Source organism: Pannonibacter sp. CBAS1226 (assembly GCF_055685825.1).
In genome coordinates this window covers 1420189-1476280 of sequence record NZ_JBVOUO010000001.1, presented here as the reverse complement: position 1 = coordinate 1476280, position 56092 = coordinate 1420189, and the positions used below count along the sequence as shown (strand labels likewise).

Below are 56092 nucleotides of genomic sequence, written 5' to 3'. Positions count from 1 at the left end.
TTCAGCACCTGCTTGCCCTTGCGGGTGTTGGCGATGACATCGGCCTCCGGCACGATGAAGCCGCGTGCCTCGTCGCTGATCACCATCAGCTTGCGGCCCGGCTTGTGGATGAAGGCGCAGACGATGTCCTGGCCCTCGTCCATGTCCACCATCAGGCGCACCGGCTCTCCGTGCCCGCGCCCGCCCGGCAGGGTGGCGGCGGAAAGGGTGAAGAACTTGCCGGCGGTGGTCAGCAGCAGGATCTTGTCCGTCGTCTCGCCATGGAAGGAGAACTTCAACTTGTCGCCCTGCTTGAAGGCGACCGTTGCGAGGTCCTGCTGATGGCCCTTGAGTGCACGGATCCAGCCCTTTTCCGAGATGATGACCGTGACCGGCTCCTTCTCGATCATGGCCTGCTGGATGTCGCCGATGTCATGGTCCGGCGCTTCGGCCACATCGGTGCGGCGCTTGCCGAGCTCAGTCTCCGGGCCATAGGCCTTGGCGATTTCTGCCGTTTCCTTGGCCAGATGCGCCCACTGCTTGGCATCGGAGCCGAGCAGTGCGTTGATCGAGTCACGTTCGGCGCTGAGCTTCTCGTGTTCCTTGCGGATTTCCATTTCCTCAAGCTTGCGCAAGGAGCGCAGGCGCATGTTGAGGATGGCTTCCGCCTGCACGTCTGAGAGGCTGAAAGCGCGCATCAGCGAGGCCTTCGGCTCATCTTCCTCACGGATGATGCGGATCACCTCGTCGAGGTTGAGATAGGCGATCAGATAGCCTTCCAGCACCTCAAGCCGGTGCAGGATCTGCGCCAGACGGTGCTGCGAGCGGCGCACCAGCACTTCCTTGCGGTGGTCCAGCCACTCGCGCAGAACCTGCTTCAGGCCCATCACCATGGGCACCTTGCCCATGGACAAGACGTTGAGGTTCAGCGGGAAGCGGGTTTCAAGCTCGCTGAGCTTGAACAGGGATTCCATCAGAAGGGCAGGGTCGACGTTGCGCGAACGCGGCACCAGGACGACGCGCACGTCTTCGGCGGATTCGTCGCGAACATCGTCCAGCAGCGGCAGCTTGCGGGCGGTCAGCAGCTCGGCGATCTTCTCGATCAGGCGCGACTTCTGCACCTGATAGGGGATCTCGGTGACGACGACGACCCACTGGCCGCGCCCCAGATCCTCCACGGCCCAGCGGGCGCGGACGCGGAAACTGCCACGGCCGGTCTCATAGGCCTCCAGCAGCCCCTTGGGATCATCCACGAGAATGCCGCCGGTGGGGAAGTCCGGGCCCTTGAGATAGGCCAGCAGATCCCGCGTCTCGGCTTCCGGGTGCTTGATCAGGTGCTGGGCGGCAAGGCACAGCTCATGGGCATTGTGCGGCGGAATGGAGGTCGCCATGCCCACGGCAATGCCGGAGGAGCCATTGGCGAGCAGGTTCGGGAAGCCACCCGGCAGAACCAGCGGTTCGCGCTCCTCGCCGTCATAGGTCTCGCGGAAGTCGACCGCGTCCTCGTCGAGCCCGTCGAGCAGGCGCTTGGCCGTGTCGGTCAGGCGCGCTTCGGTGTAACGCATCGCCGCCGCGTTATCGCCGTCGATGTTGCCGAAGTTGCCCTGGCCTTCGATCAGCGGATAGCGCTGCGCGAAATCCTGGGCAAGGCGCACAAGGGCGTCATAGACGGCCTGGTCGCCATGCGGGTGATACTTGCCGATCACGTCGCCGACCACGCGGGCGCATTTCTTGAAGCCGGCACCGGGGTCCAGCTTCAGAAGGCGCATGGCGTAGAGCAGGCGCCGGTGAACCGGCTTCAGGCCATCGCGCACATCGGGCAGCGCCCGGTGCATGATGGTGGAGAGGGCATAGGCAAGGTACCGTTCTTCCAGCGCTTCGCGCAGGTTGACGCCTTCAATGCCGCTTGGTGGAATCAGCTCGTTTCCCATGCTGCGAGCCATAGCCCGGATTGGCCCATCCACACAATTCTGCAGGGGTGAAAATGGCAGAATTCTGCAGGTTTTTCCCCGGTCTTGAGCGGTTTATCCGCCAAAGCCCATCAGGCCCGCCTGCTCATAGGCCTTGGCGAAGGCCGCTGTCATGCCGGTGCGCGTGGTGGAGAGGTCAAGACCGGCGGGACCGGTGACATGCCGGTCGAGGAAGAAAGCGGTGAGCGTGAAGCCGCCGGAGAGGTCGGTGAAGTTGATTTCCGTGCCCGGCTGGCGCTCGCCCTCCACCAGAAAGGCGGGCAGAGGCAGCAGCTTGTCCCGGTAGGGTGCGCCAGCATCGCGGCTGACGGCACGGGCGCTTTTGGGCGAAACATAGGCCAGATCCCAGGCCTGACCGGTGGCTGCGCAGCGGCTGAGGTCGAGGCCGAAGCCGAGTTCCGTCAGCAGCGCCAGTTCGTAACGCACGATCAGGGGACCGGCGATCAGCGGCTCGTGCAGATGGTCCAGCACTACGGTCAGCGCCTGAAAGATGCCCTCATGCGCAGCGCGCTCCGGCAGCAGGCGGGTGAGGGCGGCCAGATGCTGCACGCCATAAAGAGCGCATGCTTCCTGCATCAGGAAACCGGCGCGTAACGACAGGCCTTCAACGGAAAAAAGGCCGAGCTGGCCGGGCAGCCGGGCGCGCCAGGTGAGGCGCAGCGTGTTGCCGGGCTGCAGCAGCGGCGTCATGCGGGGGGAGCGGGCGGAGCGGACAAGGCCGAGATGCCGGCCCTGATGGCGGGTCATCACCTCGGCGACAGCCGCGCTTTCCCCTTGCAGGCGGCAGGAAAGGAGAACGCCGTCATCTGTCCATTCCATCGGCGTGCCACCCGGTTTCCCTGTTCTGTGTCCAGCGCCGGATCAGCGCGGGAATTCCAGCCCCATTTCGCGGTAACGCTCCGGATCATCGGCCCAGTTCTCGCGCACCTTGACGAAGAGGAACAGATGCACGGGCCGTTCCACGATTTCCGTCAGTTCGGTGCGGGCGGCCTGCGAGATGATCTTGATGGTCTGGCCCTTCTTGCCCAGCACGATGGCCTTCTGGCTGTCGCGCTCCACATAGATCGTCTGCTCGATGCGCACGGACCCATCCTTGCGCTCTTCCCACAGCTCGGTCTCGACGGTGGAGACGTAAGGGATTTCCTCGTGCAGGCGCTCGAACAGCTTCTCGCGGGTGATTTCCGCCGCCAGCATCCGCATGGGCGCGTCGGAAACCTGATCCTCCGGATAAAGCCAGGGGCCGGGGCGCACTTCTCCGGCGAAATAGGCGAGAATGTCCGAAACGCCATCACCGGTCAGGGCCGAGACCATGAAGGTGCGCTCGAAGGTGACGGTTTCGTTCGCGGTGGTCGCGACCTTCAGAAGCTTCTCCCGATTGGCGACGTCCGTCTTGTTGAGGATCAGCACCTTCTTGCCGGGCATGTTTGCAAGGCGGCCAAGGATGCCTTCCACCTCTTCGGTCAGGCCCTTGCGCGCATCGATCAGCAGGGCCGTTACATCCGCGTCGCGTGCGCCGCCCCATGCGGTGTCGACCATTGCCCGGTCCAGCCTGCGCTTGGGTTTGAAGATGCCGGGGGTGTCGACGAAGATGATCTGCGAGGCACCATGCATCGCAATGCCGCGCACGATGGCGCGGGTGGTCTGGACCTTGTGGGTGACGATGGAGACCTTGGTGCCGACCAATTGGTTGATCAGCGTCGACTTGCCGGCATTCGGCGCGCCGATGAGAGCAACGAAGCCCGCACGGGTGCCGTCTGCGGTATGAAGGGCGTCCATGTCGGTCCCGGCGGTGCCGGGCAGGTCCTGATCGGTCAAATCTGTCGTCTTTCAAGGTGTCATCCGGCGTGGCGGACAGCGGTCCGGCCCCGGCGGGTCAATCATAGCGGGTTTGTTGGGTGAGGCGAAGCATCCCGTGCATGGGCCTCGGGCGTCAGTCGCTCCAGACGCCTTCCCGCCGCAGCATGGTTTCGGCGGCAGCCTGTTCGGCCACGCGCTTGGAGTTGCCGCGCCCTTCGGCGCTGGGGAATTTCTCCACCTGCACGGCAACGATGAATTCCGGCGCATGGTCCGGGCCGGTGCGGTCCACCACCTTGTAGAGCGGTGCCGGCAGGCTCTTGGCCTGCACCCACTCCTGCAGGGTGGTCTTGGCATCGCGCAAGGGGCCGGAGAAGGTCAGCATGCGCGGCTCCCACAGGCGGCGCACAAAGTCTTCCGCCGTCTCGAAGCCCGCATCCAGATAGATGGCGGCAATCACGGCCTCGCAGATATCGGCCAGCAGCGCCGTCTTCTGGCGCCCGCCGGTTTGCGCCTCGCTCTGGCTGATGCGCATGTCATCGCCCAGCTTCAGCTCGATGGCGATTTCGGCGCAGGTCTCGCGCTTGACCATGTGGTTCAGGCGCCGCGCCATTTCGCCTTCGTCGGCACGCGGATAGTGCCGGTGCAGCATGCTGGCAACCGCAAGCCCGAGCACCCGGTCGCCGAGGAACTCAAGCCGCTGGTAGCTGCCGCCGGACGTGTCGGCCCCGGACAGGGCGCTGGCATGGGTCAGCGCCTGTTGCAGCAGGCTGCGGTCGGTAAACTTGTGGCCGATGCGCGCCTCGACGGCGGAAAGCATGTCTGTCTTGCGGGAAATGGTCATGCCGTCTCCTGCCTCAGATCGACTGGAACAGCCGGTCCCAACGGACGGACCAGGGCCAGTACCAGAACTGCCAGGCAGGCTGACCACCATCCACCGAGAAGAAGATCACTTCGGCGCGGCCGACAAAGTTGTCGAGCGGCACATAACCGACACCGCCCAGTTCCACCGGCACACGGCTGTCGGTGGAATTGTCGCGGTTGTCGCCCATCATGAAGTAATGGCCGGCCGGCACCTTGAACGGGCGGGTGTTGTCGGACTGTCCGCGCGGGGTCAGGTCCAGCGTGTCGTAGCTGACGCCATTGGGCAGGGTTTCACGGTAGCGCGCGACGCGGCGCTCGTTGCCGAAACTGTCCTTGTCGATGAAGTCCTCGATGCGCTCGCGCGGGACGGCCTCGCCGTTGATATGCAGCACGCCATCGATCATCTGGATCTCATCGCCCGGCAGGCCGATGACACGCTTGATGTAGTCGGTCGAATTGTCATGCGGGGTCTTGAACACGGCCACATCCCCGCGCTCCGGATCCGAGCTCAGCACGCGGCCGGAGAAGGGCGGCATGCCGAAGGGGAAGGAGTAGCGCGAATAGCCGTAGCTGTATTTCGACACAAACAGGTAATCGCCGATCAGCAGCGTGTTCATCATCGACCCGGAGGGGATGTTGAACGGCTGAAACAGGAACGTGCGCACGACCAGCGCGATCAGCAGGGCCTGAACGATCACCTTGATCGTTTCGCCAAGGCTGCCTTCCTTGGCTTTTTTCTTGTCCGTCACGCTCATGTCGTCCTTCATTCGTGCCGCGAGGCGCCATTGGCCTCAGTCTGTTGCTGCGACTTTTAGCCGTTCATGCCGGGGCTGGCAACGCAAGGCTTGGCGCAAGGCCTGCCACAAGCCTTTCTTGCTGCCTGTGGAAGCCTCAGGCCTGCTCGCGCACGGGCGGGGCAGGGGGCTCCGGCCAGTCCTGCGGCCAGGCGGAAATCACCACGAAGGCCTGCGCCAGCGGGTAGTCATCGGTAATGGTCAGGTCAATGCGGGCCTTGAAGCCTTCGGGCGTCAGCCGGGCAAGCCGTCCGGCGGCGCTGCCTGTGAGTTCCAGTGTCGGCCGCCCGCTCGGCAGGTTCACCACCCCCATCTCACGCCATGCAACGCCCATGCGGATGCCGGTGCCAAGTGCCTTGGAACAGGCCTCCTTTGCGGCAAAGCGTTTGGCATAGGAGGCTGCCCGCTCGGCGCGCCGGTCGGAGCGCTGGCGCTCCCTTTCAGTGAAGACGCGGTTGGTGAAGCGTTCGCCGAACCGTTCCAGTGTCTGCTCGATGCGGCGGATGTCGATCAGATCGCTGCCGATGCCAAGAATCATGGCTGCCTTTCTCTGGCCCGTCAGAACGCGCAAGACATGGAATTAGGATGCCGGACAGACATCTTCAAGCTATTCGGCCTTGCGGCTTGCATCCCGGCGCTTTTCAAGGCGCAGGCGCTTGGCTTCCTGATAGGTGCGCACGCTCTGGAAAACGATGACATAGCACAGTGCACCGCAGACCAGTCCCAGCGGAATCCCGCCGATCAGCATGGGCTTGATCACCGGCCAGAGCGTATCGAACGACTGCTCCATCAGGTTGAAGCCATAGCGGGTGGCGCCTTCGCGGCGGGCAATCTCATGCTGGCTGGAGCCCAGGATCAGGTGGCCCAGTTTGTAGGTCGCAGCCCAGATGAAGGGAAAGGTCAGCGGATTGCCGACAGCCGTGCCAAGCGCCGAGGCCAGCATGTTGCCCCGGATTGCAAAGGCGCAGGCGGCCGCCAGCAGAAAATGAAAGCCCATCAAGGGGGTAAAGGAGGCGAAGGCGCCTGCCGCGAAACCTCTGGCGATTGCGTCCGGGCTTGCAGTCAGGCGCAGGACGCGCTTGCCGTAATAGCGGAACGACCGGGACCAGCTTTCCCGCGGCCAGACGGCGACGCGCATCTTTTGAAGCCGGGTTGGCGGTGTTCTGCGCTGAAACAGCATGCGGTCCTGTCTCCCTTTCCCGTTTTGCCCGCTCAGGCGAGGTTGCGGCTGCCCGGCTTCACGGCCGGAAGCGCCGCCAGTTCGGGCGGCAGCTTGTCCGGCTCATAAGCCGGCACCTTGTACTGTGTCAGCGATACAAGTGGCACGGTTGTGTCCGCCTCTCCGGCGGAGCGGTCAATCAGGCAGGCCACGGCCAGAACGTCTGCGCCAATGGCCCGCAGGGCCTCCACCGTCTCGCGGCTGGACAGGCCCGTGGTGACGATATCTTCAACGATGACGACGCGCGCGCCCTTTTCCATCTCGAAGCGGCGCAGGCGGAACTCTCCGCCCTCACGCTCCACCCACATGGCCGGAACGCCGAGGTGGCGGGCGGTTTCATAACCGGGGATCAGGCCGCCAAGGGCAGGGGAGACGACGGCATCGATCTTGCCAAGGCCGGCCGCCTCGATCTTCCGCGCCAGCGCCTTGCACAGGCGCTCGGTCTTCTCCGGATACATGAAGACGCGGGCCTTCTGCAGGAAGACCGGGCTGCGCAGCCCGGAGGAAAGAATGAAATGCCCTTCCAGAATGGCCCCCGCCTCGCGGAAAACGGCCAGGACTTCGTCCTGCGTCATCGTCCAAAGTCTCCGTCTTGTGCCGGGTCAGCCGTTGACACGTGTCACGCTCGACACGTTCGGCTTGGCCCGCAGCTGGTTGATGATACGGTTCAGATGTTTCAGATCCCATACCTCGAGATCGATGATCATCTGATGGAAGTCGGCCACCTTGCGGACCATCTTCAGATTGTCGATGTTGCCGCCATTGTCGCCGATCACCTGGGCGATGGCGGCGAGGGAGCCGGGCTCATTCAGCGCTGACACGTTGATGCGCGCCGGGAAACGCTCCGGATTGTCCACGTCGATGTCCCAGCGCACGTCGATCCAGCGGTCGCTCTGGTCGTCGAATTCCTTCAGTGCCGGCGACTGGATCGGATAGATCGTCAGCCCTTCCGAAGGCGTCAGGATGCCGACGATCCGGTCACCGGGCACAGCGCCGCCATTGGGGGCAAAGCTCACCGGAATGTCACCGGTCAGGCCGCGGATCGGCAGCGCCAGGCCATCGGTGCCCTGCGCGGCATCGGGAATGCGGAACTTGAGGCCCTGGCCCTTCTCAAGATCGAACCAGCCTTCACCAGGCTCCGGTTTCAGATGAGCTGTGCGCTCGTCCTGATAGTCCGGGTGCACTGCCTTGACCACCTGCTGCGCGCTCAACTCGCCGCGCCCGACGCTGGCCAGCAGATCGGCAATGGTTTCCTGATTGAGCAGGCCGAGCACGCCATCCAGCAGGCCTTCCGAATAAGGCTTGTCCGCACGGTTGAAGGCGCGCTGCAGCACATGCTCGCCAAGGGCGCCGTATTGCTTGCGGATGGATTCGCGCGTGGCCCGGCGGATCGCGGCCTTGGCCTTGCCGGTCACGGCAATCGATTCCCAGGCGGGCGGCGGCGTCTGCGCCTGCGAGCGGATGACTTCCACCTCGTCGCCATTCCGCAGTTCGGTCACCAGCGGCATGATCTTGCCGTTGATCTTGCAACCGACGCAGGTGTTGCCGATGCCCGTATGCACCGCATAGGCAAAGTCGATCGGCGTTGCCCCGCGCGGCAGGGCGATCAGGCGGCCCTTGGGGGTGAAGCAGAACACCTGATCGTGGAACAGTTCCAGCTTGGTGTTTTCAAGGAATTCTTCCGGCGTGTCGCCCTGCGACAGAAGGTCGATGGTGCGCCGCAGCCAGTCATAGGCGCGGCTTTCATCCGTGTGCCGGGCAATGTTGCGTCCGCCCGTCTGCCCGTCCTTGTAGAGGGCGTGGGCGGCAATGCCGTATTCGGCCACCCGGTCCATCGCCTCGGTGCGGATCTGCAGTTCCACGCGCTGGCGGCTGGGGCCGACGATCGTGGTGTGGATCGAGCGGTAGTCGTTCTGCTTCGGCGTCGAGATGTAGTCCTTGAACCGCCCCGGCACGGTCGGCCAGGTGGTGTGGATGATGCCCAGCACCCGGTAGCAGGCCTCGGTGGTGCCGACGATGACGCGGAAGCCGTAAATGTCGGAAAGCTGCTCGAAGCCCAGCGACTTCTGCTGCATCTTGCGGAAGATGGAGTAGGGGCGCTTTTCACGGCCCTTGACCCGGGCGGCGATGCCGCGCTCGGCGATCTGGGCGGTCAGCAGGCTTTCGATCTCGCCGATCAGCCCGCCATTGCGCTCGCGCAGGCCCGTGAGCCGCTCGGCAATCGTGGCATAGGCTTCCGGATTGAGCACCTGGAAGGACAGGTCCTCCAGCTCCTCGCGCATGTCCTGCATGCCCATGCGCCCGGCGAGCGGGGCATAGATCTCCATCGTCTCTTCGGCGATGCGGCCGCGCTTGTGCTCCGGCATGTGATGGAGCGTACGCATGTTGTGCAGCCGGTCCGCCAGCTTCACCAGCAGCACGCGCACATCATCGGCGATGGCGAGCAGCAGCTTGCGGAAATTCTCCGCCTGCTTGGTCTTCTGGGAGACAAGGTCGAGGCGCTTGATCTTGGTCAGGCCTTCGACAAGCTTGCCGATTTCCTCGCCGAAGACCGTGTCGATCTCCGCGCGGGTGGCATCCGTGTCCTCGATGGTGTCATGCAGCAGCGCGACGGCAACGGTCGCGTCATCCAGCCTGAGATCGGTCAGGATGGCAGCCACTTCGAGCGGATGGGAGAAATAGGGATCGCCGGAAGCGCGGGTCTGGGACCCGTGCTTCTTCATGGCATAGACATAGGCCTTGTTCAAAAGGCCTTCATCGGCATTCGGATTATAGCGGGTAACCCGTTCGACAAGCTCGTATTGGCGCATCATGGCCGCAGCAGACACCCTTGGACACAGATTGCAGCACCAGGGCTTGCCAACTCAGATGACCCGCCTCATGCCGGAAATCAGATGTCGTCCGAACGCTCCGGCGGCACAAGGCCTTCCAGACCGCGCAGCAGATCTTCTTCCGACATGCGGTCGAACTCAACGTTCGAATCGTCTACCGCATTGACCTGGGTGCCGCCAGAATTGCTGGACGGAACGAGCGGTACGGCTTCCGCCTCCGGCTCATCCACTTCCACATATTTCTGCAGAGAATGAATGAGGTCTTCCTTAAGATCTTCCGGGCTCACCGTCTCATCTGCGATTTCTCGCAGGGCGACGACCGGATTCTTGTCGTTGTCGCGATCGATGGTCAGCGGCGAACCGCTTGAGATCATCCGGGCGCGATGTGCTGCCAGCAGCACCAGCTCGAACCGGTTATCAACCTTGTCGATGCAATCCTCGACGGTCACGCGCGCCATAGGACTTCTCCATATGTTCTGGAAATCAAGTGATGAGCGTATATTAGCAACTGCACCTTAGCGCAACCCTCGCTGTTTCGTGATTGAGCATGAGGCGTCACAAGGGCGAAAAAATGGCTTGAGAACCTTTCACATGCGCAAATGGGGGCCATATTTACGATTGCGGAGTGCTGCGCCAATGTAGTACCCCAACTGTTGCGCCCATCAAAAGACGTCCAAATAATGGCGTTCAGTTAAAAGTTTAACTTTTGCTGCCTGGGAAGCAACGCAAACGAGCGAGTGATTGTTTATACAAGTCAATCAATTGCGCCCTGACAGGTTGAGTGCTGCACCAAAGCCCGCTGGTGCTGGAAAGGAATTGCTTTATGTTCGATTCAAGAGAAAAAATTGCTTTGTTTATTGATGGGGCGAACTTGTATTCGACGGCAAAGGCGATCGGTTTTGATATCGATTACAAGATGCTGTTGAAGGAGTTTCAAAGCAAAGGCTATTTGCTGCGCGCCTATTACTACACTGCGATCATTGAGGATCAGGAATATTCCTCAATTCGTCCGCTGATTGATTGGCTCGATTACAACGGTTACAAGGTTGTGACGAAGCCGGTGAAGGAATTTGTCGATTCCAGCGGCCGCCGCAAGGTCAAGGGCAATATGGATATCGAACTTGCTGTCGATGCCATGCAGCTGGTCGATAGCGTTGATCACATCGTCCTGTTCTCGGGGGATGGTGATTTCCGCTCGCTGGTCGAAGCTTTGCAGCGCAAGGGCCGTAAGGTAAGCGTTGTCTCCACGCTTCAGACCCAGCCGCCGATGATTGCCGATGATCTGCGCCGCCAGGCCGACCACTTCATCGAACTGGCGAGCCTTGCCAACCGCGTTGGCCGTGATCCCGCCGAGCGCCCCTCGCGTGCATCGGACCGTGACCGCGACATCGACGAAGACGACGACTACTGAGGCCTGAACCGCATATGGCTGATGTTGCTCTGGACCCGGCACGCGATTGTCCGCTGTGCCCGCGTCTCGTTGCCTTCCGCGAAGAGCACCGGCGCCTGTCGCCGGACTGGTTCAACGCGCCCGTGCCGTCCTTTGGTGACAAGGCACCGTCCCTGCTGATCGTTGGTCTTGCGCCGGGCTTGCGTGGTGCCAACAGGACAGGGCGGCCGTTTACCGGGGATTATGCCGGCGATCTTCTCTACGAGACGATGATCGACTTCGGCTTTGCCAGGGGCGTCTATGAGGCGCGTCCGGATGACAGCCTTGAGCTGGTGGATGCCCTGATCACCAATGCAGTGCGCTGCGTCCCGCCGGAGAACAAGCCGACCGGCCCGGAAATCAAGACCTGCCGGCCGTTCCTGATTGCAACGCTTGACGCCATGCCTTCGGTCCGCGCGGTGCTGGCGCTGGGGCGCATTGCCCATGACACGTTTCTGACCGCCCTGTCGCTGCCGCGTGCAAAATCCCCCTTCGTGCATGGGGCAGGGCATGACATTCAGCTGTCCGGACGGCCGGTGAAGCTTTTCGACAGCTATCACTGCTCCCGCTACAACACCAACACGGGACGGCTGACGCGGGAGATGTTCCGCAGCGTCTTTACTTCGATCCGCGCTCACGTGGATGAGACCAGCTCCTTGCGGGCCTGATCAGCCGTCAGACAGGCTTGCGGACGGGCCGGGCTGCGACCAGCCCTCCGGCCCCAGATGCTCCTGCGGCTGGAAGCGCTCCTTGTAGGCCATCTTCTGCGATCCTTCGACCCAGTAGCCGAGATAGACATAGGGCAGGCCGAGCCTGCGGGCACGCTCGATATGCTCGAGGATCATGAACGTGCCGAGGCTGAGGCCCTCGACGGCCGGATCGTAGAAGGAATAGACCATCGACAGGCCGTCGGCCATGCGGTCGGTCAGGGCAACGCCGATCAGCGGCCCGGTGCCGCGCCGGGTGAGGAACGTGTCCGGACCGCGGCGGCGGTATTCGATGACCATGGTGTCCACATGGGTGTCTTCCACCATCATCGCGTAGTCCAGAACGCTCATTTCCGACATGCCGCCATTTTCATGCCGGGCCAGAAGATAGGTGCGGAAGAGATCATATTGTTCGCTGGAGGGGGAGGGCGGCAGCTCGGCGCCAACCAGCCAGCTGCCCTTCTTCCAGGTGCGCTTGAAGGAATTGGTCCACTGGAAATCCGCCACCCGCACCCGCACCGAAACGCAGGCCCGGCAGGCCTCGCAGGCCGGACGGTAGGCGATGTTCTGACTGCGGCGGAAGCCGCCCTGCGTCAGCACGTCATTGAGGGCAGGCGCCTGATGACCGACCAGATGGGTGAACACCTTTCGCTCCTGCCGGCCCGGCAGATACGGGCACGGCGCAGGGGCCGTCAGGTAGAACTGGGGATGGTCGATCGGGTGCCGGGTCACGTCGGAAGATCTGCCTCTCGTTGCAGACAATGATATCCCGACAGGATGGCGCGGCAAGAGGGAACGTCAAGCTCCCATTTCCGGCAATTTCCGGTGCCGGAACGCCGCGCAATCCGGTCTGGCGTCAGAAACGGCGGTCCGCGTTGATGACGACGGTTCCAAGGATGATGTCATGCAGCAGGCGCTTGCGGTCCGACACGAGGCTGACCAGCAGCACCAGCGGCGTCAGCAGGGTGACGGAGAACCAGAACAGCAGCGCATGCATCGCTGCCAGCAGGGCATAGGGCTTGCCGCCGTGCCACAGGCGCATTTCGAGGCCCATGGCGCGCATGCCCAGCGTCGAGGCGCGTTCGCCGCCCAGAGTGATGGCGGTGTAGGTCAGCGCCACGCCCTGCCACAGGAAGGCATAGGCAAACCAGGCAAGGCCCAGCGTGAAAATGCCAAGGAAGAAGACGAGTATTCCCGCCATCACCGTGAAGAAGGCGATGATGGCCGTGTCGATCAGGAAGGCCATGATGCGCTTGCTGCGCAGCCCGCTGAAAAGTGCAGGATCATCGGTGGCGCCAAAGCCGCCGCGCCTGGGTTCCAGAATTTCAGCCTGATAGGACATTGCCGCCTCCGTTTCTGCCATTCATGTGGGAAGAACGGGACGAACAGTCAATTGTTCCGTTCCAGTTTGCCGTCAGGGTTTTTGGTATGCCCGCCAGCTTCACCGCGCAGCGTGCTGCCTCAGGCCATCACCTCGGCCACGTTCATCTGCCGCACCGCGTAGCCGCGCTCGCGCAGGGCTTCGATGATGGCCTGGCCGTGGGCGGCGTCGAAGGTCTCGAAGGTCACATCCAGCGTTGCGCCCTTGGCCGGCACGTTGAGGAACAGGCGGTGGTGCGACACGTCCACCACATTGCCGCCGCGCCCGCCGATGAGAGAGGTGATTTCGCCCAGTACGCCCGGCCGGTCCGGCGTGTCGATGCGCACCGAGACAAGGCGGCCATCGCGGGAGAGCTCGCGGATCACGATGGAGGAGACGAGGCGCGGGTCGATGTTGCCGCCGCACAGCACCAGCCCCACCTTCTTGCCCCGGAACAGCTCCGGCGCCGTCAGCAGCGCGGCAAGGCCGGCAGCCCCTGCGCCTTCCGCCAATGTCTTCTGCTGGGTCAGGAACAGGTTGATGGCCCGCTCGATGGCGCTTTCCTCGGCCAGAATGATGTCATCGACCAGTTCGCGCACGATCTTGCGCGTGAGGGCGCCGACGTCCTTGACGGCAATGCCCTCTGCGATCGTCGGGCCGCCGCAAGGCAGATCCTGGTCATGCACGGCACTCCACATCCCCGGATAGAGCCGCGATTCGACGCCCACGATGGAAATCCCGGGCTTCAGGCCCTTGGCGGCCACGGCCATGCCGGAGATCATGCCACCGCCGCCAACCGGAACGACGAGGCACTCAAGATCCGGCACGTCTTCAAGCATCTCCAGAGCGATGGTGCCCTGGCCGCGGATCACATGCGGATCATCGAAGGGATGCACCCAGACGAAGCCCTTTTCTTCCGACAGGCGCTGCGCTTCGGCCGTTGCCCCCACCAGCGTGTCCCCTGCCAGAACCACTTCGGCGCCATAGCCGCGCGTGGCGGTGATCTTCACGAAAGGCGTCGTCTCCGGCATGACGATGGTGGAGGGAATGCCGAGCCGGCCGGCGTGATAGGCGACAGCCTGCGCATGGTTGCCGGCCGACATGGCGATGACGCCGCGCCGGCGCTCTTCCGCCGTCAGCGACAGCAGCTTCACCAGAGCCCCGCGCTCCTTGAAGGCGTTGGTGACCTGCATGTTTTCGTACTTCACGAAAACCTCGGCCCCGGTCAGCGCCGACAGCTTGGGTGCGGGCAGGAACGGCGTGCGCAGCACGGCCCCCCGGATCAGGCGTGCCGCATCTTCCACATCGGCAAGGGAAAGCGGCAGGGTGCCAGAAGCCTGTTTTTCAGAGGTCTGGCGATCAGAGGGGCTGTGCATGTCACTGTCCGGAAAAGGGCGGCCTCTCAGAGGCCGCTTTTGAGAAGTTCTGCCACGCGGGGCGCGAAATAGGTGAGAATCCCGTCCGCTCCGGCGCGCTTGAAGGCCAGAAGGCTTTCCAGCATGGCGCGTTCGCCGTCAAGCCAGCCATTGGCGGCAGCGGCCTGGATCATCGCGTATTCTCCCGACACCTGATAGGCATAGGTCGGCATGCGGAAGGTGTCCTTCACCCGCCAGACAACATCCAGATAGGGCATGCCGGGCTTGACCATCACCATGTCGGCGCCTTCGGCAATGTCCAGTTCCACCTCGCGCAGGGCCTCGTCCGTGTTGGCCGGGTCCATCTGATAGGTGCGCTTGTCGCCGATCAGCGTCTTGGAGGTCCCCACCGCATCGCGGAAGGGGCCGTAGAAGGCCGAGGCATATTTGGCGGCATAGGCCATGATCTGGGTTTCGCGGTGGCCATTGGCATCCAGCGCCCGGCGGATGGCGCCGATGCGTCCGTCCATCATGTCGGAGGGGGCAATCACGTCTGCGCCTGCTTCCACCTGCGTCAGGGCCTGACGGCAAAGCTGATCGACGGTCTCGTCATTCAGGATTCGCTCGCCATGCATCAGGCCATCGTGGCCGTGGCTGGTGTAGGGGTCCAGCGCCACATCGGTGATGAGGCCGATGTTGAGGCCCGCCTGCTTGATGGCGCGGCAGGCGCGGCAGATGAGGTTTTCCGGATTGAGCGCCTCGTTGCCGGCATCATCGCGCAAGCCGGGATCGGTGTAGGGGAAGAGCGCCAGCGCCGGGATCGACAGGCTCGCCGCATATTCGGCCTCGCGCACGGCTTCATCCACCGACATGCGCTCGACGCCGGGCATGGAGGGCACCGGCTGGCGGATGTTGCTGCCATCCACGAGGAAGATCGGCCAGATCAGGTCATTCACGGTCAGGGCGTTTTCCTGCACCAGCCGGCGCGCCCAGTCGGCGCGGCGGTTGCGGCGCAGGCGGCGGCCGCCGAGAATGTCGTCAATGTGCTCGGGGGAAACGCTGTGGAACGGGCTGGACATGGAGCGGGTCCTGGAATTCGGAAGTTTTGATCATGCGTGATGGGCGCGGACTGTAACAACAGCGCCGCCGTGATGCCATAGGGAGGACTGCGGCATCATGGACTTTACTGCCTGAGCGGCGGCCGTTTGCGCCAAGCCATAGGCCAAAGAGACGATCTGCCACCAAATTGACGTTAAGGTCAAAACGGGCTACCCCGGAAGGACAAGGGTTGCAGAGCGGCAAGGGGCAGGCAGGAGGAGAACCGCCGCCCCGGACCGCCATCTGCGGCCATCCGTGCAGGCGGGAGGAGCCCCATGGACTTTGCCTTGAACGAGGAGCAGCGCGCCTTTCAGGAGGTGGCCGCCAGCTTTGCCCGCGACGAGATGGAGCCCCATGCGCGGGAGTGGGACGAGAAGTCCATCTTTCCGGTGGAGACCCTGCGCAAGGCGGCAGAGCTTGGCTTTGCCGGCATTTATGTGCGCGAGGATCTGGGCGGTTCGGGCCTGACGCGGCTGGATGCGGCGCTGATCTTCGAAGAACTCGCCAAGGGCTGCACCTCGACGGCGGCTTATATCTCCATTCACAACATGACCGGCTGGATGATCGACCGGTTCGGCTCGCAGGAGCTGCGCGAGCGCTACCTGCCGGATCTGTGCAGCATGCGCCGTTTCGGCAGCTACTGCCTGACGGAGCCGGGCGCGGGCTCGGACGCGGCAAGCCTCAGAACCCGCGCCGTGCGGGACGGGGACAGCTACGTCCTCAACGGCACCAAGGCTTTCATCTCCGGTGGCGGGGCATCGGACGTTTATATCGTCATGGCCCGCACCGGCGGCGAGGGCCCGGGCGGCATCTCCTGCTTCGTGGTGGACAAGGGCACGCCGGGGCTCAGTTTCGGGGCGCAGGAAATGAAGCTCGGCTGGAAAAGCCAGCCGACGGCGCAGGTCATTTTTGAAGACTGCCGCATTCCGGCGGCAAATCGCATCGGCGAAGAAGGCGAGGGCTTCAGGTTCGCCATGGCCGGGCTTGATGGCGGGCGGCTGAACATCGGTGCCTGCTCGCTGGGCGCAGCGCAGACCTGTCTTGAGCGCAGCATCGCCTATATGAAGGACCGCCAGCAATTCGGCCGTTCCCTCTCAACCTTCCAGGCGCTGCAGTTCCGGCTGGCCGACATGGCGACGGAGCTGGAGGCGGCCCGGCTGCTGCTGCACAAGGCGGCCATGGCCGTCGAGGAAAAGGCGGAAGGGGCCACGCGCCTTGCCGCCATGGCCAAGCGCCTTGCGACGGACACGGGCTTTCAGGTGGTCAACGAGGCGCTGCAGCTGCACGGCGGCTACGGCTACTTGCGCGACTATCCCATCGAGCGTTTCCTGAGGGATGTGCGGGTGCACCAGATTCTGGAAGGCACCAACGAAATCATGCGCGTCATCATTTCGCGCGATCTGATTGGCCGGTGAGAACAGCAACCCGGGAGGCAGAAGAGCATGAGCGAGAGCGCGGACGAGGACGAGGTTCTGTTCGAGGTGGCGGGGCAGGCGGGGCTGATCACCCTCAACCGCCCCAAGGCGCTCAATGCGCTCAGCCACGACATGGTCAAGGCCATCGCCGCCCGGTTGGATGACTGGGAAACGAACCCGGCCATCACCCGCATCGTGCTGCGCGGCAGCGGCGAAAAGGCCTTCTGCGCGGGAGGCGACATCCGCCAGGTCTATGACATGGGCGCAGTGCAGGGCCTGAAGAGCGCACCGGAGCAGACGAGCTTCTTTGCGGACGAATATATTCTCAACAGCCGCATCAAGCATTTCCCAAAGCCGTGGGTGTCGCTGATCGACGGCATCGTCATGGGCGGCGGTGTCGGCCTGTCGGTGCATGGCTCGCACCGGGTGGGGACGGAAAAGACGCTTTTTGCCATGCCGGAAACCGGCATCGGCTTCTTCCCAGATGTGGGGGGCAGCTACTTCCTGCCGCGCATGCCGCGCTGCACCGGCTATTACTGCGCGCTGACCTCTGCCCGGCTGAAGCAGGCCGATGCGCTGCTGACCGGCGTGCTCACCCACGCGGTGGCGTCCGCCTCAATTCCGGCGCTGACGGACGCGCTCTGCGCCGGGGAGCCGGTGGAGGCAGCGCTCGCCCGCCACGCGGTGGATGCAGGTCCTGGGCCGCTGCTTGAAGTGATGGATGAACTGGAGCGCGTTTTCGGGCTCGCCAGCGTTGACCAGATCTGGCAGGCGCTGGCCGCAAGTGATTCAGACTTCGCACGAAATTGCCTGGGGATGCTGGCCTCCAAGTCGCCCACCAGTCTGGCGCTGACCTTCGAGCAGCTGAACCGGGGCGCGGAGCTGGATTTCAACGGCTGCATGCGGATGGAATTCCGCATTGTCAGCGAGATCCTGAAGCACACGGACTTTTATGAGGGCGTGCGCTCCGTGCTGGTGGACCGGGACAATGCACCGCGCTGGCAGGCGGCAAGTCTGGCAGAGGTGGACAGGACGGGGCTGGCGGCTTATTTCGGAAGGCCAGAGGGCGGCGATCTTCCGCTGCCCTGAGTGAAGCGCGGGCACTGGCTGACAACGCCTGATGCCCCTTCCCGCAAGGCCGGCCATGATCACAAGCTTTCAGGATCTCCTCAAGAACCGCCCGCCCTGGAGCACCGTGCTGCTGTGGTATCTGCGCTGCATGGCGCTGCTGCTGATCGCGGGCGGGGTGATCCACTGGGCCCGCATCGTCGGCTTTGCGCCCTGGCGCGGCGCATGGTTCTGGGAAATGCCGATCGAATGGCAGACGGCCACCGTCTTCTTCGCCGTACTGGATCTGGTGGCGGCGATCGGCCTCTGGCTGGCGGTGTCCTGGGGCACGGTCATGTGGCTGTTCCGGGCTTTCAGCCAGATCGTCATGCACACGGCCTTTTCCGACATGTTCGGACGGCGGCCTTACGAGATCACGTTCTATCTGGCGACCATCGGCATCTACCTGCTGCTGGTCTATCTGGTGGAGCAGGAACACAGGAAGAAGTAGCCGGACCGCAGATGGCCCAAGCCTGGCACGGTTCCGGATGAGACTTTGCGAACCGGGAGGAGTTGCGTCATGGCATCAGTGGGTTTCATCGGTCTTGGCAACATGGGCGGCCCGATGGCGGCCAATCTGGTCAGGGCAGGGCATGCGGTAAAGGGGTTTGACCTGTCGCCGGAGGCCAAGGCCCAGCTGGAGGCCGCAGGCGGCAAGGCGGTCGCATCCGTCGCCGAAGCAGTACGCGATGCCGATGCGGTGGTTTCCATGCTGCCCGCAGGCAAGCATGTGCGCGCCGTCTACACCGGGGAAGAGGGCGTTCTCGCCAGCGCCCGGCCCGGCACGCTCCTGATCGACAGTTCCACCATCGACGTGGACAGCGCCGGTGCCGTGGCACAGGCGGCCGCTTCCGCCGGCATGGTCATGGTGGATGCCCCGGTTTCCGGCGGCGTTGGCGGTGCGGCAGCAGGAACGCTGACCTTCATGGTGGGCGGCGAGGATGCCGCCTTTGAGCGAGCCAAGCCCTTCCTTGAGGTGATGGGCAAGACCATCGTCCACGCCGGTGGCTCGGGCACCGGTCAGGCCGCCAAGATTTGTAATAACATGATACTCGGCATTTCCATGATCGCAGTTAGCGAAGCGTTTATCCTTGCCGAGCGGCTGGGCCTCGACGCCCAGAAACTTTTCGACATTTCATCCACAGCCTCCGGCCAGTGCTGGTCGCTGACAAGCTACTGCCCGGTGCCGGGTCCCGTGCCGTCCTCGCCTGCCAACCGGGATTACCAGCCGGGCTTTGCGGCGCAGATGATGCTCAAGGATCTCAAGCTTTCCCAGGAGGCGGCGCAGTCCTCCGGTGCGGCAACCCCGCTGGGTGCGCAGGCCGCAGCCCTCTATGCCCTCTTCTGCAATTCGGGCCACGCGGGCACGGACTTCTCTGGGATCGTCCGGTTCCTTCGTGGTGAATGAATTCTTTCGATGGATCGAAACAGACGAAAAGTCTCCGGTAAATTTTAAGAGATGATTCAGCGTATCTCTTAAGCGGATTTTAGAAGCGCCTCTGTATGGTCAGTCTCAAGGTGGAAAAAATAACCACCCAATGACAGGTAGAAATATAGAGGCGCAAACAAATGATCTCAGCTAACAGAGCTATGGATGCCGTTGCTCAGGCAGAAGAGGACACGGAACTCAAGCCGCTGTACCTGGAAGCACTGACGCTCGTCGAAAGACTTCACCGCCGTCTTCTTGATGTCATCAAGGACGAGTTCGACCGTATGGGCCGTTCCGACGTGAACAGCGTGCAGGCCCTGCTGCTGTTCAACATCGGCGACAGCGAGCTGACGGCCGGCGAGCTGCGCACCCGCGGTTACTACCTCGGGTCCAACGTCTCCTATAACCTCAAGAAGCTGGTGGAGACCGGTTACATTCATCATCAGCGTTCGCGCATGGACCGCCGTTCGGTCCGTGTCAGCCTGACGCCGAAGGGCCAGGAAGTCGCCAAGATCGTGAATGACCTCTATGAGCGTCACATTCTCTCGGTCGAGCAGGTGGGCGAGATCCACGCCGGTGACTTCGCCATGCTCAACAAGTCGCTGCGCCGCCTGGAGCGTTTCTGGACCGATCAGATCCTCTACCGTCTCTGATCCGCAGGGACGGCAGGCAGCACGAAATGAAAAGGCCCGTGCCGGACACCCGGCACGGGCCTTTCTGTTATGCGGGAGCCAGAAGGGATCAATGTGCCTTGATGACGTCAATCACGGCAGCGCTGATGTCCTGCAAGGCTCCGTTCCGAGTGGCAAAGTCGGCTTTGACATCGGACACGAAAATCACGGCGATCCACGGCGCCCGGTCCGGCGGCGTGATCATGGCAATGATGTTGCGGGTCTGGTCACCGCTGCCGGACTTGTCCGCAATGTGCCAGCCTTCCGGCGCGGTTTTGCGCAGGAGTGCGCCGGTGACGCCCCCGTGGCTCATCCACTCGATCAGCTGATTGCGGGATTGAGGGCTGAGGACATCGCCCAGAAGCAGTTTTTCCAAGGTGGCGGCCATGGCTGCCGGTGATGTCGTGTCCCGGGGATCGCCGGATTTGAACGTGTTCAGGTCAGGCTCCAGCCGGTCGAGACGGCTGACCGTGTCTCCGGTGCTGCGGAAGAATTCCGTCACCGCTTCCGTGCCGCCAAGGCGGTTGATCAGAAGATTGGCAGCCGTGTTGTCGCTCATGTCGATGGTGGCCAGGCACAGCTCGCTGAGCGGCATGGTCTGGCCCACTTTTTTCTCCGTCACCGGCGCATAAGACACGATGTCTGACTGGAGAACGGGAAGTTCCTCGTCGAGGGTCAGCGTGCCGGCATCGGCTGCGGAGAGGATGGCACCACAGATCGGGGTCTTGATGGTGCTGTTCATCAGAAACCGCTCGTCCGCCCGGTTGGTCCATGACCAGCCGCTGCCGGTGTCATACAGAACCACGCCCACGCGGGCATTCAGCCGGGACTCGGTTTTGGCAACAGTTTCAGCGAGCTGAGCAGCGTCCGCCGGGCCGGCTGCCGCCGGGGCTGCCAGCAGCAGGGAGACGGCAAAAACCTGAGCGGAACGGCGGAGATGGGAAAGCGTTTTTTGCATGATCAATCCTTGGAAATAGCGGGCGTATGAAAGCGCACTTGCGGCTCTCTGACATCAATTGATGTCATGCGTTCCTTCTATTTCGGCTTGCATTCCGCCCCCAAACGACAAATCTTCAGGTGCGACATTAGGAAAAGTAATGCGATGGACCGTCCCGATATACCCCTCAATGCGCTGCGTGTCTTTGAAGTCGCCATGCGGCAGGGCAGCTTTACGAAAGCGGCGGTTGAGTTGCGTGTGACGCAGGCGGCCGTCAGCCACCAGATCGCGCGGCTGGAGGATCAACTCGGCGTGATCCTGTTCCAGCGCACCTCGCAAGGCCTCGTGCCGACGGACGAGGCGAGGCTGCTTGCGCCGGTTCTGGAACACAGTTTCGATGTGATTGGCCGGACGCTCGACAGGTTTCACGGCAAGCGGCACGTCGAGGTGCTCAGCATCGGCGTCAACACGACCTTCGCCCTTGGCTGGCTGCTGCCGAGGCTTGAGGCTTTTCACAGCGTCCATCCCGAGATCGACCTGCGGATTTCGACCAACAACAACCGCGTGGAAATCCTGCGTGAAGGCCTGGATATGGCGATCCGTTTTGGTGCCAGCGGCTGGAGCGGGCATGATGCGCTGCCGTTGATGGAGGCGCCATTGTCACCGCTCTGTGCACCCCGGCTGGCTACACAACTCCGTGAACCGGCTGACCTTGCCAAGCTGCTGCTTCTGCGCAGCTATCGCAGCGCCGAGTGGCCGCAATGGTTCGAGGCAGCCCGGACGCCGCCTCCGCCGCTGAAAGGGCCGGTCTTCGACAGCTCGGTCGCATTGGCGGAACTGGCTGCCGAGGGTGTGGGGGCTGCGCTGCTTCCTGTTGCGATGTTTCAGCGTCAGATTCGTCAGGGGCGGCTCTGCCAGCCGTTTCCGGTCTCAGTCTCTGCCGGGCGCTATCTTCTGGTCTGGCCTTCGGACCGTCCGCAGACACGGGCAATGGCCGCCTTCGCGCAATGGATTGCCGGGGCCTGCCTTGAGGACCGGTCAGAGGCAGGTTGAGGCTGGGCCGTCCCCCTCCGGTCGCTGCGACACTCTTCGCCGCGCATGCAAAAAACGCAGTGTAGCTTTGCAGCACCAGTGTTCGCGTTTCTGGCGAAGATGTGTTTACTGGACATGTTTCGGCCATAAACCCCTGACTAATGAAACTCATGACTGCTGTGCCATGAGCGCAGGCAGGGGCTGACGATTGCGCAAGGGCTTTCACCGTTTGGGCATGCGGCGGCCGACCGGACCTAGGCTGCAATTTGTTAAGCCGCCGTGTGGTTAACTGGAAGTCACCGGCTGGCAGACCTTGCAGTATCTGCAGATCAGAACTGGTCAGGTGAACCTCCACGCGATGCGAAAGGGAGCGACGGGTGTTGTTGCGCAACGGGAATCAGATCACGAAAGTTTCCGCCACTCTGGCCCGCGCGGCTGTCTTGGCCGGCGCTCTGACGGGCGTTCTTGCCGGAACGGCGCTGGCGCAGTCGCCGCTGGAGGCACTGCAGCAGTATAACAAGCGCGCAGAATGGGAAGACCGTTTTGATGCCACGCTGCAGGACCTGCAGTCGATCAAGACCGCGACGCCGACCCTTGCGCCCCAGACAGCCGAATATGTGGCTTCGGCCATCGACCAGTATGCCATGATCGTGCAGCGCGGCGGCTGGGAACACGTCGCCACGCCGGGCAAGACGCTGCGCATCGGTGCTGAGGACAATATCGTTGCCTCGCTCCGCCGCCGCCTGATCGCATCGGGTGATCTGGAGCAGCAGGCCGGTGTCTCCACCACCTTTGATTCCTACGTCGATTCCGCTCTGCGCCGGTTCCAGGTGCGCCACGGCCTCATCCCGGATGGCACGCTGGGGCAGACCACGCTGGCGGCGCTGAACATTCCGGCCGATGTGCGCCTGCGCCAGCTGGAAACCAACCTTGTGCGCCTGCGGTCCCTGTCGGGTGATCTGGGCGCGCGTTATGTGATGGTGAACATTCCGGCGGCCGAGATCGAGGCCGTTCAAAACGGCCGCGTCCGCTCGCGCCACACCGCTGTCGTCGGCAAGATCGACCGTCAGACCCCGATCCTGAATTCCAAGGTCTATGAGGTCAATTTCAACCCCTACTGGACCGTGCCGGTTTCGATCATACGCAAGGACCTGATCCCGAAAATGAAGCAGGATCCGGAGTATCTGGCCAAGAACAAGATCCGTATCTTCGACTGGAAGAACAACGAACTTGCCTGGCAGCAGATCGACTGGAACTCCGACGAGGCAACGAAGTACCAGTTCCGGCAGGATCCGGGCGAGATCAACTCGCTGGGTGCCATCCGCATCAACTTCCACAACACCCATCAGGTGTATCTGCACGACACGCCGTCGAAGACCCTGTTCGGCACCGACAACCGGTTCCACTCCTCGGGCTGTGTGCGCGTTCAGAACGTGCGTGACCTTGTGTCCTGGATGCTGGAATCGACCACGCCGGACTGGAACCGCACCCGTGTCGACCAGACCATCCGCGATGGCCTGCGGGAAGACGTGAAGCTGAAGACGCAGGTGCCGCTGTACCTGACCTACATCACGGCCTGGGCCAACGAGGACGGCACGGTGCATTTCCGTGAAGACATCTACAACCGCGATGGCCTTTATGGCGACGTGGCAGAGCTGCAGCTGCCTGGGCAGTAATACGAACTCTCGATGAACCTTTCTCATCGAGAGTTGGTCAAGCCCGTGCGGCGCCTGAGCGACTTCAAGGCGTGATGCGTCAGCATCGAAAGCCTTGGCATAAGGCTTCGCAGCACGAGTTGAGACTGGAAAAGGGGGCTCAGGCTCCCTTTTTTCTTGCGCAGTCAACCATCATGCCCATCTGATCCCCTAGGGCGTGTCTTTGATGTGCCGCCCGTTCTTCTGTCTCTGGAGAAACCAGCATGACCGGCCATGCCAAGGGTGAAGTCTATCTGGAATTCGTGCCCATCGGCCGTCAGGTGAAGGTGGTGGCGATTGATGCGGCGACCGGCGTTGAAGTGTCGGTGATCGGCCCGGTCAATGCGGCGCAGTCGGACCTGCAGGCGCTGGCGCTTCGCAAGCTGGCAAAGCGCCTTTCGGAAGAAAACGGCACGCCCGAGGTGCCGCGCGGGGGCTGGACGGCTTAAATTTCCGCACCATTTCCGCTCCGGACCAGATCCATGCCGGATTTGCGGATCGCTGTGACGGTCTGCCACTTGGTTCACCGGAATGCCTATGCTAAGTGCAGGGCTCCCGAAAGGGCCAATGCCGGAGCAATGTCATTTGCCCGCGCTTGGGCGGAAGAAAGGGCGAAGGGGCCCTTTGTGAATCGCTGAAAAGGACCTAGCCATGTCGATGTCGGATACCTTGGCCGGCGAGCCGATCTACACCGGTTTCTTCACTCAATCTCTGGCTGATGCCGATCCGGATATCTTCGGCGCCATCCAGAAGGAAGCCGGCCGTCAGCAGCACGAGATCGAGCTGATTGCCTCCGAAAACATTGTCTCCAAGGCCGTTCTCGAGGCTCAGGGCTCGGTCCTGACCAACAAATATGCCGAGGGTTATCCGGGCAAGCGCTACTACGGCGGCTGCCAGTATGTCGACATTGTCGAGACGCTGGCGATCGAGCGCGCCAAGGAGCTGTTCGGCGCCAAGTTCGCCAACGTGCAGCCGAATTCCGGCAGCCAGATGAACCAGGCCGTCTTCTTGGCGCTGCTGCAGCCGGGCGACACCTTCATGGGCCTTGACCTGAATTCCGGCGGCCACCTGACCCACGGCTCTCCGGTCAACATGTCCGGCAAGTGGTTCAATGTCGTGTCCTACGGCGTGCGCAAGGACGACCATCTGCTCGACATGGAAGAGATCGAGCGTCTGGCTCACGAGCACAAGCCGAAACTGATCGTTGCCGGCGGCACGGCCTATTCGCGCGTCTGGGACTGGAAGAAGTTCCGTGAGATCGCCGATGCGGTCGGCGCCTATCTGATGGTCGACATGGCTCACATCGCCGGTCTTGTGGCTGGCGGCGCGCATCCCTCGCCGGTGCCCCATGCCCATGTCTGCACCTCGACCACGCACAAGTCCCTGCGCGGCCCGCGCGGCGGCCTGATCCTGACGAACGACGAGGACATCGCCAAGAAGATCAACTCGGCCGTGTTCCCCGGTCTTCAGGGCGGCCCGCTGATGCACGTGATTGCCGCCAAGGCTGTTGCCTTCGGTGAAGCGCTGCGTCCGGAGTTCAAGGCCTATGCTGCAGCGGTTGCGGCCAATGCCAAGATGCTGGCCCAGACCCTGCAGGAGCAGGGGCTGGATATTGTTTCCGGCGGCACGGACAACCATCTGATGCTGGTGGACCTGCGCCCGAAGAACGCCACCGGCAAGAAAGCGGAGGCCGCTCTTGGCCGCGCCAACATCACCTGCAACAAGAACGGCATTCCGTTTGACCCGGAAAAGCCCTTCGTCACCTCCGGCGTGCGCCTTGGCACTCCAGCCGGTACGACGCGCGGTTTTGGGCTTGCCGAGTTCCGCGAGATCGGCATGCTGATCACCGAGGTTCTCGACGGCCTGAAGGCGGCGAACAGTGAGGAAGGCAACGCGGCTGTGGAAGCTGCGGTGAAGGCCAAGGTGATCGAACTCACCAGCCGCTTCCCGATCTATCCGGCCTGATTGCCTGACTGACGTGTACAAGAACCGGTCCGCGCCCTCCGGCGCGGATCGTTTGCATTCTGAGCGGAATTCGAAGAGCTTACGGCCACCAGATTCTTCGCGCCCAAGCGGTGCTTGAGGCTTGGCAGGGCCCTGTATCTCAGGGCCTTGGTATAAGGAACGAATGACATGCGGTGCCCCTTTTGCGGCGGTGAAGAGACCCAGGTTAAGGATTCGCGCCCGACGGAAGACAACACGGCCATCCGCCGCCGCCGTGTCTGCTCCACCTGCGGGGGGCGCTTCACCACCTTCGAGCGGGTGCAGCTGCGCGAGCTGATGGTGGTCAAGCGCTCCGGCCGCCGCGTGCCGTTTGACCGTGAAAAGCTGATGCGTTCCGTCGAAATCGCCGTGCGCAAGCGCCCGGTTGACCCGGAGCGGATCGAGCGTATGGTCAGCGGTATCGTGCGCCAGCTGGAGAGCACCAGCGAAGGCGAGATCACCAGCGAGATGATCGGCACCCATGTGATGGAAGGCCTGAAGACCATCGATGATGTGGCCTATGTGCGCTTTGCATCCGTCTACCGGAACTTCCGCGAGGCGCGCGACTTCCGCGAGCTTCTCGGTGAACTGGGCGGCTTGCCCGGCAATGACGAACCCCAGGAGGATGCGTGAGCGAAGCTGAGGCTGAAGCTGTTGCGCCCGCCGCCGGCAGCAAGGCTGCCGTGACCGGGATTGACCGCCGCCTGATGCGCGCCGCTGCTGCCCTTGCGGCGCGCGGACAAGGGCAGGTCTGGCCCAATCCTTCGGTGGGCGCGCTCATCGTTCAGTTTGAGGACGGCGGGCCGGTCATCGTTGGCCGGGGTGTCACCTCCCGCCCCGGCGGCCCTCACGCAGAAGTGAGTGCTTTGCGGCAGGCAGGGGATCTCGCCCGTGACGCCACCTGCTACGTCACGCTGGAGCCCTGTTCCCACTACGGCCGCACGCCGCCTTGTGCGCTGGCGCTGCGCGAGGCAGGTGTCGCCCGTGTGGTGATCGGCTGCCTTGATCCCAGCCCGCGAGTGGCCGGGCGCGGTGTTGCCATGCTGGAGGAAGCAGGCATTTCCGTCTCCACCGGCGTTGAGGAAGACCTCTGCCGCCTGCTCCATGCCGGGCACCGGCTGCGCGTTACCGACCAGCGGCCGGATGTGGTGCTGAAGCTGGCGCTTTCTGCCGATGGCGGCATTGGCCGGGTTGGTGAGGGGCAGGTGGCGATCACCGGCCCGCTGTCACGCAATGTGGTGCATGGCCTTCGTGGCAGCTGCGACGCCATTCTCGTCGGCATTGGCACGGCGCTGGCCGATGATCCGGAACTGACCTGCCGGATGCCCGGCATGAAGGACCGCTCGCCCGTGCGCGTGGTGCTGGACAAGGATGCAAGGCTGCCGCTGAAGAGCCGTCTCGTTCAGTCTGCCGCCGATGTGCCTGTGTGGCTGGTGACGGGCAATCAGGCCGATCCCGAACGGGTGCAGGCGCTGGCTGATGCCGGTGTGCTGGTCATCCGCGTGCCCGCCAATGAAGAGGGCATCGAGCCGAAGATCGCGCTGACGGCGCTGGCCAACCGGGGCGTGACGCGCCTGATGGTGGAAGGCGGCGCCCGCGTTGCCCGGTCCTTCCTGCAGGCCGGTGTGGTGGACGAGACATGGATCTTCCACGGCGTGGCCGAACTCGGGGCAGGGCGCATCCTGCCGTTCGACGGCGGGGCAGGCGGCTTCACCGCCGAATACCCGGATTTCCGTCTGGTTGATACGGCCGTCTACGGGCCGGACAGGCTGCTGCGGTTCCGCCGCAAGGAGAGTTGAGATGTTCACCGGAATTGTCACCGATCTTGGCACCATTCTCTCCGTCACGGATATTCCTGCCGGCAAGCGCACCCGCATTGCCACGGTCTATGACGTGGACACGATCGACATCGGCGCCTCCATCGCCTGCGGCGGCCCGTGCCACACCGTGACGGCCAAGGGGCGCGATGAGACCGGCAACTGGTTCGAGGTGGAAAGCGGTGCGGAAACCCTGCGACTGACCACGGCTGTTGACTGGAAGGCGGGGCAAAAGCTCAATCTGGAGCGCTCCCTCAGTCTTGGCACGGAGCTGGGCGGCCATCTGGTGCTCGGCCATGTGGACGGGCTTGCCCGCATTGTCGAGCGGCGCGACCATCCGGACACGGTCTATTTCCGCTTTGACGCTCCGCGCGCCTTTGCTCCCTTCATCGCCCGCAAGGGATCGGTGGCGCTGGACGGCACGTCGCTGACGGTGAACGAGGTGGAGGGAACGGAGTTTTCCGTCTTCCTCATTCCGCACACGCTGGCGGTAACCACCTGGGCCGAAAGGCAGGTGGGAGACAACGTAAACCTTGAAGTCGACATGATGGCGCGCTATGCCGCGCGCCTTGCCGAATTCCGCGAGCAGGCCTGAGGGGCTCGCCCCCGCAAAAGGCTGGACAAAATCGGGCAGGCATGGTTCCTGACCGCACCTCTCAGACAGAAAGCGACACGACCGATGAGCTCCGCGCCTCACCTCCTGATCATTGAAGCCCGATTCTACGAAGACATCGCCGATGCGCTCTATGAAGGGGCCGCCAAGGCGCTGGACGAGGCGGGCGCGACCCATGACCGGATCGCTGTTCCGGGCGTGCTGGAAATCCCGGCGGCCCTGTCCATGGTGCTGACCTCCATGGAAAACGACGGCACCTTCTATGACGGCTTCGTGGTGCTCGGCTGTGTCATTCGCGGTGAGACGACCCATTACGACATCGTCGCCAATGAGTCGGCCCGCGTGCTGATGGATCTCATCGTCGATGCCGACCTTGCCCTGGGCAACGGCATCCTGACGGTGGAAAATGATGAACAGGCCTGGGCCCGCGCCCGGGTGACCGACAAGGACAAGGGCGGTGCTGCCTCGCGCGCAGCGCTGGACATGATCCGTCTTCGGGAACGGCTTGGGGTTTGATCTGACATGACCGGCGAAGCCGATCAGAACAAGGGGCCGGAAATCCGTCCGGCCAACAAGCGTGGTGCCGCCCGTCTCGGGGCGGTGCAGGCGCTTTACCAGATGGATGTGGGCGGCTCCTCGGTGACCGATGTGGTCAACGAGTTCACCGCCTTCCGCCTTGGCAAGGAAGTCGACGGCTACCAGTACCGCGATGCGGACGAGCAGTGGTTCAAGGACATTGTGCGCGGCGTGGTGGCCGAGCAGCTGCGCCTTGACCCGTTCATCCACACCGCGTTGGTGGAAGATTGGCCGCTGAAGCGCATCGACAGCCTGCTGCGTGCCATCCTGCGCGCGGGCAGCTATGAGCTGCTGCGCCGCCGCGATGTGCCGCCGAAGGTGATCATCTCCGAATATATCGACGTGGCGAAGGCCTTCTACGCCGAGGATGAGCCGCGTCTCGTCAACGGCGTGCTGGACCGTCTGGCCCATCAGTTGCGCAGCGCCGAGCTGGAGCCGCTGGAGCCTGCGGCTGATGCCGAAGAAGGTCAGGACGCGCAGGACGGCCAGTAACATGGGCGCTGAGGGGGCATATGCGGGGCTGGGCGAGTTCGACCTGATCGAGCACTTCTTTGCCCCGCTGGCAACCGCCCCCGGCAGCCTTGCGCTCACCGACGACGCCGCCGTGCTGAAGCCCTCCACCGGGCATGAGCTGGTCCTGACCAAGGACATGCTGGCGGCGGATGTCCATTTCTTTGCCAATGATCCGGCCGATCTGGTGGCGCGCAAGGCCTTGCGCGTCAACCTCTCCGACCTTGCCGCCAAGGGTGCAAGGCCTCTCGGCTATCTGCTGGGGCTTGGCCTTGGCGGGGAGATGGCCGGGAGCGGGGCCGCGCAATGGCTCACCGGCTTTGCTGCCGGGCTCGCGGCCGATCAGGCGGAATTTGCATTCCCGCTGCTGGGCGGCGATACGATCCGCAGCGGCGAGCGCATGGTCCTGTCCATCACAGCGCTTGGCGAAGTGCCGGAAGGCCGCGCCATTCGCCGTAATGGCGCGAAGGCGGGCGATCTCGTCTATGTGTCCGGCACCATCGGCGATTCTGCCCTTGGCCTTACCCTGCGGCTTGACCCGGAGCTGGCACGCAAGCTCGGGCTGTCTGAACCGCATGCAGAGTTTCTGCTGAACCGCTATCTGCTGCCGCAGCCGCGGGTGGCGCTGGCCTCTGCCGTGCTGTCTCATGCTTCTGCCTGCCTCGATATCTCTGACGGGCTCTGCGCCGATGCGGGCCATGTGGCGCGTCATTCGGGTGTGGATCTGGTCCTCGAAGCGGACGATGTGCCGTTGTCGGATGCGGCCCGTGCTGCGCTTGCGGCCGATCCGCAGCTTCTCGCCCGCGTGCTGACCGGCGGGGATGACTATGAGTTGTTTGTCTGCGTGCCGCAGGCGCAAGGGCAGGCCTTTGAGGCTGATGCGGCAGCCGCCGGTGTGCCGGTCGCACGGATCGGCCGGGTGGAAGCGCCTGCCGCTGACAAGCCAGCTGTCCGTCTCACATGCGGCGGTGTTCCTTTCGCGCTTGCAGGGCAGGGCGGCTTCCGTCATTTTTGAAGCCTGTCCCGGCTTCCCGCAGCGAAGCCATATCTGATCCCCGCAGATAGCCCTGCCAGCCAGTTCTGCCCGGACCCCGTCTGGAACCTGCCCATGTCATCTCACCCCTCCCTTTCGCCTGCGCAGGACACCGCTGCCGATGGCGACCGCATCGCGCGCCGCAACGCTGCGATTCTTGCCGCAGCACAGGCTCTCGGCGGGGCGACGGCCTCCATCGTCATCGCCACCGGCTCGCTGACAGCGGCCTCGCTTCTGCCGGAAGCCCCAGGCCTTGCGACACTGCCCATCTCCTGCATGATCCTTGGAACGGCCATCGGCACCCTGCCGGCCGGAGCGGTGATGAAGCGGGTGGGGCGGCGGACCGGTTTTCTGGGCGGCTCGGTTCTGGGCTTCCTCGCCTCGCTGCTGGCGGCCTGGGCCATCCTCATCGGCAGCTTCTGGCTGTTCACACTGGCCTGCGCTCTGGCTGGCACGGTGACGGCCTTCGTCCAGCAGTTCCGCTTTGCGGCCGCCGACACGGCGAGCGATGCCTTCCGCCCCAAGGCCATTTCCTGGGTGATGGCGGGCGGCGTCTTCTCCGGCATCATCGGGCCGCAGACGGTGATCTTCACCAAGGACCTCTTCGCGCCGGTGCTCTTTGCCGGAACCTATGCTGCCCTTGGCGGCCTGTTCCTGCTGATGGGCGTCATCCTCACCTTCCTCAAGGTGCCGCCCGTCCGGGAAAAGACCGTGGCGGATGCGCAGGCCCGGCCGCTGGGCGTCATCCTGCGCCAGCCGTCCTTCATTGTCGCCGCCGTCTGCGGCATCTGTTCCTATGCGCTGATGAGCCTCGTGATGACGGCAACGCCGCTGGCCATGATCGGGTGCGGCCTCAGCGAAACCGATGCTGCGCTGGCGATCCAGTGGCATGTGCTGGCCATGTTCGGCCCCAGCTTCTTCACCGGCACGCTGATTGCCCGTTTCGGCGAGCGGACCATCGTTCTCACCGGCCTTGCGCTGCTGTGCGGCTGTTCCGTGATTGCGCTCATGGGGCTTGAAGTGGCGCATTTCTGGAGCGCGCTGATCCTCTTGGGCGTCGGCTGGAACTTCGGCTTTGTCGGCGCCACCAGCATGCTGACGCGCTGCTACCGCCCCGCCGAGCGGGCGACGGTGCAGTCCTTCAACGATTTCCTCGTCTTCGGCTTCGTTGCGCTGGCGTCCTTCTCTTCCGGCGCGCTGCTGCACAGCTTCGGCTGGGCGACGGTCAATCTGCTCGTCTTCCCGCTTGTCCTCGTCTGCGTGATCCTCATGTTCGTGCTGGCCAGAGGCACACCGGAACCGGCGTTGTCTTGATTTGTTCCAAGTAAAAACAACCCTTGCGCAACCTGTTTTGCGTTGCGGTATTTGCCGCGTCAGCATCTGCTGCGTTGCGGTGCATGTTTTCGTGTCTCTTGCGAAAATAAACGAGGGCAAGGACTTGACCGGCCCCATGTTCATTCTGTTAACGTGACGTCGTTGCGCCTTGCTGCGGAATGAGAGTGGACTTGCCGGAGCCCTGGCGCGCGTCGCAGCCCGTTGGAAGTCAAGATAAAATGCTGTCATAGAACGATCGGATTGCCGGGCTGCCCATTCATTGGGAGGACTCATGACCGAGCTTGTCGTCGTCATTGCCTGTGGCCTTCTGGGGCTGGCTTACGGGGGCTGGGCGATCCAGTCTGTGATGGCATCCGATGCGGGCAACGCCCGGATGCAGGAGATCGCGGGGGCGATCCAGGAAGGTGCGCAGGCCTATCTGACGCGCCAGTACACAACCATCGCCATCGCTGGCGCGGTCATCTTCGTTCTCGGCGCCTGGCTGCTGGGCCTTGCCGTCGCCATCGGCTTTGCGGCGGGCGCCATTCTCTCCGGCCTTGCCGGTTTCATCGGCATGATGGTGTCGGTCCGCGCCAATGTGCGCACGGCACAGGCCTCCAGCCAGAGCCTTGCGGCCGGGCTGGAGATTGCCTTCAAGTCCGGCGCAGTGACCGGGCTGCTGGTGGCAGGCCTCGCGCTGCTGGGCGTCACGGTCTATTTCGTCATCCTGACCCGTGTTCTCGGCTATGATCCGACGAGCCGCAGCGTCATCGACGCGCTGGTGGCGCTCGGCTTCGGTGCCTCGCTCATCTCCATCTTCGCCCGTCTGGGCGGCGGAATCTTCACCAAGGGTGCGGATGTGGGCGGCGATCTTGTCGGCAAGGTGGAGGCGGGCATCCCGGAAGATGATCCGCGCAACCCGGCCACCATCGCCGACAATGTGGGTGACAATGTCGGCGACTGCGCCGGCATGGCGGCGGACCTGTTCGAGACCTATGCGGTGACGCTGGTCGCCACCATGGTGCTGGCGGCGATCCTCTTCGCCGGAACGGCGGCGACGGCTCCGGCCATGCTCTATCCGATGACCATCGGCGGCGCCTGCATCCTGACCTCGATTGCAGGCACCTTCTTCGTCAAGCTGGGGGCCAACAATTCGATCATGGGCGCGCTCTACAAGGGCTTCATCGCCACGTCCGTGCTGTCGCTCATCATCCTGTTCCCGGTCACGTCCTTTGTCTTCGGCGGCATGGGCGTGGTGCTGACCACCAGCGGCGGGCTCTCCTTCACGCCCATGTCGCTCTATTTGTGCGGTGTCGCCGGTCTGGCCGTCACCGGGCTGATCATCTGGGTGACGGAATATTACACAGGCACCGGCTACCGCCCGGTCCGCTCCATCGCCCAGGCATCCGTCACCGGCCATGGCACCAACGTCATTCAGGGCCTTGCCATCTCGATGGAGGCAACGGCTGTTCCGGCGCTGATCATCATCGCGGGCATCATCGTCACCTACTCGCTGGCAGGCCTCTTCGGCATCGCCATTGCGGTGACCACGATGCTGGCGCTAGCCGGTATGGTCGTGGCGCTGGATGCCTTCGGCCCGGTGACGGACAATGCCGGCGGCATCGCCGAAATGGCCGATCTTCCGGCAGAAGTGCGCGTGACGACGGATGCACTGGATGCGGTGGGCAACACCACCAAGGCCGTGACCAAGGGCTATGCCATCGGCTCGGCCGGGCTCGGCGCGCTGGTGCTCTTTGCGGCCTATACGGAGGATCTGCGCTACTTCATCAGCAACTCGGACCAGTATCCCTATTTCGCCGGGCTGACGCCGGATACGCTCGATTTCTCCCTGTCGAACCCCTATGTCGTCGTCGGCCTCTTCTTCGGCGGGATGTTGCCTTATCTCTTCGGCGGCATTGCCATGACCGCTGTGGGCCGGGCCGCCTCTGCCGTGGTGGAGGAGGTGCGCCGCCAGTTCCGCGAAAAGCCGGGTATCATGGCCGGCACCGAGCGGCCCGACTATGGCCGGGCGGTGGACATGCTCACCCGCGCCGCCATCCGCGAAATGGTCATCCCCTCGCTGCTGCCGGTGCTCTCGCCGATTGTCTGTTTCTTTGCCATCAACGCCATTGCCGGCAAGGCCAATGCCTTTGCGGCCGTGGGGGCGATGCTGCTGGGCATCATCATCACCGGGCTGTTCGTCGCCCTGTCGATGACCTCCGGGGGCGGGGCCTGGGACAATGCGAAAAAATACATCGAGGACGGCCATCACGGCGGCAAGGGCTCCGATGCCCACAAGGCCGCGGTGACCGGTGACACCGTGGGCGACCCCTACAAGGACACCGCAGGTCCGGCGGTCAATCCGATGATCAAGATCGCCAACATCGTCGCCCTGCTGCTGCTGGCCGTGCTGGCGCATTGATACTGAGGGCGGACAGCAACCCGCAGTGATGCGCCTGCATGGTTGCAGGACGCCTCCGCTCCCCTCCCCCTCGTGGGGAGGGGTAAGGGGTGGGGGGATCTGAGCCTGCAAGGGTTTGAAAAATGGATCTTTTCCTGATGAGGCATCAGGAGGAGAAGCTGTCTGTAACCAATGGATACTCTGCCAGGCGGAAAGGCCTTCCCCCCACCCCTACCCCCTCCCCACCAGGGGGAGGGGGGCTGAAACGCCGTGCCGGAGTGACCAGACTGCAGCCTTTCACCAAACCGTCTCTGGCTTCAACCAAGATGTGTGCATGCAGTAGCTCAAGGGGGGAGGGGGGGCTGCGGCAAAAGGAGAGTGCGTTTCTTCTCCTTGCGTCCCTTGTAAACACTGACCGGAAGGGTGGGAAACCTTCACCCAAACAAAAATCCCCCGGAATGCTCTTCCGGGGGATTTGAACTTTTGACCTTGCCGTTTAGGCTCAGAGGCCCAGCGAGGGGTTGGCAGCGCCGCGCAGGATCTGCGTCAGGAAGCCATAATCGGAGCCACCGGTGCGGGTCTTGCGGCCGATGAAGTCGAAGACCTTGCCGTCCTGCATGCCGTAGTTGGCGATGTCCTTCACAAAGCCATCCTTGTCGAAATAGATGGCGACCACCCGCTGCTCGACGATCTTCGGCTTCATGAAGGCGGTCGTCTCGGCGGTCTGGGAAATGTAGTAATAGGCGAGACCGTCAATCTCGGACGTGGTGGATGGCGACCCGAGGACCAGCTCGACATTCTCCTTGCTCGACCCCACCTGCACCTGCTGCAGCATGTCGGGGGAGATGGAATGGCCGTGATTGTAGGTCTGGGTGAAGCATCCGCCTACGGTCAGCCCGAGGAGAATGGGAAGCATCAGCACATGCGCCTTGGTCTTCATTCGTCGTTCCTGTCCCGTCTGAACCGGCCTTGCAGTCCGGTGCGTATTTGAATTCGTTCCTTGGCAAAGCAAGTAACCTGCGTTAGGGCACAAGGCAACACCGTCCGCTCGGGACCAGTCGAGGCATTCCATGGTATTTGGCCTTTTCCGCCGCCGTACCCGGCCATCCGAATACGCTCTTTATGGCGCTATCGTGGCTCAGGCGCGTCAGCCTGCCTTCTACGCAGCACTTTCTGTGCCTGACACCGTGGATGGCCGGTTCGACATGATGATCCTGCACGCTGTTCTGCTTTTCCGCCGTCTGCAGGGGGAAGGCAAGGAGGCTGCTGCCACGTCGCAGGCGGTTTTCGACCTGTTTTTCCGCGATATGGACGCTTCCTTGCGGGAAATGGGCATCAGCGACAACCGCGTGCCGAAGAAGGTACGCAAGATGGCCGAGGCCTTTTATGGCCGTGCCGCCGCCTATGGCGAGGCGCTGGACAGCGGCAATGCCCAGGATCTGGCGGCAGCCATCGGCCGCAACATCTTCACCGAAGCCGCCAATCCGCCGGCTTGCGACAAGCTGGCGCTTTACATGATGGATGCGGTCAAGACACTGGCGGACCTGCCGCTGGATGACATCATGACCGCCAAACTCGCCTGGCCCGATGTGCCGGCGCTTGAGGGAACCCCGAATCATGACTGATGTGCCGACACCCTTTTCGCACCGCTTTCAGGTGTCGCGTCTGGGCAACACGCCGAAGACCGTCGAACTGACCGCTGATGCGGAGGCGCTTGCCCGCATTGCCGAAGCCTATGGCCTCGACAGTCTCACCCGTTTCACCGCCACGCTGGAAGTGCGGCCCTGGAAGAAGGCCGGTGTCTTTGTGACGGGCGATCTGGAGGCCGAGGGCGCGCAGCGCTGCGTCGTCACGCTGGTGCCGTTGCCGATGCATGTGAAGGACCACTTCGAGCGCGCCTATGAGCCGGAACTTGATCCGCGCCGCCGCAACCCGGACCTTGGCGAGGATGGCGAGATCGAAATCGATCTGGAAGCCCCGGAGCCGCCCGATGCGATCGAGGACGGAATGATCGACCTGGGCGCGCTCGTCTGCGAGCAGTTCGTCCTGGCTCTGGACCCGTTCCCGCGCGCAGCTGATGCGGAACTGGAGTTTGCAGCACCCGCAGACGTGGAAGAGGAAGAAGAAAAGCCTTCGCCCTTCAAGGTGCTTGAGCAGCTCAAGAACAAGGACAAGCCATAAGGGGGAGTGGGCGAGGGGCGAAAACGGTTGTTTCCCGCCCCAAAACCGTTATGTTCGCCGCGCTGTACCTGCAAGATGGCGGACTGACCCTTTAGCCACCCCGGCTTGCTGTGGCGGATCTGCCAGCATCGGAGTGGCAGTCTCGAGATGCTTTCACGGCCTCCGGCCCTGATGAGCGCTCCCAAGCGAATGGACGACAAGAACCTTCAGATGGCAAAACCCATTCATATTGCCCTTGATGCCATGGGCGGCGACGCCGGTGCCGAAATGGTGTTGCCGGGGGCGGAGATTGCGCTGCTGCGCCACCCCGGCATCCGGTTTCTGATTTTCGGGCAGGAAAAGATTGTCCTGCCGCTTCTGGAAAAATACCCGCGCCTGCGCGATGCCTCCACCTTCTTCCACTGCGAAGTGGCGGTGTCCATGGACGCCAAGCCCAGCCAGGCGCTGCGCCAGGGGCGCTGGCGCTCCAGCATGTGGCGCGCCATCGAGGCCGTGAAGAACGGCGAGGCTGACGTGGCCGTGTCGGCGGGCAACACCGGCGCGCTGATGGCCATGTCCACCTTCTGCCTGCGCACCATGGCCAATATCGACCGCCCCGCCATCGCCGCCATCTGGCCGACGGCACGCGGGGAAAGCGTGGTGCTGGATGTGGGCGCCACCATTGGCGCCGATGCACAGCAGCTGATCGATTTCGCCATTCTGGGCGGGGCAATGGCCCGGGCCCTCTTCGGGGTTGAAAAGCCGACCGTCGGCCTGCTCAACATCGGCGTGGAAGAAGTGAAGGGCCTTGAAGAGGTCCGCACCGCCGGCCGCATCATGCGCGAGGCGCCGTTCCGCTCCTTCTCCTATGCCGGTTTCGTTGAAGGCGATGATCTGGGCAAGGGCACCGTCGATGTGGTGGTGACCGAAGGATTCGCCGGCAACATTGCGCTGAAGACCGCAGAAGGCACTGCCAAGCAGATTGCAGGCTATCTGCGCGCTGCCATGAACCGGTCGCTGTTCTCCAGGCTCGGTTATCTGCTGGCCCGCGGCGCCTTCAACCAGCTGCGCGAAAAGCTTGACCCGCGCAAGGTCAATGGCGGCGTGTTCCTCGGCCTCAACGGCGTCGTGATCAAGAGCCATGGCGGCACTGACGCCGAAGGCCTTGCCAGCGCCATCGCCCTTGCCCACGACATGGTGCGCAACGAGCTTCTGCAAAAAATCTCCCAGGACCTGGTCCACTATCACCGTGGCCGTTTTCCCGTGTCCGCTGAAACTCCCGAAGGTGACGAGTGACCACCATCCGTTCGACCGTTCTCGGCTGCGGCAGCTATCTGCCCGAGAAAATCCTCACCAATGAAGACCTCGCCCGTATGGTGGACACCACCGACGAGTGGATCGTGCAGCGCACCGGCATCCGCCAGCGCCACATCGCCGCCGAGGGCGAGTTCACGTCCCATCTGGCGATCAAGGCCGCCGAGCGGGCTCTCGCCCATGCGGGCCTCACGGCGCAGGATATCGACACCATCATTCTGGCAACCGCAACGCCGGACAACACCTTCCCGTCCACGGCGGTGCAGGTGCAGGCGGCCCTCGGCATGCGCCACGGCGTGGCCTTCGATGTGCATGCGGTGTGCTCGGGCTTCGTCTTCGCCCTGACGACGGCAGATACGTTCATCCGCTGCGGCCAGGCAAAGCGCGTGCTGGTGATCGGTGCCGAGACCTTCTCCCGGATTCTGGACTGGAACGACCGCACCACCTGCGTGCTCTTCGGTGATGGCGCCGGGGCGGTGATTCTGGAAGGGCGTGAAGCCTCCGGCACCGTGGCCGATCACGGGATCTTGACCTCGCATCTGCGCTCGGACGGCCAGCACAAGTCCAAGCTCTATGTGGATGGCGGCCCCTCCACGACCCAGACGGTCGGCCACCTGCGCATGGAAGGCAAGGAAGTCTTCAAGCACGCGGTGGGCATGATCACGGACGTGATCGAGGATGCCTTCAAGGCCACGGGCCTGACCGGTGAAGATCTCACCTGGTTCATCCCGCATCAGGCCAACCGGCGCATCATCGACGCCAGCGCAAAGAAGCTTGATATTGCGCCGGAAAAGGTGGTCGTCACTGTCGATCTTCACGGCAACACCTCTGCCGCGTCTATTCCCTTGGCACTTGATGCTGCCGTCAAGGATGGCCGCGTGAAGTCCGGTGACCTCATCATGCTCGAGGCCATGGGCGGCGGTTTCACCTGGGGTTCGGTCCTGTTGCGCTGGTAGGCAGTTTTGACGGGGCTGTGTCATCACCTTGCGTGAAGCTGACAGCGCTCATATCTGCGGTTGACCCTCGTTTACGGACGCAATACCGTACGTCCGGAAAAGAAGTTCCACTGCAAAATCAGCCGGATCACGCTCCGGGCGAGGAGGAGGCATGGGTAACAGGACCATCACGCGCGCTGACCTTTGTGAGGCCGTCTACCAGAAGGTAGGTCTGTCCCGCACGGAATCCTCCGAACTGGTGGAGCGGGTGCTTTCTGAGATTTCGGATTGCCTGGTGACGGGCGAATCCGTCAAGCTCTCTTCCTTCGGGTCATTCCTTGTCCGCTCCAAGGGGGAGCGGATCGGGCGCAATCCGAAAACCGGCGAGGAAGTGCCGATTTCGCCGCGCCGGGTGATGGTTTTCAAGCCCAGCAACATACTCAAGCAGAAGATCAACGAGTCGCTGGCAGGCAACGGCAGCGACTGAGCTTCCGAACCGGTGACGCAGCATGAGCATGTCTGAAAAAAGCCCGGACGCCTTCCGGACCATCAGCGAAGTGGCGGAAGATCTCGATCTTCCCCAGCATGTGCTGCGCTTCTGGGAGACCCGCTTCACCCAGATCAAGCCGCTGAAGCGCGGCGGCGGGCGGCGCTATTACCGCCCCGATGACGTGGAGCTGCTGCGCGGCATCCGCCATCTTCTTTACGGTGAAGGCTACACGATCAAGGGCGTCCAGCGTATCCTCAAGGAGCAGGGACCCCGTTTCGTCATGCAGATCTGGCGCGAGGACGCCATTCCGCTGGCGGCCGCTCCGCGCATGGATGACATGGACGACGAGGACGGTGCAGCCGTGCCCGCGCCGCCTCAGCGCAAGCCCCAGGTGGTGATGCAGGAGCCGGAGCCCCCGCGTGATACGGGCGGCCTGCCGAGCGAGGTTCTGCCGCGCGGGCTTCTGGCGGACAATGATCCGCGTGCTCACGCCGCACAGGGCAAAGGCTTCCGCTTCATGGAGCGCTTCCTCTCCGACCGCACCGAAGAGGCGGGCCTCTCCAAGGACGACGTGCGCCGGCTTCAGGCGACGCTGTTCGAACTGCTGGAATGCAAGCGCCTGCTGGATCAGGCGCGGTAGGGCGCCGGATGTGCTGAACGCGGCCGGACTGATCAGTCCGGCGCAGGGCACGCGCAGCTTTTGCTCAAGCTTTAACCCCACACTCCGCCCTGCCATGACTTGATCATGGCACCCATTCCCTTGCCTTTCCGCATGGTTTGCACGTCGAGTAGGGCGGCGAAATGTTTGTCCGGGGCGGGATGAGGGGGCACGGCATGGATGGCATGATCAAGTCATGCCATGACGAAAATGGATGGGTGAGGGGGCTGGAGAGGGGCTGAGACGAGCGGGATGGGCACGGCGTTGATGTTGCATCCACCGGAGTGCAGCGTTCTTCGGCAAAATCCGCCCCGCACTCCGTCCTGCCATGACTTGATCATGGCACCCATCCCTTGCCTATCCGCACGGTTTTCACGTCGAGTCGGGTGGCGAAACGCTTGTCCGGGGCGGGATGAGGGGGCACGGCATGGATGGCATGATCAAGTCATGCCATGACGAAAATGGATGGGTGAGGGGGCTGGAGAGGGGCTGAGACGAGCGGGGATGGGGCAAGGCGTTGATGCTGCATCCACCGGGGCGCCAGCGTTTTTCCCGCCAAATCCGCCCCAACTCCGTCATGCCATGACTTGATCATGGCATCCATTCCCTTGCCTTTCCGCATGGTTTGCACGTCGAGTATGGCGGAGAAAAGCTTGTCCGGATCGGGATGAGAGGTCACGGCATGGATGGCATGATCAGGTCATGCCATGACGAAGAGGGATGGGTTGAGGGGACAGGAGAGGGGCTGAGACGGGCGGGGATGGGCACGGCGTTGATGTTGCATCCACCGGGGCGCCAGCGGTTTTCCCGCAAAATCCGCCCCACACTCCGTCATGCCATGACTTGATCATGGCACCCATTCCCTTGCCTTTCCGCACGGTTTGCACGTCGAGTAGGGCGGCGAAACGCTTGTCCGGATCGGGATGAGAGGGCACGGCATGGATGGCATGATCAGGTCATGCCATGACGAAGACGGGAGGCCTGACGCTTTGAAGCGCCTGCCAGTCATCTCACCATGTCAGAAAAAATGTCGCCGGTGCCACTTGCCATGCTCCGTGGAGCTTTCGGCTTTAAGTGGTCGGGCAGGCCGGATTCGAACCGACGACCCCTTGACCCCCAGTCAAGTGCGCTACCAGGCTGCGCTACTGCCCGACGACAGGGCTCTCTCTATCCGCTTCCTTTGCCCGGCGCAAGACTTGCCTTGCATTCAAATCCACAGTCCGCTGTTTTTGCTCAAGCTTGTGGATGGCGATGAGCCCCCAGGCGAGGCCGAGCAGCAGGAAATAGTGGCGCCAGTGGTCGATATCGATGATCACGCTCATCAAGGCATGGCCCACGAGCACCGCAAAAACGCAGTGGGCAAAGCCCGTCCACGGCCTGTGCTGGAAGAGCAGGGGCACGAGAGCGGCAACCGTCCAGATCACCAGCAGCGGATAGACCACGCCGCCGAGCCAGCCATAGGAGGTGAAGGCCTTCAGGTAGACGTTGTGTTCATCTTCGGGGAAATACTTGTTGAACTCCAGCGGTCCGAGACCGAAGGGGCGTTCCATCACCATCTCGAAGCCCATGCCATAGCGGGCAAAGCGGCCGAGACGGGCGCCGTCATAGTCCTGCACAAGTCTTGCCCGCTCGCTGAACATGGCGGCGACGCTGTCGATGGACAAGGCGGCCGCAAGAAGCAGCAGCACGGCGGCAAGGCCGCCCGCGCCCACCAGCACCAGCCGCAGCCGTTCCCGGGGGCGGCGCTCATGGATGAGGCTGAGCAGGTAGACGAGGATGCCGGACAGGGCCAGGAGGCCCCAGGCGCCGCGCGAGAAGCTGAGGAAGATGCCCAGCACCAGCACGGGCAGAATCAGCAAGGCGGCAGGGCTTGAGAACAGGCCCCGCGTCAGCAGCCGGTGGACCAGCAGCACCGTGGGCAGCACCAGGAACGGGCCGAAGACATTGGGGTCCTGAAAGGTCCCGCGCGCCCGGCCGTAGAGCGTGAACACCTCGCTGCCGGGAAACAGCCGGAAATAGGCGGCAACGCCTATGGAGGCGCAGAGAAGCGCGCTTGCAACATAGGCCCGCTCGATGAGGAACAGCCGGCCGGGATCGGCGCTGACAACGGCGGCGTAGAATATCGCCGTTGCGGCCAGAAAGCCGGAGACGGCCATATACATGGCTGCGGTGGGCACATCACGGGCAAAGGGCACCGCCATGGTGCCGCCGGCCATGAAGAGGATGAGAAGCACGGTCAGCGGGCCGAATTCAGGCCGCAGGCGCAGCCCGAACAGAAGCCACAGCACCAGAAGCCCGGCCATGAACAGCTCGTAAGGGGCGGGTTCCTCGATCACGAAGCCGCCAAGGAACACGGCCACCCACAGGGCCGCCGCGCTGATGCGTGACACAGGGATCAGCAGCCTGCGGCCGCCGCCCTGTTGTCCCGCAATGGCGGCCCCGGTGCTCAATAGGCGTTCTCCGTGTTCAGCAGGCGGATGGGCGTCAGGGCGAGGATCTTGATGTCGAAGAAGATGGACCAGTTCTCGATGTAATAGAGGTCGAACTCGACACGCTTCTGGATCTTCTCCGGCGTATCCACCTCGCCGCGCCAGCCGTTGATCTGGGCCCAGCCGGTGACGCCCGGCTTCACCTTGTGGCGGGCGAAGTAGCCGTAGACCACCTCATCCCACGTCTGGTCATTGGTGTGGGCATTGACCGCATGCGGACGCGGGCCGACGAGGGAGAGGGTGCCTGCCAGCACGTTGAAGAGCTGCGGCAGTTCGTCGATGGACGAGCGGCGGATGAAGCGGCCCACCTTGGTGACGCGCGGGTCGCCCTTGGTCACCACCTTCTTTGCGGCCGGGTCGGCCATGTCATGGAACATCGAACGGAACTTCAGCACGTCGATGATCTCGTTGTTGAAACCGTAGCGCTTCTGGCGGAACAGCACCGGGCCGCGGCTGTCGAGCTTGATGGCAATGGCGGTCGCCAGCATCACCGGGGACAGGGCAATGATGGCAAGGCTTGCCACCACCACGTCGAATACCCGCTTGGCCACCATGTCCCAGTCGGTGATGGGCTTTTCAACCACATCGACGAAAGGCACCGCCCCGATGAAGGAGGAGGCGCGGTTGCGGAAACGCATCTTGTCCGTATGAGCGGAGAGGCGGATGTCGATGGGCAGCACCCAGAGCTTGCGCAGGAGCTCAAGAACGCGCTTTTCGGCGCGCAGCGGAATGCAGACGATCAGCATATCGATGCGGGCGCGGCGGCCAAATTCCACCAGTGCATCGATGTTGCCTAGCTTCGGATACCCGGCCACCACTTCCGGCGAGCGGTCATTGGCGCGGTCGTCAAAGATGCCGCAGATGCGGATGTCGTTGCCGCTCTGGCTTTCCAGCTCATGGATAAGATCAGCGGCGGCCTGGCCTCCGCCGACGATGACCGCGCGCCGTTCAAGCCGGCCTGAGCGGATCCAGGAACTGACCAGCCTGGAGAGAATGAGGCGGCTGACAACCAGTCCAAACAGACCCGAAGCATACCAGAGACCGGCGGCCTGCGGCGCGATGTGGCGCGGCAGGTCGGTGGTGACAAAGGCGATGGCGAACATTGCCAGGACCAGCGTCCAGCCACCGGCAATGCGTCCGGTTTGGGCAAGGCCCGAACGCAGGACGCGGACCTGATAGGCATCAAAGCCCTGAAAGAAGGCAAGGGTGAAGAAGAGCGCGGCCGCGACGGCGCCGAACGTCAGCGCGGTGAAGGGCGTGCCGGAAAAACTGAGGCTGGCAAAGCCCGTTGCGGCGACGATGATGACATCGAGTAGCCGGACCGAGCCTTCGAGGACTGGCTGGGAGATGCCGTCACTGCGCAGGCTGCGGGCGATTTCTTCGGCCGCAGGCGAAAGCGCGGTGCCGGGGCCGCTGCTGGCCCGGCTGCCGTCTGCGGCGGTATCCGAGCGCCGCAGCTCTTCTGCGAGCCGCTTGCGCAGGCTCTCGGCATCATCTGCGGCTCTTGCCGGCCCTTCCAAAGGGGCGGCGGCGGCCTGGGACAAGGGGGGAGTCGTGGAATCGGTGGTCATTATGATCCCTGCTTGCTCGATCTCGCCAAAAGCGATGCGCCTTGGGTGAGGGAGGAAGTGGCTTCCGTGCTGGTGACAGTGGGAAGGCCAAGTAATTGATGATAAAAAGAAATGACAAGCTCACCCATACGCGGTGCGGTGAAGGTGCTCATAATGCTTTGCCGCACTTCTGCGGTCTGGGCGCGGGCCCGCTCCGGACTGGCCATGACCGCGCGCATGGCGCTGGCAAGGCGGCTGCTGCTGCCGGAATCGACGAGGCGGTCTGCATGAACGCCAAAAATCTCGGGAATGCCGCCGACCCGTGTCGCGACGATGGGCATGCCCGCGCCGATGGCCTCCAGAACCACATAGGGCATGGCCTCTGCACGGGAGGGCACGACGACGCAGCGGCCCATGGCAAAGGCGCGGCGCGCGGGCATGGCACCTGCGAAGGTGATGCAATCTGCTAGGCCCAGTTGAGCGGCTCTGGCCTCGAATTCGGCTCGTTGCGGGCCTTCCCCTGCGATGATGGCGCTGATCCTGCGTCCGGTCTGCAATGTCAGGTCGTAGATGGCGTCTATGAACAGGTCCGTGCCCTTGAGCTGGCGGAGCATACCGACATAGACAAAATCCGCGGCATTGGCCTGCTGGGCAACCGGCTCGAAGTCTTCGCGGAGCAGACCGTTGTAAACAACCCTTGAGGGAACGCGCAGGGCGCCGATCTTGCTTTCATAGGCAGCCTTCTCGTAGTCGGCAACGAACAGCAATCCATCGGTGAAGCGGTTCTGCAGGCGCTCAATGGCGTGATAGATCCGCCCTTCGCACCTGTTCGGATCGTAGTGGAGGCTGCCGCCATGCGGCGAATAGACCCGCACCGGCCGGTGCTTGCGCCCGCGCAGCAGCGAGCCGATCAGCCGCACATAGGCCCCGCCCTTTGCGCCATGCCCATGCAGCACATCCGGCGCAAGCGCGCGCACGCTGCCGTAGAGACGCGCTGCTGCAGCGATATCCTGAATGGTGAGGTGACGGCGCATGGCGAAACGGGTGACACCGAGTGCAAGATGCGGGCGAAGCCTGTCGAGAATGGCAAGGTCAAAGGCAGAGCCGGTGGAGGAATCGCAAACGAGCCCAACCTCGTGGCCGGCTGCGGCCTGGGCTTTTGCCAGATCATGAATATGCCGGATCGTCCCCCCGATCGGAGACCGGAGGCAATGCACGATCCGCAGCGGCTGCGAATTCATCTGAAACTCCCTGACCTCACACGGGCTCTCTTTACGGAACTCTCGTGTGGACAGGAAGCAAACTAGATCAAAGGGATGATTTCCAGGTTAATCCGCACCCGCCTCAGAACAATCTTTCGCGGACATGGATTGTGTCGCCCGGACGTACGGGATCGGTGATGGGAACGCGGCCATTGAGGATCTCGCCATTGATCTGGCGCGTCAGATCTGCGCTGGCCTGTTCTGCCCGGGCCGAGAAGCCGCCGGCGGTTGCGATGGCGTTCTGAACGGTCATTCCGGGAACATAGGCGTATTGGCCGGCAGCCTGCACTTCGCCCATAACGAAGATGGGGCGGTACTGGTCAACCTCAACCGACACATTCGGATCGCGCAGGAAACCCTTGCGCAGTGAAGCTTCAATGGCCTTGGCAAGCTCCTGCTGCGTCTTGCCGCGGGCGGGAACGGACCCGATCAGAGGCATTGAAATATAACCTGCCTGATCAACCACATAGGTGTTGGACAGGTCATTCTGGCCAAAGACGATGATACGCAAGCGGTCGCTGGAGTCGAGCCTATAGGGCTGGGTCAGGATTTCGTGAAAGGCAGACGGCGGGCGCTTGTAGCCGCTGCACCCCGCAAGGGTGAGGGCAATGGCAAAAGCTGCGAACAGGCGCGCGTACATGACTTACTCCAGGCTGACACAGAGGCACATTCGCAAAACGTGGTTAATGGCACGTGAACGAATAAGCCTGCCGTCAGGGTGATTAACTTTCATTTATAAAGGTTAATTTTCATTTAGACTGGAAGGAGGGTTGTTTAATGGTTCACTTACCATGTTTTGTCATTGTCACTCTAACAAGTGTGGAGTGAGGTGCATGGGCGGGTCGAAGGACATCTATCAGCCGCAGGATATGGCGCTGGATCTCGGCGGCCTGCTGCGCGCTATTGCCCGGTCCTTGCGCTGGCTGCTGCCGCTGACGCTGATTGTGGCGGCGCTTGTCTTTGCCGGTTTGCAGTTCGTCCCGGAAAAATTCAAGGGCGAGGCACGGGTTCTGATCGAGTCGGCCGATGCCCTGTTTCCCGGCGCCGCCCGCGGGGCGGAAGACGAGCGTGCATTGCTGGACAGCCAGGGCGTTGCCAGCCAGGTGCAGCTTCTGACGTCTGTGGATCTGGCCCGCCGCGTTGCGCAGCGGATGAACCTGGCATCCGTGCCGGAGTTCAAGGCCGAGACGCAGGCCGGAACCTTGCAGCAGCTGCTGATCAGCATCGGCCTGTCTCCCAGCCCGTCGCGCATTTCGGCCGAAGAGCGCCTGCTCCGCCATTTTGCCCGCAATCTTGACGTCTACCGGGTGGAAGGGTCGCGGGTGATCGCGGTCGAATATTCGGCCAAGAGCGCGGTTCTGGCAGCTGAAATCGCCAATGCCGTGGTGGACGAGTATCTGCAGATGCAGTCTGCCGCCAAGCGGGAGAGCCGCGCCGCTGCAGCCTCCGCATTGGAGCCGCAGATCCGCCGCATGACACAAGAGGTGCAGACCGCACGCAAGGCCGTGGAAGACTTCCGGGCAAAGGCTGACCTCCTGACCGGCGCAGGCGACCGGACGCTCAACGAACTTCAGCTCTCCGAGATCAGCTCCCAGCAGTCGTCTGCACAGGCTGCTGAAGCCGAGGCGGCCGCCAAGGCCGCGCAGCTGCGCAGGCTGCTGGACACCGGCGGCTCGCTGGAAGGGGCGAGCGAGGTGCTCAATTCAGGCCTGATTCAGCGTTTGCGGGAGCGGCAGGTGGAAATCCAGTCGCGGGTTGCCGAACTGTCCACGACGCTTCTGCCCGGTCACCCGCAGATCCGCGCGCTGACGTCGCAGCTCGCTGACTATGACGCGCAGATCCGCTCCGAGGCACGCAAGATCCTGACCGGACTGGAAAATGACGCGGCGGTGGCAAAGCAGCAGGCGGCTGCCTTGAAGAGCCGGGTTGAGGAGCTGAAGGCTGCGGCTGCGCGCTCCAGCGCCGATCAGGTGCGCCTGCGCGAGCTGGAGCGCGAGGCTGATGCGCGGGCGGTGCAGCTGGACGCGCTCATGGCGAGCTATCGCAACGCGGACACGGGCCGCAATGCAGAGACGCTGCCGGCCGACGCCCGCGTGATTTCGCGGGCAGGCGTGCCCATCGAGCCCTATTCGCCGAAGATCGGGCTGTTCACCTTCATCTCGGCTCTCGCCACCTTCCTGCTGGGCTGTGCGATTGTCATCCTGCGTGAGTTCCTCTCCGGGGAAGCGCTGAAGCCTGTGAACGAGGCCGAAGCCTACACGGCTCCTGTCATCCTGCGTGGCCCGGAGGCGGAGCCGGAAGACCTGCAACCGGAAGACCTTCGGCAGGGTGAGTTGCCGGAGACGGAATCTGCCGCGGAAACACAGGAGCAGGTGACAGCGGAAGAGCAGAACGAAGACCTTTCTGCTGAAACCGCTTCAGATGAGCGGCTGATGCGCTCTTCGCCGGATGACGAAGGTCAGGGCAGCGAGGCCGGAGCGGCTGAAGCTGAGCGAACCCGTCAGGCTGAGGCCGCCGGCAGCCTGCGTGCCGCCGCCAGTGCAGCATCCCTTGCCGCAACGCCGGTGATGGGCGGGGCAGACGCTGCTTCTGAGGATGACGCCGCAGATGCAGCGCCGCGCCGTGTTGCCGTTGTTGCGCTGACGGATGCGGAACTGTCCCACGATTTTGCCTTCCGGCTGGTCCGGGATCTGGCGGGTCATGCCGAAGAGCGCGCTCTGCTGGTCGAGGTTTTTCCCGAGAGCGAAGATCCCGGCGCCGCGCCCGGCTTTGCCGATCTGGTCTTCGGCAAGGCGTCTTTCTCCTCGGTGATCTACCGGGATGCCGGATCTCGCGCGCATATCATCGAGGCGGGCCGTCCGGCTCTGAGCGATGACGTGGTCGACGAACGCTTCCCGCTGGTGCTGGACGCCATCGACGCCACCTATGACCGGATCGTTGTTGATCTCGGCAAGTTTACCGAAACGGCGGCAGCTGCCCATATGCTTGGCTTTGCCGACGAGGTGGTGGTGACGGTTCCGGCGGACATTCAGCCGCGCATTCTGGCTGAAAGACTGGATCTGATCGCCTCGCAGACGGACGCCGACGTGAGGGTGAAGCGTATCCGCCGGCGCAAGGGCTCCGGCGAGGCTGCTGCCTGATACGCCCAGCCGGAAGGCGGCCGTGAGCCGTCAGCCCTTCAGGCGGCGGAGCGCAGCTGCAAACCGCCGGACAGCCCGGACGCCGGCCCACAGCGCGGGGGGTTGACGCAGCCGCCTCAGCACCGTGCGGCGGGCATCCAGAACCAGCCTGATCAAGCGCCCGCGCATGTCCGCCGCCAGAACAAGATCGCAGAGCGGCTCTGGCTGGGCCCAGGGGTGCTTGTAGCGCTCGTCTCCAAGCCCGAGGTCGAGTGTCCGGATGGCTGGATTCTCGCAGCACGCCGCAATGAGGCTTGAGAGAAGAACGATGCCGGGACTGAACTGGGAGTGGCTGCCAGTGCCGATGCTGTTGGCATAGGCGTAGCATGTGTTTCCGGAAAGGCCCGAAAGATAGGCCGCAAGAACCTCGCCTTCTGCCTCCAGCACCTTGATCTGCAGTGCGGGCAAGGGTTTGCCCGTCCCTTCCAGCAGCAGCTTGCGCAGAAAGGCCCGCTGGCCCGGGGCGGAAAAGCCGCTGGGGATGCCGGTCTGCCGGGCGCGTTCCTGCCGCTGGCTGATCAGGGTGTCGAGCCCGGCCTCGATCTCTGCGGCCGTCTCCAGCGTGCGGATGGCAAAGCCGGGCAGCGCTTCCAGCGCCTTCTGCTTGCGCGCGTCCTTCTTGCGGCTGTCCTTGGACTGCAGGCGCGTCCGCAGCGTTGCGAAAGGTTCTGCCACCGCGCCACGGAAGACAGCATCCTTGGCAGGCGTGCCCTGCTGGGCGAGCGGGTGCGGGCGGCCCTCCCAGGTGAGGGGAAGGTTGCGCAGGTCAACCAGACTGGCTCCGGCCTCCCTTGCTGCCTGCAGCAGCAAGCGGGATAGCTCAACCGGATCAGCGGCGGCATAGGCATCGGCCCGCCACAGGCCTGTGTTCTGGTTGCCCTGCTGCCAGCCCATCCATTCCAGCACCGTGGCTCCGCCGCGCCTGTTGAGAGCCAGCGGAAGGATCATCGCAGGCCCTGAGGCGTCTTCGCTGATGATGATCAGGGGCCTGACGCCCAGGGCGCTGCCCACATGCACATGCCAGGCCTCAAGCCAGTCGAAACGCTGATAGTGGCCGTAGATCCCTGCCGCCTGAAGTTGCAGCCAGCGGCTGCGGGCTTCTCCGAGGTTCTGGACAACGGTCAGGGCCAGAGAATTTGCGGGCACAGGCAATGGTGCAGCCGGAGAGGTTGGGAACTCCGTCCGGTCAATGGATCTTGCTGCTGTTCCGGCTGACCGGTGCATGCCCATCGGCCTTCTGTCTGCGTCATGTTGCCTGAGCCGTAGCATTGCACCAAAGGCTGAAAAAAGTGTACCAAAGGCCGGAAGGCCGAAGCGGCCGGGAGAACGGCAACGGGAATGAGCCAGCGGCGGCAGTTATTCGACACAGGGTTCTGGCTGCTTCGCCGCAGCAGGCTTGGCCATGTGCTTGCCCCCTTCACGCAAGGCTGTGGCCTGATCTTCACCCTTCACCGGGTGCGTCCGGCCAGCCAGGACCCGTTTCAGCCGAACCGTCATCTTGAAATCACTCCGGAATTTCTCGCTCAGGTGATCGAGCGTGTCCGCTCCCGCGGCTATAAGTTCGTGTCCATGGAAGAGGCCGTCGACCGGCTGAAACTCTGCTTTGGGCAGGAGCGCTATGCGGTGCTGAGCTTTGATGACGGCTACCGGGACAATCTGACGGTGGCCTATCCGCTGCTCAGGCAGATGGGGGTTCCCTTCACCCTGTTCCTGACATCGGGCTTTCTTGACCGGACCTCGGAGCTATGGTGGATCGCGCTGGAGCGGATGATTGCCGCTCAGGACGTGCTGCATTTTGCCGCGAGGGGGGAGGCCTCGCTCATTCCCTGCGCCACGCTGGAGGAGAAGCAGGCCTGCTACGCGGCGCTTGTGCAACTGTTGACCGAAGACCTGGACGAAACCGGCCAGCGGGCTATGGTGCGCGAGCTTTGTGCGCTGAACGGCTTTGATCTCGAGGCGCTGGCCGATGAAGAGATGCTGAGCTGGAACGAAGCGCGCAGCCTGGCACGTGATCCGCTGGTGAGCATCGGTGCCCATACGCATGATCACCACGCACTGGCCCGCCTGCCGGAAGCCGGGGCGGAAGCCGATATCCGCCGGGGAATCGAGCGGATCGAGGATGAGCTGGGCCGCAGGCCCGCCTTCATCGCTTATCCCTATGGCGGAGCGGAGACTGCAGGCCTGCGCGAGGCGGCGCTGGCCGCAGGGGCTGGCCTCAGGGCCGGGGTGACGACTGTTCCGGGCGTGCTCAAGTCCATTCACGCGCGCCAGGCCATGCTGCTGCCGCGCGTCTCGCTCAACGGGCATTTTCAGGGGCCGGAGGTGATCGACGAATATCTGACCGGCGCGCCTTTTGCCCTGTACCGGGCGTTCCGGCGGGTCAGCCGGGCTTTTTCCCGCCGCGCTCCATCCACCAGATGATCGCGCCTGCCGGAATGACCCAGACCAGACCGGCAATGACAAAATAGATCATCCGCACCGTGTTGGACGACTGCTGCAGCGTCATGTCGCCGATGACCATGGCTGTGAGCGCATAGACGACAACGAAGATCACCAGCAGCACCATGCCGATGAATTTCCGCAATGAAGGCATGAACCGGTCTCTCCTCTGGCCTGCGCCTGCGTGATCCTTGCAGCGATTGCGCGCAGCGTCGCAATGTCGCAATAAGGAAAACCCCGCAGGCCGCAGCTTGCTCTCCTCAGGGCGGACCTATATCCCAAGCGGTCAAAGGTCAAATCCGGAAGGCGACATGTCCACCTCACAGATGGTTTCACCCCTTGCCCAGACCCCGCAGATGGCCGCACGCCACCGCACCCAGATCCGCATCTGGCTCTATGGCATCTGCCTTCTGATCCTCGCCATGGTCGTTGTCGGCGGCGCCACACGGCTGACCGAGTCGGGCCTGTCGATCACCGAATGGAAGCCCATTCATGGCATGATCCCGCCGCTCAGCGAAGCGGAATGGCTGGAGGAATTCGACAAGTACCGGCAGATCCCCCAATATCAGCTCATCAACAAGGGGATGAGCCTTGAAGAATTCCAGTTCATCTTCTGGTGGGAATGGGCACACCGGCAGCTGGGCCGCTTCATCGGTGTGGCCTTCGCGCTGCCGCTGGTCTTCTTCTGGGCCACGGGGCGCATCGAGGGCTGGCTGAAGCCCTGGCTGGTGCTGGGCCTGGCGCTTGGCGGGTTGCAGGGCGCGGTCGGCTGGTGGATGGTGGCCTCCGGCCTCGTGGAGCGCACGGATGTCAGCCAGTACCGGCTCGCCGTTCATCTGACGCTCGCCTGCATCATCTTCGCCTATATCTTCTGGCTCGCGCGCAGGCTTGCGCCGCACACGGAAGCAACGCCTCAGGAGGGGCAGAGACTGTCCCGCTTCGGACAGGTGGTGATTGGTCTGGTCCTTGTGCAGATCTTCCTCGGCGGCCTGGTGGCCGGACTGAATGCGGGTCTCACCTTCAACACCTGGCCGTTGATGGACGGGCAGATCATCCCGGCAGGGCTGCTTGCCATGGACCCGGCCTGGCGGAACGTCTTCGAGAATGTCATGACCGTGCAGTTCCAGCACCGTCTGGGCGCCTATGTGCTGGTGCTGGCCGTGGTGGCGCTTGTGGTCATGACGCTGCGCACCAATGCCCACAAGGGCCTGCGCGGCACCGCTCTCCTGCTCGGCCTTGCCGTGCTGCTTCAGGCCGCCATCGGCATCGCCACGCTGCTGCTGCATGTGAAGCTGGACGTGGCGCTGACCCATCAGGCCATGGCGGTGATCGTGCTGGGCCTTTCGGTGGAATATCTCGTCCGCCTGAAGGGCGAGGCACCGTTCCGCAGTTGAATCAGTTTGTTTGAATCAAGGTGCGAAGCAGCTGAATCAGCCCCGCACCTTTTCCGCCCAAGTGATTCTTTTCAAAACCAAAATCCCCGCCGGAGCGATCCGGCGGGGCGTGGACAGGCCCCCTCTTTCGCGAAGAGGAAAGTGGGCAACGGACACAACCGTTTTCGTCATGCCATGACTTGATCATGGCATCCACCCCGTGAAGTGTCATGTGTTGCAGGCCCAGAATATTGGCCATTCTCTCTGCACGGCTTGTGCCGGAAAGCTGCGGCATGGATGCCATGATCAAGTCATGGCATGACGGTGGGTGGGGAGACGTCTGTGGGGATGGATGGCTTGCGGCTGTGCTGGGTTTGGAATGCGGGCCAGCTCTTTCGCATCTCCCCCTCTTTCGCGAAGAGGAAAGTGGGCAACGGACACAACCGTTTTCGTCATGCCATGACTTGATCATGGCATCCATCCCGTGAAGTGTCATGTGTTGCAGGCCTTGAATACCGGCCATTCTCTCTCCGCTGCGCATGCCGGAAAGCTGCGGCATGGATGCCATGATCAGGTCATGGCATGACGGAGAGAGGGAGCAGGTCTGTGGCGAAAATTATGGCTTGGTCATAAACAAAAACCCCGCCGGAGCGATCCGGCGGGGTTTTCATTTTGTGCTTCAACCAGCCCCGGTTCAGTCCGGCAGCTTGGCGAGGGCCTGTTCGAGGTCGGCGATGATGTCGCTCGCGTCCTCGATGCCGATGGACAGGCGCACCACATCCGGGCCGGCGCCGGCCCGGGTCTTCTGCTCGTCGGAGAGCTGGCGGTGGGTGGTGGAGGCCGGGTGGATGATCAGGCTGCGGGTGTCGCCGATGTTGGCGAGGTGCGAGAACAGCTCCACACCGGACACCAGCGCAACGCCCGCGTCATAGCCGCCCTTGACGCCGAAGGTGAAGACCGCGCCTGCGCCCTTCGGGCAGTATTTCTGCTGCAGCGCATGGCCCGCATCGCCCGGCAGGGCGGCATAGGACACCCAGGCCACCTTCGGATGGTTCGACAGGAATTCGGCCACCTTCAGCGCATTGTCGCAGTGGCGCTGCATGCGCAGCGGCAGGGTCTCGATGCCGGTCAGGATCATGAAGGCATTGAAGGGCGAGATGGCGGGCCCAAGGTCACGCAGGCCAAGCACGCGGCAGGCAATGGCGAAGGCGAAGTTGCCGAAGGTCTCGTGCAGCACCATGCCCTGATATTCCGGGCGCGGCGTGGAGAGCAGCGGATAGCGGCCGCTCGCCGACCAGTTGAACGTGCCCGCGTCGACGATAACGCCGCCCATGGAGTTGCCATGGCCGCCCATGAACTTGGTCAGCGAATGCAGCACCACATCCGCGCCATGCTCGATCGGGCGGCAGAGATAGGGGGTCGCCAGCGTGTTGTCGACGATGAGCGGCACGCCCTTCTTCTTGGCAATGGCCGAGATGCCTGCAATGTCGGTGACGATGCCGCCCGGATTGGCAAGGCTCTCGATGAAGATGGCCTTGGTGGTCTCATCAACGGCGGCCTCGAAGGCGGCAAGGTCCGACGGGTCGGCCCAGATGACGTTCCAGCCGAAGCTCTTGAAGGAATGGTTGAGCTGGTTGATCGAGCCGCCATAGAGCTTGGTGGAGGCAACGATGCTGTCGCCCGGCGTCATCAGCGTGTGGAAGGCGAGAAGCTGGGCCGCATGGCCGGAGGCCACGGCCAGCGCTGCGGTGCCGCCCTCAAGCGCTGCGACGCGCTCTTCCAGAACGGCGGTCGTCGGGTTGGTGATGCGGGTGTAGATGTTGCCGAAGGCCTGAAGGCCGAAGAGCGAGGCGGCGTGGTCTACATCGTTGAAGACGAAAGAGGCCGTCTGATAGATCGGCGTCACGCGCGCGCCGGTGGCCGGATCGGGCTGCGCGCCCGCGTGAATGGCCAGCGTCGAGAAGCCGGGTGTTCCTGCAGTCATTCCATCCTCCCAGGATTTTATGCGGTTCGCCTTCACGGGAAGGCACGATCCGGCGCTGAGTGTGCCCGCGCCGGAGCAGAAGGTCAAAGACGGGATTTGCGGCGCAAGTGTCCGCCGGAGAAAGGATTTGCGCGGGGGCCGGAAAAGCCCCTGCGTCAGCTTCCATGCGCGCGCCTTGCGCAATCTATCCGTGATTATGCCCGCAGCCGGAGTGGCCGTAGACATCGGCAGGATCATAGACCTTGTGGTCTTCCATCAGGCGCAGGGAGACCGAGCCATCCTCATGGCGGGTGAGGGCGCGGTGAAAGCAGGAGCGGTAGCCGGTGTGGCAGGTGGCGCCGTTGCCTTCCACCTCCACGATCAGCCAGATGGCGTCCTGATCGCAATCGGTGCGGATTTCCCGCACCTTCTGCACCTGGCCTGAGGTTCCGCCCTTCTTCCAGTACTCCTGCCGCGAGCGGCTCCAGTACCAGGCTTCGCCCGTGTCGATGGTGCGGCGCAGGCTTTCGGCATTCATGTAGCCGACCATAAGAAGATCGCCGCGCGTGGCATCGGTGACCACGGCGGCGATCAGGCCGTTTTCGTCAAATTTGGGCTGGAACGACAGACCGTTCTCAATGTCGCTCTTCGATCCGCGCGGATCAAATCCGGTCTTGCTCACGTCTACTCTCCGCCGGGGTGGGCGGAGATTAACGGTCTCCGCCGCGAATGAAGGTCATGAAGCGGGCCTGTTCGGCCGGATCGTCCTGGAACACACCGGTGAACTGGGTCGTGATCGTGGACACGCCCGCCTTCTGCACGCCGCGCATGGTCATGCACTGATGCTCGGCTTCGAGCATCACCGCGATGCCGCGCGGCGCCAGATGCTCGTCAATGGAGGAGACGATCTGCGAGGTCAAGTTTTCCTGCGTCTGAAGCCGGTTGGCATAGATATCGACGACGCGGGCGAGCTTCGACAGGCCGACCACACCGCCGGACGGGTAGTAGGCGATATAGGCCTTGCCGATGAACGGCAGCATGTGATGCTCGCAATGGGAATGGAACGGGATGCCCCGGACCATGATCATGTCCTCATAGCCGCCCACATCCTCAAAGGTGCGCTCCAGATGCGCCTTCGGGTCCTCCGCATAGCCGCTGTAAAGCTCGGCATAGGACTTGACGACGCGCTTCGGCGTATCGAGCAGGCCCTCGCGCTCCGGATCTTCGCCGATATAGGCAAGGAGGGTACGGACAGCGGCCTCGGCTTGCTCACGGCTCGGACGCGCAATCTCGTGCGGTGCGCGGCGTGGGGCCTTTTCGTCAGCAGGCTTCAAGATGGCGTCCATTGGTTTGGTCCTTGAGACAGTGGATGAACAGCCAATCTTACGTTGCCTTGACTGCTCCGGATCACGGCAGGGGAAACTTGCCGCAAACCTCTCACACCTGCTCCTGCAGCTTCAGCCCGGGGCTGAACAGAAGCAAGTCTTGCTCTATATAGGAAGAAGACCCGCGCCGCAAAGCGCCCAGTGGTCCGATTCCGTCTTTTGCTGTCACCTGTCTTCCGTGGCCGGGTGCCGGCAGCAAGGCACGGGCCGCTGTCATGAGGATATGGCACGCATGCTTGACGACATCTACAACACCCGCATCCTTGAGCTGGCGGGCAATATTCCGCACCTTGGGCGGCTGGCTTCGCCCGATGCCAGCGCCAAGGCGCATTCCCGGCTCTGCGGCTCGACCGTGACCATCGATCTGGTGGTGCGCGATGGCAAGGTGAGCGAGTTCGCCCATGACGTGAAGGCCTGTGCCCTTGGTCAGGCCTCGTCCTCACTGATGGCCCGGCACATCATCGGCTGCACGCCGCAGGAGCTGCGGGACCTGCGCCGCACGGTCACGGCCATGCTGAAGGAAAACGGCCCGCCGCCGGAAGGCAAGTTCGAGGAGTTCCGCTTTCTGGAGCCGGTGCGCGACTACAAGGCGCGTCATGCCTCCACCCTGCTGACCTTTGATGCGGTTGTGGATGCGCTCGACCAGATCGAGGCAAAGGCCCCGGCTGCCTGAGCAGGCAGGGCTTGGAGTTTGTTTGATGTGCGGTGGGTGCGGCAAGGACAGTGTCGAGGGGGAGGTGAGGTGTGAGCCTGCATCCCCACTGCCGCCGCGCCGCCTGTCTCCGGCTGCCCATGCGGCGCTGGGGCTGATCTGGATCTACCGCCACTCGCTGTCCCTGTTCATGGGGCGCGGCTGCCGCTACGCGCCGACCTGTTCCGATTACACCAGTCAGGCCATCCGCCGTTTCGGCTTCTGGGGCGGCGGCTGGCTCGGCCTCTCCCGCATCCTGCGCTGCAACCCGC

The 56092-nt window shown here is 63.3% G+C and carries 56 protein-coding genes and 1 tRNA gene (2 of these 57 running past the window's edge); 30 read left to right on the top strand and 27 right to left on the bottom strand.

The window, feature by feature from the left end:
• From parC to rpoZ, 10 genes are all read right to left on the bottom strand, one after another.
• Positions 1 to 1910, bottom strand: partial view of a DNA topoisomerase IV subunit A gene (parC, locus tag AC0CMF_RS06800; protein ID WP_123193972.1) — the 5' portion only. The gene continues 340 nt to the left of window position 1, outside the view; only the first 1910 of its 2250 coding nucleotides appear in the window; its start codon is at positions 1908 to 1910; its stop codon lies off the left edge, out of view.
• A 93-nt stretch (positions 1911 to 2003) separates the two neighbouring features.
• Complete coding sequence (recO, locus tag AC0CMF_RS06795) at positions 2004 to 2768, bottom strand: DNA repair protein RecO (protein ID WP_050471290.1); 765 nt, start codon at positions 2766 to 2768, stop codon at positions 2004 to 2006.
• A 42-nt stretch (positions 2769 to 2810) separates the two neighbouring features.
• A complete protein-coding gene (gene era, locus AC0CMF_RS06790) occupies positions 2811 to 3725 on the bottom strand; it encodes a GTPase Era (protein WP_050471407.1) in 915 nt (304 codons plus the stop codon).
• A 154-nt stretch (positions 3726 to 3879) separates the two neighbouring features.
• A complete protein-coding gene (gene rnc, locus AC0CMF_RS06785) occupies positions 3880 to 4587 on the bottom strand; it encodes a ribonuclease III (RefSeq protein ID WP_174235457.1) in 708 nt (235 codons plus the stop codon).
• Positions 4588 to 4600: 13 nt separating this feature from the next.
• Positions 4601 to 5362, bottom strand: coding sequence for a signal peptidase I (gene lepB / locus AC0CMF_RS06780; protein ID WP_374630084.1), 762 nt, complete (start codon positions 5360 to 5362; stop codon positions 4601 to 4603).
• 136 nt (positions 5363 to 5498) lie between these two features.
• On the bottom strand, positions 5499 to 5939 hold the full coding sequence (acpS, locus tag AC0CMF_RS06775) for a holo-ACP synthase (RefSeq protein WP_058900883.1): 441 nt from the start codon (positions 5937 to 5939) through the stop codon (positions 5499 to 5501).
• 69 nt (positions 5940 to 6008) lie between these two features.
• Positions 6009 to 6581, bottom strand: a complete 573-nt coding sequence (locus tag AC0CMF_RS06770; protein WP_058900231.1) for a DUF2062 domain-containing protein — start codon at positions 6579 to 6581, stop codon at positions 6009 to 6011.
• Between the two features lie 32 nt (positions 6582 to 6613).
• Positions 6614 to 7195 (bottom strand): orotate phosphoribosyltransferase, encoded by a 582-nt coding sequence (gene pyrE / locus AC0CMF_RS06765; protein ID WP_050471292.1) that lies wholly within the window; start codon positions 7193 to 7195, stop codon positions 6614 to 6616.
• A 27-nt stretch (positions 7196 to 7222) separates the two neighbouring features.
• On the bottom strand, positions 7223 to 9433 hold the full coding sequence (locus AC0CMF_RS06760; RefSeq protein WP_374630083.1) for a RelA/SpoT family protein: 2211 nt from the start codon (positions 9431 to 9433) through the stop codon (positions 7223 to 7225).
• Between the two features lie 77 nt (positions 9434 to 9510).
• The gene (gene rpoZ / locus AC0CMF_RS06755; RefSeq protein WP_019962555.1) at positions 9511 to 9909 is read right to left on the bottom strand and encodes a DNA-directed RNA polymerase subunit omega; all 399 of its coding nucleotides are present in this window, start codon (positions 9907 to 9909) and stop codon (positions 9511 to 9513) included.
• Between the two features lie 365 nt (positions 9910 to 10274).
• Between rpoZ and AC0CMF_RS06750 the strand changes: the two genes are divergently transcribed.
• Both AC0CMF_RS06750 and AC0CMF_RS06745 read left to right on the top strand, forming a co-directional pair.
• Positions 10275 to 10862, top strand: coding sequence for a LabA-like NYN domain-containing protein (locus AC0CMF_RS06750; RefSeq protein ID WP_050471294.1), 588 nt, complete (start codon positions 10275 to 10277; stop codon positions 10860 to 10862).
• A gap of 14 nt (positions 10863 to 10876) precedes the next feature.
• On the top strand, positions 10877 to 11548 hold the full coding sequence (locus AC0CMF_RS06745) for a uracil-DNA glycosylase (RefSeq protein WP_050471295.1): 672 nt from the start codon (positions 10877 to 10879) through the stop codon (positions 11546 to 11548).
• Here AC0CMF_RS06745 and AC0CMF_RS06740 read toward each other — a convergent pair whose 3' ends face one another.
• From AC0CMF_RS06740 to hemB, 4 genes are all read right to left on the bottom strand, one after another.
• Positions 11549 to 12319 (bottom strand): arginyltransferase, encoded by a 771-nt coding sequence (locus AC0CMF_RS06740; RefSeq protein ID WP_374630082.1) that lies wholly within the window; start codon positions 12317 to 12319, stop codon positions 11549 to 11551.
• 124 nt (positions 12320 to 12443) lie between these two features.
• The gene (locus AC0CMF_RS06735; RefSeq protein WP_122521192.1) at positions 12444 to 12929 is read right to left on the bottom strand and encodes an RDD family protein; all 486 of its coding nucleotides are present in this window, start codon (positions 12927 to 12929) and stop codon (positions 12444 to 12446) included.
• 119 nt (positions 12930 to 13048) lie between these two features.
• On the bottom strand, positions 13049 to 14323 hold the full coding sequence (locus AC0CMF_RS06730) for a threonine ammonia-lyase (protein WP_374630081.1): 1275 nt from the start codon (positions 14321 to 14323) through the stop codon (positions 13049 to 13051).
• A 26-nt stretch (positions 14324 to 14349) separates the two neighbouring features.
• Positions 14350 to 15381, bottom strand: coding sequence for a porphobilinogen synthase (hemB, locus tag AC0CMF_RS06725; RefSeq protein WP_058900225.1), 1032 nt, complete (start codon positions 15379 to 15381; stop codon positions 14350 to 14352).
• A 294-nt stretch (positions 15382 to 15675) separates the two neighbouring features.
• Between hemB and AC0CMF_RS06720 the strand changes: the two genes are divergently transcribed.
• The 5 genes from AC0CMF_RS06720 to ldtR all read left to right on the top strand — a co-directional run bounded on the left by AC0CMF_RS06720 (position 15676) and on the right by ldtR (position 20004).
• Positions 15676 to 16815, top strand: coding sequence for an isobutyryl-CoA dehydrogenase (locus AC0CMF_RS06720; protein ID WP_374630080.1), 1140 nt, complete (start codon positions 15676 to 15678; stop codon positions 16813 to 16815).
• A 27-nt stretch (positions 16816 to 16842) separates the two neighbouring features.
• A complete protein-coding gene (locus AC0CMF_RS06715) occupies positions 16843 to 17904 on the top strand; it encodes an enoyl-CoA hydratase/isomerase family protein (RefSeq protein ID WP_374630079.1) in 1062 nt (353 codons plus the stop codon).
• 55 nt (positions 17905 to 17959) lie between these two features.
• A complete protein-coding gene (locus AC0CMF_RS06710; RefSeq protein ID WP_050471303.1) occupies positions 17960 to 18373 on the top strand; it encodes a DUF6163 family protein in 414 nt (137 codons plus the stop codon).
• A 45-nt stretch (positions 18374 to 18418) separates the two neighbouring features.
• Positions 18419 to 19330, top strand: coding sequence for a 3-hydroxyisobutyrate dehydrogenase (mmsB, locus tag AC0CMF_RS06705; RefSeq protein WP_374630078.1), 912 nt, complete (start codon positions 18419 to 18421; stop codon positions 19328 to 19330).
• 161 nt (positions 19331 to 19491) lie between these two features.
• Entirely contained in the window at positions 19492 to 20004 is a 513-nt protein-coding gene (gene ldtR / locus AC0CMF_RS06700) for a transcriptional regulator LdtR (RefSeq protein ID WP_026355281.1), read from the top strand.
• An 88-nt stretch (positions 20005 to 20092) separates the two neighbouring features.
• Here the strand turns inward: ldtR and bla are convergent, their stop codons facing one another.
• On the bottom strand, positions 20093 to 20980 hold the full coding sequence (bla, locus tag AC0CMF_RS06695) for a class A beta-lactamase (RefSeq protein WP_374630077.1): 888 nt from the start codon (positions 20978 to 20980) through the stop codon (positions 20093 to 20095).
• Positions 20981 to 21124: 144 nt separating this feature from the next.
• Here bla and AC0CMF_RS06690 point away from each other — a divergent pair, with 144 nt between their 5' ends.
• From AC0CMF_RS06690 to AC0CMF_RS06635, 12 genes are all read left to right on the top strand, one after another.
• A complete protein-coding gene (locus tag AC0CMF_RS06690) occupies positions 21125 to 22012 on the top strand; it encodes a LysR family transcriptional regulator (RefSeq protein WP_374630076.1) in 888 nt (295 codons plus the stop codon).
• Positions 22013 to 22374: 362 nt separating this feature from the next.
• The gene (locus AC0CMF_RS06685) at positions 22375 to 23667 is read left to right on the top strand and encodes a L,D-transpeptidase family protein (RefSeq protein ID WP_094463748.1); all 1293 of its coding nucleotides are present in this window, start codon (positions 22375 to 22377) and stop codon (positions 23665 to 23667) included.
• Between the two features lie 242 nt (positions 23668 to 23909).
• Positions 23910 to 24134: a DUF6898 family protein gene (locus AC0CMF_RS06680; protein WP_094463749.1), complete on the top strand. Its 225-nt coding sequence runs from the start codon at positions 23910 to 23912 to the stop codon at positions 24132 to 24134.
• Positions 24135 to 24342: 208 nt separating this feature from the next.
• On the top strand, positions 24343 to 25650 hold the full coding sequence (gene glyA, locus AC0CMF_RS06675) for a serine hydroxymethyltransferase (RefSeq protein WP_050471412.1): 1308 nt from the start codon (positions 24343 to 24345) through the stop codon (positions 25648 to 25650).
• A 168-nt stretch (positions 25651 to 25818) separates the two neighbouring features.
• Positions 25819 to 26301, top strand: coding sequence for a transcriptional regulator NrdR (gene nrdR, locus AC0CMF_RS06670; RefSeq protein WP_019962538.1), 483 nt, complete (start codon positions 25819 to 25821; stop codon positions 26299 to 26301).
• On the top strand, positions 26298 to 27467 hold the full coding sequence (gene ribD, locus AC0CMF_RS06665) for a bifunctional diaminohydroxyphosphoribosylaminopyrimidine deaminase/5-amino-6-(5-phosphoribosylamino)uracil reductase RibD (RefSeq protein WP_058900221.1): 1170 nt from the start codon (positions 26298 to 26300) through the stop codon (positions 27465 to 27467). Before nrdR ends, ribD begins: the two co-directional genes overlap by 4 nt.
• 1 nt (position 27468) lies before the next feature.
• Positions 27469 to 28080 carry a riboflavin synthase gene (locus tag AC0CMF_RS06660; RefSeq protein WP_058900220.1) on the top strand — a complete coding sequence of 204 codons (612 nt, stop codon included), beginning with the start codon at positions 27469 to 27471 and terminating at the stop codon, positions 28078 to 28080.
• 84 nt (positions 28081 to 28164) lie between these two features.
• Positions 28165 to 28614, top strand: coding sequence for a 6,7-dimethyl-8-ribityllumazine synthase (ribH, locus tag AC0CMF_RS06655; protein ID WP_050471310.1), 450 nt, complete (start codon positions 28165 to 28167; stop codon positions 28612 to 28614).
• A 6-nt stretch (positions 28615 to 28620) separates the two neighbouring features.
• On the top strand, positions 28621 to 29166 hold the full coding sequence (nusB, locus tag AC0CMF_RS06650) for a transcription antitermination factor NusB (protein WP_058900219.1): 546 nt from the start codon (positions 28621 to 28623) through the stop codon (positions 29164 to 29166).
• A 1-nt stretch (position 29167) separates the two neighbouring features.
• On the top strand, positions 29168 to 30199 hold the full coding sequence (thiL, locus tag AC0CMF_RS06645; RefSeq protein ID WP_374630075.1) for a thiamine-phosphate kinase: 1032 nt from the start codon (positions 29168 to 29170) through the stop codon (positions 30197 to 30199).
• A 93-nt stretch (positions 30200 to 30292) separates the two neighbouring features.
• Positions 30293 to 31531, top strand: a complete 1239-nt coding sequence (locus tag AC0CMF_RS06640; protein ID WP_374630074.1) for an MFS transporter — start codon at positions 30293 to 30295, stop codon at positions 31529 to 31531.
• A gap of 292 nt (positions 31532 to 31823) precedes the next feature.
• Positions 31824 to 33953: a sodium-translocating pyrophosphatase gene (locus tag AC0CMF_RS06635; RefSeq protein ID WP_374630073.1), complete on the top strand. Its 2130-nt coding sequence runs from the start codon at positions 31824 to 31826 to the stop codon at positions 33951 to 33953.
• A 481-nt stretch (positions 33954 to 34434) separates the two neighbouring features.
• On the opposite strand, the gene AC0CMF_RS06630 is transcribed toward AC0CMF_RS06635, so the two are convergent.
• Positions 34435 to 34872 (bottom strand): outer membrane protein assembly factor BamE, encoded by a 438-nt coding sequence (locus AC0CMF_RS06630; RefSeq protein ID WP_050471315.1) that lies wholly within the window; start codon positions 34870 to 34872, stop codon positions 34435 to 34437.
• Between the two features lie 130 nt (positions 34873 to 35002).
• On the opposite strand from AC0CMF_RS06630, the gene AC0CMF_RS06625 reads away from it, so the two are divergent.
• The 6 genes from AC0CMF_RS06625 to AC0CMF_RS06600 all read left to right on the top strand — a co-directional run bounded on the left by AC0CMF_RS06625 (position 35003) and on the right by AC0CMF_RS06600 (position 39471).
• The gene (locus AC0CMF_RS06625) at positions 35003 to 35557 is read left to right on the top strand and encodes a ubiquinol-cytochrome C chaperone family protein (protein WP_019962529.1); all 555 of its coding nucleotides are present in this window, start codon (positions 35003 to 35005) and stop codon (positions 35555 to 35557) included.
• Positions 35550 to 36113, top strand: a complete 564-nt coding sequence (locus tag AC0CMF_RS06620) for a YceD family protein (RefSeq protein WP_374631421.1) — start codon at positions 35550 to 35552, stop codon at positions 36111 to 36113. Before AC0CMF_RS06625 ends, AC0CMF_RS06620 begins: the two co-directional genes overlap by 8 nt.
• Before the next feature lie 210 nt (positions 36114 to 36323).
• The gene (gene plsX, locus AC0CMF_RS06615) at positions 36324 to 37388 is read left to right on the top strand and encodes a phosphate acyltransferase PlsX (protein WP_050471413.1); all 1065 of its coding nucleotides are present in this window, start codon (positions 36324 to 36326) and stop codon (positions 37386 to 37388) included.
• Positions 37385 to 38362 carry a beta-ketoacyl-ACP synthase III gene (locus tag AC0CMF_RS06610; protein WP_050471317.1) on the top strand — a complete coding sequence of 326 codons (978 nt, stop codon included), beginning with the start codon at positions 37385 to 37387 and terminating at the stop codon, positions 38360 to 38362. Before plsX ends, AC0CMF_RS06610 begins: the two co-directional genes overlap by 4 nt.
• Positions 38363 to 38513: 151 nt before the next feature.
• Positions 38514 to 38828, top strand: a complete 315-nt coding sequence (locus AC0CMF_RS06605; protein WP_019962525.1) for an integration host factor subunit alpha — start codon at positions 38514 to 38516, stop codon at positions 38826 to 38828.
• 22 nt (positions 38829 to 38850) lie between these two features.
• Positions 38851 to 39471 (top strand): MerR family transcriptional regulator, encoded by a 621-nt coding sequence (locus AC0CMF_RS06600; protein WP_123193988.1) that lies wholly within the window; start codon positions 38851 to 38853, stop codon positions 39469 to 39471.
• A gap of 1093 nt (positions 39472 to 40564) precedes the next feature.
• Here the strand turns inward: AC0CMF_RS06600 and AC0CMF_RS06595 are convergent.
• The 5 genes from AC0CMF_RS06595 to AC0CMF_RS06575 form a co-directional block, all read right to left on the bottom strand.
• Positions 40565 to 40641: transfer RNA gene (locus AC0CMF_RS06595), tRNA-Pro, on the bottom strand.
• Complete coding sequence (locus AC0CMF_RS06590; RefSeq protein WP_374630933.1) at positions 40632 to 41939, bottom strand: O-antigen ligase family protein; 1308 nt, start codon at positions 41937 to 41939, stop codon at positions 40632 to 40634. The genes AC0CMF_RS06595 and AC0CMF_RS06590 overlap by 10 nt, the downstream gene beginning before the upstream one ends.
• Positions 41936 to 43549: an undecaprenyl-phosphate glucose phosphotransferase gene (locus AC0CMF_RS06585; RefSeq protein ID WP_472481273.1), complete on the bottom strand. Its 1614-nt coding sequence runs from the start codon at positions 43547 to 43549 to the stop codon at positions 41936 to 41938. Before AC0CMF_RS06585 ends, AC0CMF_RS06590 begins: the two co-directional genes overlap by 4 nt.
• Positions 43549 to 44769 carry a glycosyltransferase family 4 protein gene (locus tag AC0CMF_RS06580; RefSeq protein ID WP_094463903.1) on the bottom strand — a complete coding sequence of 407 codons (1221 nt, stop codon included), beginning with the start codon at positions 44767 to 44769 and terminating at the stop codon, positions 43549 to 43551. The genes AC0CMF_RS06585 and AC0CMF_RS06580 overlap by 1 nt, the downstream gene beginning before the upstream one ends.
• Positions 44770 to 44872: 103 nt before the next feature.
• On the bottom strand, positions 44873 to 45430 hold the full coding sequence (locus tag AC0CMF_RS06575; RefSeq protein ID WP_019962521.1) for a polysaccharide biosynthesis/export family protein: 558 nt from the start codon (positions 45428 to 45430) through the stop codon (positions 44873 to 44875).
• A 193-nt stretch (positions 45431 to 45623) separates the two neighbouring features.
• On the opposite strand from AC0CMF_RS06575, the gene AC0CMF_RS06570 reads away from it, so the two are divergent.
• The gene (locus tag AC0CMF_RS06570) at positions 45624 to 47930 is read left to right on the top strand and encodes a succinoglycan transporter (protein WP_374630938.1); all 2307 of its coding nucleotides are present in this window, start codon (positions 45624 to 45626) and stop codon (positions 47928 to 47930) included.
• Positions 47931 to 47960: 30 nt separating this feature from the next.
• Here the strand turns inward: AC0CMF_RS06570 and AC0CMF_RS06565 are convergent, their stop codons facing one another.
• A complete protein-coding gene (locus tag AC0CMF_RS06565; RefSeq protein WP_374630940.1) occupies positions 47961 to 49115 on the bottom strand; it encodes a GNAT family N-acetyltransferase in 1155 nt (384 codons plus the stop codon).
• A gap of 192 nt (positions 49116 to 49307) precedes the next feature.
• On the opposite strand from AC0CMF_RS06565, the gene AC0CMF_RS06560 reads away from it, so the two are divergent.
• Positions 49308 to 50390, top strand: coding sequence for a polysaccharide deacetylase family protein (locus AC0CMF_RS06560; protein ID WP_374630942.1), 1083 nt, complete (start codon positions 49308 to 49310; stop codon positions 50388 to 50390).
• On the opposite strand, the gene AC0CMF_RS06555 is transcribed toward AC0CMF_RS06560, so the two are convergent.
• A complete protein-coding gene (locus AC0CMF_RS06555) occupies positions 50350 to 50562 on the bottom strand; it encodes a DUF2842 domain-containing protein (RefSeq protein WP_050471326.1) in 213 nt (70 codons plus the stop codon). The genes AC0CMF_RS06560 and AC0CMF_RS06555 overlap by 41 nt on opposite strands.
• A gap of 157 nt (positions 50563 to 50719) precedes the next feature.
• Between AC0CMF_RS06555 and AC0CMF_RS06550 the strand changes: the two genes are divergently transcribed.
• Positions 50720 to 51802 carry a COX15/CtaA family protein gene (locus tag AC0CMF_RS06550; protein ID WP_374630944.1) on the top strand — a complete coding sequence of 361 codons (1083 nt, stop codon included), beginning with the start codon at positions 50720 to 50722 and terminating at the stop codon, positions 51800 to 51802.
• 1 nt (position 51803) lies between these two features.
• Here the strand turns inward: AC0CMF_RS06550 and AC0CMF_RS06545 are convergent, their stop codons facing one another.
• From AC0CMF_RS06545 to folE, 4 genes are all read right to left on the bottom strand, one after another.
• A complete protein-coding gene (locus AC0CMF_RS06545) occupies positions 51804 to 52085 on the bottom strand; it encodes a hypothetical protein (protein WP_472481268.1) in 282 nt (93 codons plus the stop codon).
• A 390-nt stretch (positions 52086 to 52475) separates the two neighbouring features.
• Positions 52476 to 53765: an O-acetylhomoserine aminocarboxypropyltransferase gene (locus tag AC0CMF_RS06540; RefSeq protein WP_374630948.1), complete on the bottom strand. Its 1290-nt coding sequence runs from the start codon at positions 53763 to 53765 to the stop codon at positions 52476 to 52478.
• Positions 53766 to 53949: 184 nt separating this feature from the next.
• Positions 53950 to 54426 carry a phosphoribosyl-AMP cyclohydrolase gene (hisI, locus tag AC0CMF_RS06535; RefSeq protein ID WP_374630950.1) on the bottom strand — a complete coding sequence of 159 codons (477 nt, stop codon included), beginning with the start codon at positions 54424 to 54426 and terminating at the stop codon, positions 53950 to 53952.
• 28 nt (positions 54427 to 54454) lie between these two features.
• Positions 54455 to 55090, bottom strand: coding sequence for a GTP cyclohydrolase I FolE (gene folE, locus AC0CMF_RS06530; protein WP_050471330.1), 636 nt, complete (start codon positions 55088 to 55090; stop codon positions 54455 to 54457).
• A gap of 271 nt (positions 55091 to 55361) precedes the next feature.
• Here folE and AC0CMF_RS06525 point away from each other — a divergent pair, with 271 nt between their 5' ends.
• Positions 55362 to 55802 carry an iron-sulfur cluster assembly scaffold protein gene (locus AC0CMF_RS06525; protein ID WP_050471415.1) on the top strand — a complete coding sequence of 147 codons (441 nt, stop codon included), beginning with the start codon at positions 55362 to 55364 and terminating at the stop codon, positions 55800 to 55802.
• Positions 55803 to 55827: 25 nt separating this feature from the next.
• On the top strand, positions 55828 to 56092 hold the 5' portion of the coding sequence (gene yidD, locus AC0CMF_RS06520) for a membrane protein insertion efficiency factor YidD (protein WP_374630952.1). It continues 134 nt past the right edge of the window; only the first 265 of its 399 coding nucleotides appear in the window; the start codon lies at positions 55828 to 55830; the stop codon falls past the right edge of the window.

Coding starts and splice junctions, on each gene's coding strand:
- recO (WP_050471290.1), bottom strand. CDS start 2,768: ATGGAATGGACAGATGACGGCGTTCTCCTTTCCTGCCGCCTGCAAGGG.
- era (WP_050471407.1), bottom strand. CDS start 3,725: ATGGACGCCCTTCATACCGCAGACGGCACCCGTGCGGGCTTCGTTGCT.
- rnc (WP_174235457.1), bottom strand. CDS start 4,587: ATGACCATTTCCCGCAAGACAGACATGCTTTCCGCCGTCGAGGCGCGC.
- lepB (WP_374630084.1), bottom strand. CDS start 5,362: ATGAGCGTGACGGACAAGAAAAAAGCCAAGGAAGGCAGCCTTGGCGAA.
- acpS (WP_058900883.1), bottom strand. CDS start 5,939: ATGATTCTTGGCATCGGCAGCGATCTGATCGACATCCGCCGCATCGAG.
- AC0CMF_RS06770 (WP_058900231.1), bottom strand. CDS start 6,581: ATGCTGTTTCAGCGCAGAACACCGCCAACCCGGCTTCAAAAGATGCGC.
- pyrE (WP_050471292.1), bottom strand. CDS start 7,195: ATGACGCAGGACGAAGTCCTGGCCGTTTTCCGCGAGGCGGGGGCCATT.
- AC0CMF_RS06760 (WP_374630083.1), bottom strand. CDS start 9,433: ATGATGCGCCAATACGAGCTTGTCGAACGGGTTACCCGCTATAATCCG.
- rpoZ (WP_019962555.1), bottom strand. CDS start 9,909: ATGGCGCGCGTGACCGTCGAGGATTGCATCGACAAGGTTGATAACCGG.
- AC0CMF_RS06750 (WP_050471294.1), top strand. CDS start 10,275: ATGTTCGATTCAAGAGAAAAAATTGCTTTGTTTATTGATGGGGCGAAC.
- AC0CMF_RS06745 (WP_050471295.1), top strand. CDS start 10,877: ATGGCTGATGTTGCTCTGGACCCGGCACGCGATTGTCCGCTGTGCCCG.
- AC0CMF_RS06735 (WP_122521192.1), bottom strand. CDS start 12,929: ATGTCCTATCAGGCTGAAATTCTGGAACCCAGGCGCGGCGGCTTTGGC.
- AC0CMF_RS06730 (WP_374630081.1), bottom strand. CDS start 14,323: ATGCACAGCCCCTCTGATCGCCAGACCTCTGAAAAACAGGCTTCTGGC.
- hemB (WP_058900225.1), bottom strand. CDS start 15,381: ATGTCCAGCCCGTTCCACAGCGTTTCCCCCGAGCACATTGACGACATT.
- AC0CMF_RS06720 (WP_374630080.1), top strand. CDS start 15,676: ATGGACTTTGCCTTGAACGAGGAGCAGCGCGCCTTTCAGGAGGTGGCC.
- AC0CMF_RS06715 (WP_374630079.1), top strand. CDS start 16,843: ATGAGCGAGAGCGCGGACGAGGACGAGGTTCTGTTCGAGGTGGCGGGG.
- AC0CMF_RS06710 (WP_050471303.1), top strand. CDS start 17,960: ATGATCACAAGCTTTCAGGATCTCCTCAAGAACCGCCCGCCCTGGAGC.
- ldtR (WP_026355281.1), top strand. CDS start 19,492: ATGATCTCAGCTAACAGAGCTATGGATGCCGTTGCTCAGGCAGAAGAG.
- bla (WP_374630077.1), bottom strand. CDS start 20,980: ATGCAAAAAACGCTTTCCCATCTCCGCCGTTCCGCTCAGGTTTTTGCC.
- AC0CMF_RS06690 (WP_374630076.1), top strand. CDS start 21,125: ATGGACCGTCCCGATATACCCCTCAATGCGCTGCGTGTCTTTGAAGTC.
- AC0CMF_RS06680 (WP_094463749.1), top strand. CDS start 23,910: ATGACCGGCCATGCCAAGGGTGAAGTCTATCTGGAATTCGTGCCCATC.
- glyA (WP_050471412.1), top strand. CDS start 24,343: ATGTCGGATACCTTGGCCGGCGAGCCGATCTACACCGGTTTCTTCACT.
- nrdR (WP_019962538.1), top strand. CDS start 25,819: ATGCGGTGCCCCTTTTGCGGCGGTGAAGAGACCCAGGTTAAGGATTCG.
- AC0CMF_RS06660 (WP_058900220.1), top strand. CDS start 27,469: ATGTTCACCGGAATTGTCACCGATCTTGGCACCATTCTCTCCGTCACG.
- ribH (WP_050471310.1), top strand. CDS start 28,165: ATGAGCTCCGCGCCTCACCTCCTGATCATTGAAGCCCGATTCTACGAA.
- nusB (WP_058900219.1), top strand. CDS start 28,621: ATGACCGGCGAAGCCGATCAGAACAAGGGGCCGGAAATCCGTCCGGCC.
- thiL (WP_374630075.1), top strand. CDS start 29,168: ATGGGCGCTGAGGGGGCATATGCGGGGCTGGGCGAGTTCGACCTGATC.
- AC0CMF_RS06640 (WP_374630074.1), top strand. CDS start 30,293: ATGTCATCTCACCCCTCCCTTTCGCCTGCGCAGGACACCGCTGCCGAT.
- AC0CMF_RS06635 (WP_374630073.1), top strand. CDS start 31,824: ATGACCGAGCTTGTCGTCGTCATTGCCTGTGGCCTTCTGGGGCTGGCT.
- AC0CMF_RS06630 (WP_050471315.1), bottom strand. CDS start 34,872: ATGAAGACCAAGGCGCATGTGCTGATGCTTCCCATTCTCCTCGGGCTG.
- AC0CMF_RS06625 (WP_019962529.1), top strand. CDS start 35,003: ATGGTATTTGGCCTTTTCCGCCGCCGTACCCGGCCATCCGAATACGCT.
- AC0CMF_RS06620 (WP_374631421.1), top strand. CDS start 35,550: ATGACTGATGTGCCGACACCCTTTTCGCACCGCTTTCAGGTGTCGCGT.
- plsX (WP_050471413.1), top strand. CDS start 36,324: ATGGCAAAACCCATTCATATTGCCCTTGATGCCATGGGCGGCGACGCC.
- AC0CMF_RS06605 (WP_019962525.1), top strand. CDS start 38,514: ATGGGTAACAGGACCATCACGCGCGCTGACCTTTGTGAGGCCGTCTAC.
- AC0CMF_RS06600 (WP_123193988.1), top strand. CDS start 38,851: ATGAGCATGTCTGAAAAAAGCCCGGACGCCTTCCGGACCATCAGCGAA.
- AC0CMF_RS06585 (WP_472481273.1), bottom strand. CDS start 43,549: ATGACCACCGATTCCACGACTCCCCCCTTGTCCCAGGCCGCCGCCGCC.
- AC0CMF_RS06580 (WP_094463903.1), bottom strand. CDS start 44,769: ATGAATTCGCAGCCGCTGCGGATCGTGCATTGCCTCCGGTCTCCGATC.
- AC0CMF_RS06575 (WP_019962521.1), bottom strand. CDS start 45,430: ATGTACGCGCGCCTGTTCGCAGCTTTTGCCATTGCCCTCACCCTTGCG.
- AC0CMF_RS06570 (WP_374630938.1), top strand. CDS start 45,624: ATGGGCGGGTCGAAGGACATCTATCAGCCGCAGGATATGGCGCTGGAT.
- AC0CMF_RS06560 (WP_374630942.1), top strand. CDS start 49,308: ATGAGCCAGCGGCGGCAGTTATTCGACACAGGGTTCTGGCTGCTTCGC.
- AC0CMF_RS06555 (WP_050471326.1), bottom strand. CDS start 50,562: ATGCCTTCATTGCGGAAATTCATCGGCATGGTGCTGCTGGTGATCTTC.
- AC0CMF_RS06550 (WP_374630944.1), top strand. CDS start 50,720: ATGTCCACCTCACAGATGGTTTCACCCCTTGCCCAGACCCCGCAGATG.
- AC0CMF_RS06545 (WP_472481268.1), bottom strand. CDS start 52,085: ATGGCATCCATGCCGCAGCTTTCCGGCACAAGCCGTGCAGAGAGAATG.
- AC0CMF_RS06540 (WP_374630948.1), bottom strand. CDS start 53,765: ATGACTGCAGGAACACCCGGCTTCTCGACGCTGGCCATTCACGCGGGC.
- folE (WP_050471330.1), bottom strand. CDS start 55,090: ATGGACGCCATCTTGAAGCCTGCTGACGAAAAGGCCCCACGCCGCGCA.
- AC0CMF_RS06525 (WP_050471415.1), top strand. CDS start 55,362: ATGCTTGACGACATCTACAACACCCGCATCCTTGAGCTGGCGGGCAAT.